51 protein-coding genes (2 of these 51 cut by a window edge) are annotated in these 57,671 nt (G+C 41.8%); 25 read left to right on the top strand and 26 right to left on the bottom strand.

The window, feature by feature from the left end; all coding sequences use genetic code 11:
- The 8 genes from ACMHKH_RS00540 to ACMHKH_RS00505 form a co-directional block, all read left to right on the top strand.
- Window positions 1–457 carry the 3' portion of an ureidoglycolate lyase gene (locus ACMHKH_RS00540; protein WP_413518731.1) on the top strand. Its footprint begins 104 nt before the window's first position, so 457 of the gene's 561 nt are visible here — the last part of the coding sequence; the start codon falls outside the window, past its left edge; its stop codon occupies window positions 455–457.
- 164 nt (window positions 458–621) lie between these two features.
- Window positions 622–1,458, top strand: a complete 837-nt coding sequence (locus tag ACMHKH_RS00535) for a bifunctional allantoicase/(S)-ureidoglycine aminohydrolase (protein ID WP_413518730.1) — start codon at window positions 622–624, stop codon at window positions 1,456–1,458.
- A 245-nt stretch (window positions 1,459–1,703) separates the two neighbouring features.
- Window positions 1,704–1,979, top strand: coding sequence for a Trp family transcriptional regulator (locus ACMHKH_RS00530; RefSeq protein ID WP_413518729.1), 276 nt, complete (start codon window positions 1,704–1,706; stop codon window positions 1,977–1,979).
- Window positions 1,980–2,044: 65 nt separating this feature from the next.
- Window positions 2,045–3,463, top strand: a complete 1,419-nt coding sequence (locus ACMHKH_RS00525; protein WP_413518728.1) for an anthranilate synthase component I family protein — start codon at window positions 2,045–2,047, stop codon at window positions 3,461–3,463.
- Window positions 3,464–3,495: 32 nt separating this feature from the next.
- Complete coding sequence (locus tag ACMHKH_RS00520; RefSeq protein ID WP_413518727.1) at window positions 3,496–4,143, top strand: anthranilate synthase component II; 648 nt, start codon at window positions 3,496–3,498, stop codon at window positions 4,141–4,143.
- A 7-nt stretch (window positions 4,144–4,150) separates the two neighbouring features.
- Window positions 4,151–4,909, top strand: coding sequence for a lysozyme inhibitor LprI family protein (locus tag ACMHKH_RS00515; protein WP_413518726.1), 759 nt, complete (start codon window positions 4,151–4,153; stop codon window positions 4,907–4,909).
- A gap of 235 nt (window positions 4,910–5,144) precedes the next feature.
- Window positions 5,145–5,525 carry a hypothetical protein gene (locus ACMHKH_RS00510; protein WP_413518725.1) on the top strand — a complete coding sequence of 127 codons (381 nt, stop codon included), beginning with the start codon at window positions 5,145–5,147 and terminating at the stop codon, window positions 5,523–5,525.
- A gap of 176 nt (window positions 5,526–5,701) precedes the next feature.
- A complete protein-coding gene (locus ACMHKH_RS00505; RefSeq protein WP_413518724.1) occupies window positions 5,702–6,262 on the top strand; it encodes a hypothetical protein in 561 nt (186 codons plus the stop codon).
- Between the two features lie 424 nt (window positions 6,263–6,686).
- Here the strand turns inward: ACMHKH_RS00505 and ACMHKH_RS00500 are convergent, their stop codons facing one another.
- The 5 genes from ACMHKH_RS00500 to ACMHKH_RS00480 form a co-directional block, all read right to left on the bottom strand.
- Window positions 6,687–7,148 carry a hypothetical protein gene (locus tag ACMHKH_RS00500; RefSeq protein ID WP_413518723.1) on the bottom strand — a complete coding sequence of 154 codons (462 nt, stop codon included), beginning with the start codon at window positions 7,146–7,148 and terminating at the stop codon, window positions 6,687–6,689.
- Window positions 7,149–7,963: 815 nt separating this feature from the next.
- Complete coding sequence (locus ACMHKH_RS00495; protein ID WP_413518722.1) at window positions 7,964–8,707, bottom strand: amino acid ABC transporter ATP-binding protein; 744 nt, start codon at window positions 8,705–8,707, stop codon at window positions 7,964–7,966.
- 65 nt (window positions 8,708–8,772) lie between these two features.
- Entirely contained in the window at window positions 8,773–9,456 is a 684-nt protein-coding gene (locus ACMHKH_RS00490; protein WP_413518803.1) for an amino acid ABC transporter permease, read from the bottom strand.
- Between the two features lie 53 nt (window positions 9,457–9,509).
- Window positions 9,510–10,346, bottom strand: coding sequence for an amino acid ABC transporter substrate-binding protein (locus tag ACMHKH_RS00485; protein ID WP_413518721.1), 837 nt, complete (start codon window positions 10,344–10,346; stop codon window positions 9,510–9,512).
- Between the two features lie 327 nt (window positions 10,347–10,673).
- Window positions 10,674–11,450 carry a UTRA domain-containing protein gene (locus ACMHKH_RS00480; protein WP_413518720.1) on the bottom strand — a complete coding sequence of 259 codons (777 nt, stop codon included), beginning with the start codon at window positions 11,448–11,450 and terminating at the stop codon, window positions 10,674–10,676.
- Between the two features lie 300 nt (window positions 11,451–11,750).
- Here ACMHKH_RS00480 and hutU point away from each other — a divergent pair, with 300 nt between their 5' ends.
- From hutU to hutI, 5 genes are all read left to right on the top strand, one after another.
- Complete coding sequence (hutU, locus tag ACMHKH_RS00475; protein ID WP_413518802.1) at window positions 11,751–13,466, top strand: urocanate hydratase; 1,716 nt, start codon at window positions 11,751–11,753, stop codon at window positions 13,464–13,466.
- Window positions 13,467–13,731: 265 nt separating this feature from the next.
- The gene (locus ACMHKH_RS00470) at window positions 13,732–15,096 is read left to right on the top strand and encodes a YjiH family protein (protein ID WP_413518719.1); all 1,365 of its coding nucleotides are present in this window, start codon (window positions 13,732–13,734) and stop codon (window positions 15,094–15,096) included.
- An 84-nt stretch (window positions 15,097–15,180) separates the two neighbouring features.
- Window positions 15,181–16,743 (top strand): histidine ammonia-lyase, encoded by a 1,563-nt coding sequence (gene hutH, locus ACMHKH_RS00465; RefSeq protein WP_413518718.1) that lies wholly within the window; start codon window positions 15,181–15,183, stop codon window positions 16,741–16,743.
- Window positions 16,744–16,771: 28 nt separating this feature from the next.
- Window positions 16,772–17,827: a formimidoylglutamase gene (hutG, locus tag ACMHKH_RS00460; RefSeq protein WP_413518717.1), complete on the top strand. Its 1,056-nt coding sequence runs from the start codon at window positions 16,772–16,774 to the stop codon at window positions 17,825–17,827.
- 131 nt (window positions 17,828–17,958) lie between these two features.
- The gene (gene hutI, locus ACMHKH_RS00455) at window positions 17,959–19,224 is read left to right on the top strand and encodes an imidazolonepropionase (RefSeq protein WP_413518801.1); all 1,266 of its coding nucleotides are present in this window, start codon (window positions 17,959–17,961) and stop codon (window positions 19,222–19,224) included.
- Between the two features lie 128 nt (window positions 19,225–19,352).
- On the opposite strand, the gene gdhA is transcribed toward hutI, so the two are convergent.
- On the bottom strand, window positions 19,353–20,699 hold the full coding sequence (gene gdhA / locus ACMHKH_RS00450) for an NADP-specific glutamate dehydrogenase (RefSeq protein ID WP_413518716.1): 1,347 nt from the start codon (window positions 20,697–20,699) through the stop codon (window positions 19,353–19,355).
- 653 nt (window positions 20,700–21,352) lie between these two features.
- Between gdhA and ACMHKH_RS00445 the strand changes: the two genes are divergently transcribed.
- From ACMHKH_RS00445 to ACMHKH_RS00425, 5 genes are all read left to right on the top strand, one after another.
- Complete coding sequence (locus ACMHKH_RS00445) at window positions 21,353–21,715, top strand: roadblock/LC7 domain-containing protein (protein ID WP_010201036.1); 363 nt, start codon at window positions 21,353–21,355, stop codon at window positions 21,713–21,715.
- A 291-nt stretch (window positions 21,716–22,006) separates the two neighbouring features.
- Window positions 22,007–22,501: a PAS domain-containing protein gene (locus ACMHKH_RS00440; RefSeq protein WP_413518715.1), complete on the top strand. Its 495-nt coding sequence runs from the start codon at window positions 22,007–22,009 to the stop codon at window positions 22,499–22,501.
- Between the two features lie 3 nt (window positions 22,502–22,504).
- Window positions 22,505–23,254 (top strand): PhnD/SsuA/transferrin family substrate-binding protein, encoded by a 750-nt coding sequence (locus ACMHKH_RS00435; protein WP_413518714.1) that lies wholly within the window; start codon window positions 22,505–22,507, stop codon window positions 23,252–23,254.
- Window positions 23,255–23,387: 133 nt separating this feature from the next.
- A complete protein-coding gene (locus tag ACMHKH_RS00430; RefSeq protein ID WP_413518713.1) occupies window positions 23,388–24,005 on the top strand; it encodes a hypothetical protein in 618 nt (205 codons plus the stop codon).
- Between the two features lie 53 nt (window positions 24,006–24,058).
- Window positions 24,059–24,673, top strand: a complete 615-nt coding sequence (locus ACMHKH_RS00425; protein WP_413518712.1) for a hypothetical protein — start codon at window positions 24,059–24,061, stop codon at window positions 24,671–24,673.
- Window positions 24,674–24,890: 217 nt separating this feature from the next.
- Here ACMHKH_RS00425 and ACMHKH_RS00420 read toward each other — a convergent pair whose 3' ends face one another.
- Window positions 24,891–25,412: an HdeD family acid-resistance protein gene (locus ACMHKH_RS00420; RefSeq protein ID WP_413518711.1), complete on the bottom strand. Its 522-nt coding sequence runs from the start codon at window positions 25,410–25,412 to the stop codon at window positions 24,891–24,893.
- Between the two features lie 411 nt (window positions 25,413–25,823).
- Between ACMHKH_RS00420 and ACMHKH_RS00415 the strand changes: the two genes are divergently transcribed.
- A complete protein-coding gene (locus tag ACMHKH_RS00415; RefSeq protein WP_413518710.1) occupies window positions 25,824–26,492 on the top strand; it encodes a DsbA family protein in 669 nt (222 codons plus the stop codon).
- Window positions 26,493–26,521: 29 nt separating this feature from the next.
- Complete coding sequence (locus ACMHKH_RS00410) at window positions 26,522–26,770, top strand: DUF2164 domain-containing protein (protein ID WP_413518709.1); 249 nt, start codon at window positions 26,522–26,524, stop codon at window positions 26,768–26,770.
- Between the two features lie 135 nt (window positions 26,771–26,905).
- Here the strand turns inward: ACMHKH_RS00410 and ACMHKH_RS00405 are convergent, their stop codons facing one another.
- Complete coding sequence (locus tag ACMHKH_RS00405; RefSeq protein ID WP_413518708.1) at window positions 26,906–28,036, bottom strand: S-(hydroxymethyl)glutathione dehydrogenase/class III alcohol dehydrogenase; 1,131 nt, start codon at window positions 28,034–28,036, stop codon at window positions 26,906–26,908.
- A 114-nt stretch (window positions 28,037–28,150) separates the two neighbouring features.
- On the opposite strand from ACMHKH_RS00405, the gene ACMHKH_RS00400 reads away from it, so the two are divergent.
- Window positions 28,151–29,017 carry a LysR family transcriptional regulator gene (locus tag ACMHKH_RS00400; protein WP_413518707.1) on the top strand — a complete coding sequence of 289 codons (867 nt, stop codon included), beginning with the start codon at window positions 28,151–28,153 and terminating at the stop codon, window positions 29,015–29,017.
- A gap of 79 nt (window positions 29,018–29,096) precedes the next feature.
- On the opposite strand, the gene ACMHKH_RS00395 is transcribed toward ACMHKH_RS00400, so the two are convergent.
- The 8 genes from ACMHKH_RS00395 to epmB all read right to left on the bottom strand — a co-directional run bounded on the left by ACMHKH_RS00395 (window position 29,097) and on the right by epmB (window position 39,779).
- Window positions 29,097–29,384, bottom strand: coding sequence for a DUF4031 domain-containing protein (locus ACMHKH_RS00395; protein WP_413518706.1), 288 nt, complete (start codon window positions 29,382–29,384; stop codon window positions 29,097–29,099).
- Window positions 29,385–29,454: 70 nt separating this feature from the next.
- Complete coding sequence (locus ACMHKH_RS00390; protein ID WP_413518705.1) at window positions 29,455–31,731, bottom strand: transglutaminaseTgpA domain-containing protein; 2,277 nt, start codon at window positions 31,729–31,731, stop codon at window positions 29,455–29,457.
- Complete coding sequence (locus ACMHKH_RS00385; RefSeq protein ID WP_413518704.1) at window positions 31,728–32,765, bottom strand: DUF58 domain-containing protein; 1,038 nt, start codon at window positions 32,763–32,765, stop codon at window positions 31,728–31,730. Before ACMHKH_RS00385 ends, ACMHKH_RS00390 begins: the two co-directional genes overlap by 4 nt.
- A 64-nt stretch (window positions 32,766–32,829) precedes the next feature.
- A complete protein-coding gene (locus tag ACMHKH_RS00380; RefSeq protein WP_413518703.1) occupies window positions 32,830–33,789 on the bottom strand; it encodes an AAA family ATPase in 960 nt (319 codons plus the stop codon).
- A gap of 79 nt (window positions 33,790–33,868) precedes the next feature.
- Window positions 33,869–34,324, bottom strand: a complete 456-nt coding sequence (locus ACMHKH_RS00375; protein ID WP_413518702.1) for a c-type cytochrome — start codon at window positions 34,322–34,324, stop codon at window positions 33,869–33,871.
- 136 nt (window positions 34,325–34,460) lie between these two features.
- Window positions 34,461–36,554: an EAL domain-containing protein gene (locus ACMHKH_RS00370; RefSeq protein ID WP_413518701.1), complete on the bottom strand. Its 2,094-nt coding sequence runs from the start codon at window positions 36,552–36,554 to the stop codon at window positions 34,461–34,463.
- A 251-nt stretch (window positions 36,555–36,805) separates the two neighbouring features.
- The gene (locus ACMHKH_RS00365; RefSeq protein WP_413518700.1) at window positions 36,806–38,611 is read right to left on the bottom strand and encodes a hypothetical protein; all 1,806 of its coding nucleotides are present in this window, start codon (window positions 38,609–38,611) and stop codon (window positions 36,806–36,808) included.
- 160 nt (window positions 38,612–38,771) lie between these two features.
- Entirely contained in the window at window positions 38,772–39,779 is a 1,008-nt protein-coding gene (gene epmB, locus ACMHKH_RS00360; protein ID WP_413518699.1) for an EF-P beta-lysylation protein EpmB, read from the bottom strand.
- A gap of 167 nt (window positions 39,780–39,946) precedes the next feature.
- Here epmB and efp point away from each other — a divergent pair, with 167 nt between their 5' ends.
- A complete protein-coding gene (efp, locus tag ACMHKH_RS00355; protein ID WP_413518698.1) occupies window positions 39,947–40,519 on the top strand; it encodes an elongation factor P in 573 nt (190 codons plus the stop codon).
- Between the two features lie 142 nt (window positions 40,520–40,661).
- Here efp and ACMHKH_RS00350 read toward each other — a convergent pair whose 3' ends face one another.
- The 10 genes from ACMHKH_RS00350 to ACMHKH_RS00305 all read right to left on the bottom strand — a co-directional run bounded on the left by ACMHKH_RS00350 (window position 40,662) and on the right by ACMHKH_RS00305 (window position 52,927).
- On the bottom strand, window positions 40,662–42,476 hold the full coding sequence (locus ACMHKH_RS00350) for an ATP-binding protein (protein WP_413518697.1): 1,815 nt from the start codon (window positions 42,474–42,476) through the stop codon (window positions 40,662–40,664).
- Window positions 42,477–42,497: 21 nt separating this feature from the next.
- On the bottom strand, window positions 42,498–43,388 hold the full coding sequence (locus ACMHKH_RS00345) for a ThiF family adenylyltransferase (protein ID WP_413518696.1): 891 nt from the start codon (window positions 43,386–43,388) through the stop codon (window positions 42,498–42,500).
- An 86-nt stretch (window positions 43,389–43,474) separates the two neighbouring features.
- Window positions 43,475–44,476, bottom strand: coding sequence for a TatD family hydrolase (locus ACMHKH_RS00340; RefSeq protein ID WP_413518695.1), 1,002 nt, complete (start codon window positions 44,474–44,476; stop codon window positions 43,475–43,477).
- A 530-nt stretch (window positions 44,477–45,006) separates the two neighbouring features.
- Window positions 45,007–47,262: a type II secretion system secretin GspD gene (gspD, locus tag ACMHKH_RS00335; RefSeq protein ID WP_413518694.1), complete on the bottom strand. Its 2,256-nt coding sequence runs from the start codon at window positions 47,260–47,262 to the stop codon at window positions 45,007–45,009.
- 123 nt (window positions 47,263–47,385) lie between these two features.
- Window positions 47,386–48,288 carry a hypothetical protein gene (locus ACMHKH_RS00330; RefSeq protein WP_413518693.1) on the bottom strand — a complete coding sequence of 301 codons (903 nt, stop codon included), beginning with the start codon at window positions 48,286–48,288 and terminating at the stop codon, window positions 47,386–47,388.
- Entirely contained in the window at window positions 48,289–49,119 is an 831-nt protein-coding gene (gene gspN, locus ACMHKH_RS00325; protein WP_413518692.1) for a type II secretion system protein N, read from the bottom strand. It abuts the gene before it with no gap.
- A 203-nt stretch (window positions 49,120–49,322) separates the two neighbouring features.
- The gene (locus ACMHKH_RS00320; RefSeq protein ID WP_413518691.1) at window positions 49,323–49,646 is read right to left on the bottom strand and encodes an H-NS family nucleoid-associated regulatory protein; all 324 of its coding nucleotides are present in this window, start codon (window positions 49,644–49,646) and stop codon (window positions 49,323–49,325) included.
- A 401-nt stretch (window positions 49,647–50,047) separates the two neighbouring features.
- A complete protein-coding gene (ssb, locus tag ACMHKH_RS00315) occupies window positions 50,048–50,713 on the bottom strand; it encodes a single-stranded DNA-binding protein (protein WP_413518690.1) in 666 nt (221 codons plus the stop codon).
- A gap of 171 nt (window positions 50,714–50,884) precedes the next feature.
- Window positions 50,885–51,508, bottom strand: coding sequence for a DUF3833 domain-containing protein (locus tag ACMHKH_RS00310; protein ID WP_413518689.1), 624 nt, complete (start codon window positions 51,506–51,508; stop codon window positions 50,885–50,887).
- Between the two features lie 54 nt (window positions 51,509–51,562).
- Entirely contained in the window at window positions 51,563–52,927 is a 1,365-nt protein-coding gene (locus ACMHKH_RS00305) for an MFS transporter (protein ID WP_413518688.1), read from the bottom strand.
- A gap of 625 nt (window positions 52,928–53,552) precedes the next feature.
- Between ACMHKH_RS00305 and uvrA the strand changes: the two genes are divergently transcribed.
- The 3 genes from uvrA to ACMHKH_RS00290 all read left to right on the top strand — a co-directional run.
- Window positions 53,553–56,459, top strand: coding sequence for an excinuclease ABC subunit UvrA (uvrA, locus tag ACMHKH_RS00300; RefSeq protein WP_413518687.1), 2,907 nt, complete (start codon window positions 53,553–53,555; stop codon window positions 56,457–56,459).
- Window positions 56,460–56,707: 248 nt separating this feature from the next.
- The gene (locus tag ACMHKH_RS00295) at window positions 56,708–57,319 is read left to right on the top strand and encodes a hypothetical protein (protein ID WP_413518686.1); all 612 of its coding nucleotides are present in this window, start codon (window positions 56,708–56,710) and stop codon (window positions 57,317–57,319) included.
- Between the two features lie 105 nt (window positions 57,320–57,424).
- Window positions 57,425–57,671, top strand: the 5' portion of a protein-coding gene (locus ACMHKH_RS00290) for a hypothetical protein (RefSeq protein ID WP_413518685.1). 143 nt of this gene lie beyond the right edge of the window; the window shows 247 of its 390 coding nt (coding positions 1–247); the start codon lies at window positions 57,425–57,427; its stop codon lies beyond the right edge, outside the window.

Genomic DNA, 57,671 nt, shown 5'->3' with positions numbered 1-57,671 from the left:
CTGGGATATCAATCGTGGCTTTGCCTGTCGCCATGACTCTATCTCAAAAGTCACTCATGATGGCGGAGAAGTTGGTTTTAGTATTTTCCGTACCAAAAGACGTGACTGCCCTATTACCTTATCGGTGATGGAATACCATCCGTTTGGTACGCAAGCCTTCTTTTCTATGAATAGCACAGACTATATAGTCGTTGTGGCAAAAGCGGGCGAGCCACCAAAATCAGTTGATGATTTAGAAGTTTTTTATGCCCGTTCGTATCAAGGTGTGCAGTATGATGCCAATGTTTGGCATCATCCACTACTGGCGCTAAAAGCGGATTGTGATTTCTTAGTAGTCGATCGTATCAATGGTGATGGTAATAACTGCCATGAATTTGAGATTGATGATTGGGAAGTTTGCGTTGATGTCTCTACTGAGGAAGCTAAGTCAAATAGAGCAAAGGAAAATGCTATTTAGAGGTTATATAAATAGTATTTTGACTGTGCTATGAAAAGCTCACTGGTAGCAGAAATAGCAACAATCGATATAAAAAAATATTAAATAAAATTCTCTAGAATGAATATCAAGATTTTTAGAGAAACAACACTCTGTTTTAACGCAGACAACAAGGAAATCAAATCATGTCAACTAAAAGTACTTATTACGCACCTACAGGCGGCTTGCCTCCACAAACACAACTACTATCTGACCGCGCTATCTTCACCGAAGCTTATGCGATTATTCCAAAGCGCGTATTAACAGATATTGTTATCAGCTATCTACCGTTTTGGACAGGTATGCGCATGTGGGTGCTTGCTCGCCCATTGTCAGGTTTCTCTGAGACTTTTTCACAGTATATCGTCGAAGTTGAGCCTAATGGCGGTTCAGAAAAGCCTGAGTTAGATGCTAATGCTGAAGGTGTTATATTCATCGTTGAAGGCGAAATGGATATGACTATCGAAGGTGAAACCCATCATCTCGAATCAGGTGGTTATGCATTCTTACCACCTGGCTGCAAATGGTCATTAAAAAACAACAGCGACAAGCACGTTAAATTCCATTGGATTCGTAAAGCTTATCAACATTGTGAAGGTATTGATGTGCCTGAAGCCTTTGTAACAAGCGACCATGATGTTGAAGCGATTGAAATGCCGGGTACTGATGGCGTTTGGACAACGACTCGATTTACAGAACAGTCTGATATGCGTCACGACATGCATGTAAATATTGTGACTTTTCAACCAGGTGGCGTGATTCCATTTGATGAAACTCATGTGATGGAACATGGTTTGTATGTACTAGAAGGTAAAGCTGTTTATCACTTAAACGGTGAATGGGTAGAAGTTGAAGCAGGCGACTTTATGTGGCTACGCGCATTCTGCCCACAATCTTGCTACGCTGGCGGACCTGGTCCATTCAGATACTTACTATATAAAGACGTGAATCGTCATATGCCGTTTATTCGTCCAGTAAAATAAGCAATCTGGAATAATGACCAAAATAAAAAATAGTATAAAGACATAATCGTTAATTCAAAAGTAAAGCCAGCTAATCGTAATTAGCTGGCTTTTTATTTTTATATTAAATTGAGTATTTTTAAACAGAGCGTTAATAAAGCAATGCTTAAAAAGCCAATCACTACACTTGTTTTTTATGTACTACTGTACTAGAATACTGAAACAAGATAGCTAGTCATCTTCCTTTTTTACTAAGATTAAATATTATGAGTACTGACCCTTACCGTAGCTTATTAAACCATTTAGCCAATTGTCATGAAAGCGCTGATATTGATATGCTGCTAAATGCACTGCTAACCGATAAAGAGCAATTTGAGATTGCCAATCGTATTCGTATTTTTGACTTATTAGAGCGCGGCGTCACTCAACGTGAAATATCTGAACAGTTAGGCGTCGGTATTGCAACGGTCTCGCGTGGTGCCAAAGCTATGCAAATTCACGATGTCAGTGCACTGCTAGCTACTCACAGACAAGACGATTAAGACATCAATCAACGCTACTTACATTTATTTTAGCACTACCTATTTGAATTACTTTGGACCTCGTTATGAACTCTCCTACGCCCCAACATGACCAACCTGCTGCTATTGATATTCCTAGCAAGCCACAACGAATTAAACTCACGCAAGATATTGATTTCTTCGCCTTATTTAAACGTATCGAGCGTGCTTTTGATACTTGTTATTTGCTCGAATCATTGGGCGAAGACAGTCATATGTCGCGTCATCATGCCATTGGTTTTGATCCGGTGATGACCATTACTGCCATTGACCGCACGACGCTTGCCATTACCGATAATAAAAGTGCTGAAACCAAACATTATCAGACAGAAAACCCCTACCAGCTGCTACGTACTATCACTCCACAGCATGTTATTGCCCGTGAGCAGAGCGGCGGTTTGGTCGGTTACTTGGGCTATGACAGCGTCAATTTCTTTGAGCCAAGTGTCAATGCGAAGCCAAGTAAAGACTTTGAACCCTTTAAATTTGGCGTCTATCTAGACGGCTTGACACTGGATAAGATGACGGGTGAAATTTTCTACTTTTATTATCCAACTGCTCAACAAGACAACCGTATCGAGCAAATTAAAGCCTTGCTTGATGAACCAATTCCAAGCTATCAGCCGCCCACTGTTGAATTTTTGGGTGATGGTATGACTCAAGAAGAGCATGCTAAAGTGGTGATGCAAGTTAAAGAAGACATTATCTCAGGGCGTATCTTTCAGTGTGAAGTAGGATTTAAGTCCAAATACCATATTATCGGTGACAAAATGCCTATTTATGAAAAACTGCGTACCGTCAATCCATCACCGCATATGTATTTTATGAAATTTGCCCAGCAGTGCATCATTGGTGCCTCACCGGAATTGTTGTTTCGCTTGCGTCAAGGCGAGATGGAAACCTACCCACTTGCCGGTACCGCAAAGCGCGGCGTCGATGTCGTCGAAGACCGTCAGCTTGCTAGAGCATTACTCAACGATGCCAAAGAAATTGCTGAGCACAATATGCTAGTTGATTTGCACCGCAATGATATTGGGCGCGTCGCACGCTTTGGTACGGTAAAAGTACGTAGCTTAATGGATATCAAACGCTTCTCACACGTACAGCATATTTCCTCTGAAATCGTCGGTATTTTGCATCCTGATGAAGATATGTTTAGCGCCCTTGCCAGCAATTTCCCTGCTGGGACGCTGTCAGGCGCGCCAAAAGTTGAGGCAATTAAAGTCATTAATGAACTAGAGCCAGATGGTCGCGGCGCTTATGGCGGTGCATTGGGTTCATTTAACTTTAATGGTGATTGTATCTTTGCTATCCCCATTCGCAGCTTATTCATCAATGGCGAATCAGCCTATGCGCAAACCTGTGGCGGCAATGTCTATGATTCTAATCCTGCGGATGAATACTTAGAGATTCAGCGCAAGCTTTCGGCCATGAAAGTGGTATTAGATAGCTTTATGAATCCGTAATTAAATATACTTTATCAAAGAGTTTATGACCCATGAATGTTCTAATTATCGATAACTACGACTCGTTTACCTTTAATCTTTACCAATATATTGGCGAGATTTTACAGACGATGGGCGGTAATAAAAAAGCAAACGTCATCGTTAAACGTAATAATGAAATGACGTTAGCAGATGTACAAGCGATGAATCTTGACCGGATTATTATCTCACCCGGTCCTGGTGCGCCTGATGATCCTACCTACTTTGGTATTTGTGCCGAAGTCATCAAAGTCATGGGTAAGACGACACCGCTATTGGGTGTTTGCTTGGGTATGCAGGGTATCGCCCATGTATTTGGCGGTGACGTGGTACGTGCCAGTGTACCTATGCATGGTAAAGTCTCAGCCATTCGCCATGATGGCGCAGGCGTTTATCAAGGCTTACCACAAGAAATAGAAATCATGCGCTATCACTCACTGATGGTACAGGCAAACACGCTACCAGACTGTTTGACTGTCACTGCCGTCGTCGCTAATGAGGCTCATAGTGAATTAAGCTTGGCAGAATCAGCACTAGCGGGTGATGAGATTATGGGACTCCAACATAAAGACTATCCCATTCAAGGCGTACAATTTCATCCTGAATCTTTTGCGACCGAAGGCGCTAAGCGTTTATTGACTAACTTTTTACTACAAGTGTAAACCTAATATGTTTATCTTCAACCTAAATAAATCTAGCTTACCGACATATCAATGGCTGTGGCATGCGATTTTACTTAGTAGCCTAATGCTCGCGACTTCTGTTAGCTCAGCCGTGACGCCTGTAAAAGCAAATTTTATATTAGGGATGGACGTACAAGGTCAACGCTTAAACCTGTATCGAGACTGCAAGGAAGGCAGTGTCACTTGCGACAATATGCTATTAGTTGCCCCTGATTTGGGGCGCTTGTTGCAAACAAAAATGTTGGGTAAGAGAGAGCATAAGTCACCATATACAGTAAAGCTTTATCCCGCTAAAACTAAGCACAGTCTATGTAAAGATGGCATCACCCCTTGTGGTTTTCAGGGGTATAGCTTTAAGGGTGAGGATGTTAATGGATTTATAGATCAAGTAAATAATGAAATATACATAGAGAGCAATCGGACGAAACATAGCGCTACTTTTTCGTATCGAGAAAACTCAACCTATCTGCCATTAGTTTCGCAAGCTGGGCTTATTGATAGGTTATACCAGAATTCTGACAAAGAATTAAACCGTAACTATCTACTTACTCGACGCGACATAATAAAATTCTATGGACAAAGTTCAGCGAATGATTTTAAAGAAAATCAACGTAAATGGGTTGTTGAGCGTTCACAGGATTGCGGAGCTGATGCCAAGCATCTTCCAAGAAACCAAGCTGAAAAAGTCTGTTTTATTCAAAAGAATAATGAACAAATGGAAAGCTATTTCTTATGGATTGATTAAGGCGTGTCCTAATTTTAATAATAGACTTCTTGCATAAGACCAGTGTCTTAGCAAGATTCTTCACGCAGTATTGGGCAACTTTAGCATCAGCAATACCCATTTATGAATCATCAAACACACCCTAATATAAGTGGTTCCATTATAGCAATCTGTTTTAAGTGGTCTATTAATAGGTTTGAAGGGTGAAACAGCTGATTCCCTTGGGGTATACCTTGAAGTTCAAGGAGATGGATTTATGCAGTCAGTAAGTTATACAGATATTAGACATAGTGTACTTGATAGTTTTTACTCAAACTTAGTTTCTAAGCCAGAAACAGATCTAACTTATGATAAGGCGCTAGACTACGTTACTTACAATTTTGAAGTTGGATTTTCAGACGTGGAAATGTTTGTTATAGATTTTGTAGTTTATGTGCTTTGTAGTGATTTTAAAGTGTCCGAAGAGCTCTCACTAATTCTTGAAAGAAAATTATTAACTATTATTAAATCTAAAGATTTTGATTGTTTGATATTTCAAATTAAGCAAGGAGAGGATGATAGAACAGATCTTCTTGCGGATATGTGTATAAAGGGTCTAATATCTCAAGAAAAAATGCATAGTTTACCTGAAAAATAAAGAATTTTGGTTTGTGCCAAGTACCTATTATCATTAACCTGTGGGCTGAAAATTTCATTTAAGCTACTTGCTAAAAACTAATGTAGCTATAGCTATCTGACTCTAGTTCGATGCTTGTATAGCGCACCGATCGTATTCCCATAACACTTATTATCACAATTTGATTAGGATAAATAATGAATAATGATTTTCTCATTACAATCCATGATTATGAATCTGAAGAAAGAAGATGGATGGATATCGAAGATTTTATTGAAACCAAAGGTTTGCAATATATAGACGAATACTTCGATATAGAAACAGATTTTATTTCTAATATCCAAAACTTTAACAATTTCTTCTCAAAAAATAAATATTTTGATTCCTTAATTGCTAAGATTGAAGTTTATGAATACGACTCTGCTTATAATTTCTACAGGCTAGATGGGGATTATAAAAAACTTAAAGAGTTAAGTGAATGTAGTTTCAGCTACATATCTGATTATAACAAAGAGTTTATTTATAGATGTCAATGTAGAGGAATGTGCAGCTTTTGGTTCATAGATGTTTCATCAATGTCCTATATGAAGAATGCTATGGATGCCTTTTTCTTACATGTACATCTTAGCCCTAAAATTGACTTTAAAAGTATATTTAGAAAGAAAAGCAATGTTCTTTATTATTATGATAAAGATACATTAAATACAGATGAAGATTATATATATCCTAAAAACTGTGGTGAAAAAATCTTGTTATAATTTGCGTTGTGGCTCTCTAACCCCTACCATCAATCCAGTAGAAATTAACTTAGGATACTTTAATCATATTCTGTGCTGTAGGTTTTATAACAGTTAAATTCATATCTAACATTAGCAGTTTGATACCTGTGTAGCGCATCAATCACGATAGAATATGTATGGTAAGTACATCATGAAGTACACTGTGACTATTTCAGCGATTTGAAACGTTGATACTATTAACCTACAGCCAAAGGTTTAAGTCCTCCCTAGGGAACCGAACCAGTGAAGGCACCAGTATCTATGTGCTAATATCTATCTGGAATTCACAAGTTGTACCTAACCTACAAGTTATTTATTACAATTTACTGTAAATATCCATGTTCTTTAAGTTCTTCTATCGTTAGAGGCACGAAAGTCACATAACTTTCTGGTTTACCACCTTTCAAAAATCTTGAATAACTGCAAGCAAGGCATAAGAAAGAAAGAAAGAAAGAAAGAAAGAAAGAGGACTATAGCCTTCGTATCTTGTCAATAACACTTCGCCACCACCTTCCGAACCACAGTTTGGACATATATAATCTTTCAGTTCAAAATAAAATAAATGTTCTATATCACTTCTAAGAAACATTGCGAATGTATCTATATCTTTAAATTTTATAGATACTAGACGATTGACAAGCAATTTTACTCTTTCTTCACTAATACTAGCTTGTTCTATTGGATAACAATTTGGATCTAAATTTTTATAATTCAAAAGTCCATAATCAGAGACCGGCGTACTGCTAAAAATTTCTTCATATTCATTAAGCACATATATAATAGTCTTAGAGTATAACAAGGGAGTATTGTTTTTCATGTTAATAAAACTATTCTTGATAAGATCAAATTCTTTGTTGTATTTCATCATTAAAAGCCTTTAACTGGAAAAATTGTTAAAACTACTCAGAATCTTAAGACCTGCTTCCAACACTCTATGTAATCCATGAGGTCTAACTTTATATGAATTTAACTCAAATATTAACTTTGTCTTTTATAATCCTTTGCTTTCTAGTATTTTTCACTCCAATCCTTCCACTGTTTTCCTCTTACTTTATTTCTAGGTAAGGTGCTTGTGATTGTCTTATCCGCTGTTATGTCCTTACCCCAATTGGTTGCCCTGACTGCTATCAGAATCTGTTTTAGTCTTGACCTTACTACCAAGCTCCTTTACCAAATCTGCCATCAACTCCTTATCCGTATGTCTGCTCAAAAAATCCAACAGATTATCAGCTGTGTATTTCTTTAAATCCTCTACTGCATCATTCTCTAAAGCATCTACTAGAAAAGCACCGAGTAGTATTTTTTGTCGTGTTAGCTTCTTATCTAACTTTTTTCTCTATTGATCTTAAGCTCAAGCTCATTAATCTTCTGCTGTTCCTTTAGATCATTACCGCCTAGTAAGCCCATAAGTCTTCCTTAAATTAGCAAATCTATTTATTCTTATAACAGAGTTTATGGTAAATGATTTTATAACAAAAAATCCACTGTGCTGGTTAAGCTAAAATAGCGATACCTTCAGACAAATATATTTAACATATATTAGGGCATATTGAACACAGATTCATTTCGAACGTAAGCGATAAAAACTTATACAAGAGCTCTGAATGAGCCAAAAAAAATCATCAGCCGATCGACTGATGATTTTTTTACGATTAAATGCGTTACAACTGAATAAGCTTATTACAGCTGAATACGCTGCAAAAATGCTTGTGTTCTTGGGTGTTCTGAATCCTCAAATAGCTGTTTTGCACTACCTTCTTCAACGACAACACCATCTTCAATTAAAACAACATGGTCAGCGACATCGCGAGCAAAATTAATCTCATGAGTGACTACGACCATCGTCCAACCCTCAGATGCTAACTGTTTCATGGTTCCCAATACATCTTGTACCAGCTCAGGATCAAGCGCAGAGGTTGGCTCATCGAACAATAATAACGATGGTTCAATAGCAAGCGCACGGGCAATACCAATGCGCTGCTGCTGACCACCAGATAACTGAAACGGATAAAGATCCGCTTTGTCAGACAATCCTACTTTATCAAGCAATGCCAAAGCCTGCTCGCGTGCTTGCGCCTTACTCTGTCCTTGTACTACCGTAGGGCCCAGCATTAAGTTTTCAATCGCTGTTTTATGCGGAAATAAATTATACGACTGAAATACCATCCCTGATTTACGCTGCAAGGCTAATAAAGTCTTTTTATTCGGTTTATTAGCAAAATCGACTGTCAAGCTGCCATCATCAAAAGCGATAACGCCTTGATCTGGAATCTCAAGCGCATTGAGACAACGTAAAAAAGTGGTTTTACCCGATCCTGATGGCCCTAATATCACCACCACTTTACCTTTATGAATGGTCAAATCAATGCCTTTGAGCACCTGATTGCTTCCAAAGGTTTTGTGAATATTGGTGACTTTAATCATAAAGGTTTCCGCTTACAAATTAGAAAAACATATTGATTAGAAAAATATAGCATACGATATATAGATTATTTAGCGATGTAACGATCAAGTCTGATTTCCAGCCTGCCTTGGATAAAGGTCAAGAACAGACAAATACCCCAATAAATAACCGCCGCTTCCGTATAAACCAGCATAAACTCGTAGTTACGCGCGGTAATGATTTGAGCTTGTTTAAACAGCTCAGTCACCAATACAAGGGATGCCAAAGACGTATCTTTTACCAAACTAATAAAGGTATTAGATAGCGGTGGCACCGATACCCGTAGTGCTTGTGGCAAGATAACGTGGCGGAAGGTTTGTAAATACGTCAAACCAACCGTCGAACCAGCTTCCCACTGCCCTTTTGGAATAGACAAAATCGAAGCGCGTACCGTTTCTGACGCGTAAGCACCGATATTCAGCGAGAAAGCAATAATCGCTGAAGGAAAGGGGTCAAGCTTGACCCCAACGCTTGGCAGCCCATAGAAGATAATAAACAGCTGAACCAGCATTGGTGTCCCACGAATGGCGGACACATAAATACGGGCAAGTCTGTAAATAATCTCATGGAACCAACCAGCGCGCGGGACGATACGAATCAGTGCCACTGCCAGCGCAATGGCCATACCAATCGCAAATGAGATCAATGCCAACGGTATTGAGTAGTAGATACCGCCTTTGAGCATCGGCCAAAAGGACGAGATAACAATCTGCGCCCGCTCAGGACTCATAAACGGCAATAATGCCAATAAATCTGCTAACACTGACGTTATAGAAGCCAGCATTATTTTTGTTGACTTATATCAGCACCAAAAAACTCTTGGCTCAGTTTGGTGAGCGTACCATCAGCCGCCAATGCTGCCATAGCTTCGTCTAATTTTGCTAACACCGCATCATCACCTTTTATCAACACTATTCCTGAACCAGTTTGCTCAATGACAGGGGCAGTCAGTTTAATCTCAAGCGCCGCGTCTGGGAATTTTTTCAAATAATCTAATACCGCCAGATTATCATTCATCGTAAAGTCTGCGCGACCTTGTTTGACCAATTGGATCGCTTGTGCCATACCATCGACAGGGACGATTTCGGCTTTGTAGCGCTCTGCAAGCTCACCATAGTTACTGGTCAGTGATTGAGCGCTACGCAAGCCTTTTAACGATTCCCACGAGCTATAACGGTTATCATCCTTTGGTGCTAAAACGACTGCACCTGACCAACTATAAGCCGTGGCTTTATCATATTTTGCTAAACGCTCAGGCGTGGTCAAGCTAACTTGGTTGGCAACCATATCAAAGCGTTTTGAATCAAGACCTGCAAGCATCGCATCCCACTGAGTTTCTTGAAACTCAACCTTCACGCCCAGTTTGTCAGCAACGGCACGCGTGACTTCGACATCATAGCCGGTCAGCTTACCGCTCTCATCATGATAGGTGAATGGAGGATACGTACCTTCGGTACCGACGTTGATAGTGCCTCCACTATTGATACGCTGTAGCAAATCAGAACCAGCGCTCGCAGCCGTGTCGGTCGCCTTAGTTTCGGCATCATTAGTAGTAGACTGACCACAAGCGGCAAGCAGCATAGTACTGGCAGTAAGGGCTAAGAGAGTACGACGTTTCATAAGACGTCCTTATAGTAATAGATAAGAGTGATTAGATAAATTACATGAATAAATCAAAACTGTATCGTGATAATAAAAGTATACCAACCAATAAATGAAAACCGCTATAGATAGATATCATTATAAAACATCTACTCTATATTATTTTGCTTTGGTTGCTCAATTTGAGGATACCTAGCTCAATTTTCAATACCAGTTTTAGCTTATTGTTAACTTTTAGATTTTTTAGGCAAAACTTCATACTGCCGATCATATAGCATCTTATTTATATACTAACGCAATTGAGAAATAATAAACGTACAAAAACAGTGAGCAGGCGTAAGATTATTATAGCTCACCTGAGAACTGGTAGCGATCGCCAGCATGCCACATTTTGACAAAGGTCAATACCTGACCCGCTGAATAGGTTTGGCGACGCAATACTAACGTCGGCGACTGCGCTGCGATCTGTAGTGCCTCAGCAACCTCATCGGGCGCTGCCAAAGCTCGAATAGTATAGCTACCACGCTCCAGTGGGCTTTTAGCAATGAGGTAATCGCTGGTATTAACCACACTAAAATCTTGCTCAATAAATCTTGGTACCTTCACGGCATCTACCCAACGCTCTTCAAACTGTATCGGCTGCCCATCAGCAAAATGGATAATTTTTACCTCATATAAAACAGGCGTTTGATTATCAATATTTTCTATACTCTTAATATCATCAACTTCTTTTAAATCAAAAGACTCAATCATCTTCTCAAGACCAAATTTACGTCGCAGCTCTTCATCCAACATAGCGCCAGTAATGGCACGCTTGCTCACAACTTGTGCTTGATAATCACGATTGGCCGATTTTAAATCTTGAGCGATATTACGCACTTCCACAAAAGTATGATTGAACTGCTGCTGCGCGACAAACGTTCCTGACCCCTGCCTGCGCTCCAATACGCGCTCTTCACTCAACTCTTTTAAGGCGCGGTTGACCGTCATACGTGAGACGCCAAACTCTTCTGCTAGTGCCATTTCTGTAGAAATCGCATTACCTGCCTGCCATTTACCAGAATGAATATTGGCTAATATCGCATTTTTAATCCGCTGATACGCTGGAGTCGCCTTTGTCATATCTGTTGTTAACCGTTAATTTTACCAAAAATAATAACGCCATAGTAGCACGAGATAATCGCACAAGCCTCAGCAAAAGCACAGAGTAACTGTCTATCTACCAAATCGCTCACAAAAATAATAGATTAATCAAGAAAAAAAACTTGCATGAAAAAATGATTCCTGATAATTTGTATATACAACTTTACGGCAGTACTAATAAATTCGATTTTAGCTTCATAGTTTATGAATTTAACAAACTGACTGTGCAAGATTTGCTTTCCCGATTGCTCCAATAGATTCCACAAGGATATGATGATGATGACTGACAATGGATTGAATAAAACACCTGGATATACCCGCCGTGACGAGAGTCGCAATATTGCCGCGCCGACTGGTAGTACTTTACATTGTAAAAGCTGGCTAACCGAAGCGCCTTATCGCATGCTACAAAATAATCTGCATCCCGACGTCGCTGAAAACCCGAAAAGCTTGGTCGTCTATGGTGGTATCGGACGCGCAGCTCGTAATTGGGAAAGCTATGATCAAATCCTAGCGTCATTAAAAGAATTAGAAGATGACGAAACGTTATTGGTGCAATCTGGTAAGCCTGTTGGCGTATTTCAAACTCATGAAAATGCGCCGCGTGTGCTGATTGCCAACTCTAACCTTGTGCCACGCTGGGCGACGTGGGAGCATTTCAATGAGCTGGACCGTAAAGACTTGATGATGTACGGTCAGATGACTGCGGGGAGTTGGATTTATATTGGCACCCAAGGCATCGTCCAAGGTACTTATGAGACTTTTGTTGAAGCAGGTCGTCAACATTATGACGGTAGTTGGGCAGGACGTTGGATTTTAACTGCTGGTCTTGGCGGGATGGGCGGCGCGCAACCATTGGCCGCGACCTTTGCTAGGGCAACTTCTCTAAATATCGAATGTCAACAGTCTAGTATCGATTTTCGTTTACGTACCGGTTATGTCGATAAGCAAGCCGACAACCTTGACCATGCTTACGAGCTTATCAAGCAGCATACTGACGCTGGTGAAGCGGTTTCTATTGCCCTACTTGGCAATGCAGCAGATATCTTGCCTGAGATGGTCAAACGCGCCAATGCAGGAGGCATGAAGCCTGACTTGGTCACTGACCAAACCTCAGCACATGACTTGATTAATGGTTATCTGCCAAGTGGCTGGACCGTTGAAGAATGGAAGGCCGCTCAAGAAAATCCAGAGCAACATGCAGCGCTAACCAAAGCAGCTGCGGCATCTTGCGCGGTACACGTACAGGCGATGCTAGATCTACAAGACATGGATATTCCAACGACGGATTATGGTAATAACATTCGTCAGGTGGCTTTTGATGAAGGGGTTAAAGATGCCTTTAATTTCCCAGGTTTTGTACCGGCTTATATACGTCCGCTGTTTTGCCAAGGTAAAGGCCCTTTTCGCTGGGTCGCATTATCAGGTGATCCAGAAGATATCTATAAAACCGATCAAAAGATTAAAGAGCTATTCCCTGAAAACCAACATATCCATCGCTGGCTCGATATGGCAAAAGAACGTATTCAGTTTCAAGGATTGCCTGCACGTATTTGCTGGTTAGGTCTTGGTGAGCGTGATAAAGCGGGTCTTGCCTTTAATGAGATGGTCAAAAATGGTGAGCTAAAGGGCCCTATCGTTATCGGTCGTGATCATTTAGATACCGGCTCTGTCGCCAGCCCTAATCGCGAAACAGAAAGCATGAAAGATGGCTCAGACGCCGTATCTGATTGGGCGCTATTGAACGGTATGCTTAATGTCGCAGGCGGTGCTACTTGGGTATCTCTGCATCATGGCGGCGGTGTTGGCATGGGTTATTCGCAGCACTCTGGTATGGTTATCGTGGCAGACGGTACTGATGCGGCAGCAAAACGCTTAGCACGCGTACTGGTCAATGATTGTGGTTCAGGTGTCATGCGCCATGCCGATGCAGGCTATGAGCTGGCGATTAAGACCGCTAAAGAGTACGGCTTAAATCTACCCATGATTAAGTAGTCATTACAATGGCTTTTGATTGATTTGATTGGCAGGCGCGTTGCTTTAAGTAGCGCGCCACAAAGCCTTAAATGATTGGCAAAGCATTCATCTCTATATTTTAATGAATTAGCTTTAACGTATTAGCTGTTAATTACCTACCCATCGTGCGTAGTAAGCGCCGTAAATGGTCACTAGTTTTTGTTATTAGTCATATTTGTAACAACAGTGCTGTCCGTCTACCGCTCCTAAACATAGTGGTTCATACATTATCAAGGAGGATAATATGGCTGAGCAAGATATTGCGCAAGCTGCTAACCCTACGCTAAACACCTCACCATCTGAAAAACTTCTGTCCAAACCGATTGCTCTTTTGCAATTGATTGTCTTTAGTGCGATAGGTTTAGTAACGTTTTTTGTGCCTTTTACTATCGGTGATAAAAGCACTATTTTATTTGATCATGGCGCGACCTATTTGGTCAGCCAACAGCATACTGTGGCAGTCGGCTTATTATTTTTATTGATGGTCTATGGCGTAGGTAAACCTTTCTATGATGGCTCGTGGCGCAAAAACATCACCAATACCATATTGACCGTCTTTAAAGTAATTGGCTTGGTACTCGCCGTTATGTACGTAACCGGTGCGGCGCCTGACTTTATGATGGAAAAGGACATGCTGCCGTTTTTATTTGAAAAACTGGCACTACCGGTTGGCATGATTGTCCCTCTTGGCGCTTTGATTTTGGCATTTTTAGTCGGGTTTGGCTTACTTGAGATGGTTGGCGTACTGATGCAACCCATCATGAAGCCTATCTGGAGAACCCCAGGCGCTTCAGCAATTGACGCGGTTGCCTCTTTTGTCGGCAGTTATTCTATTGGTTTATTAATCACCAACCGTGTTTATCTACAAAAGCAATATTCTGCGCGTGAAGCTATTATCATCGCGACTGGATTTTCTACGGTATCAGCAGCATTCATGGTAATTGTCGCCAAAACACTCGGTCTGATGGAGCTTTGGAATCTGTTTTTTTGGTCAACGCTGGTGATTAACTTTATCGTCACTGCCATCACCGCCCGTATTCCACCGATTAACCGCTTTAATAATGATGTTGAACGTCCACATTTAGATTATAAGAGAGGCACGCGCTTAAAAGCAGCGTATGAGCTGGGTTTATCCACTTCACGCAGTGCAACCGATCTCAAACAAATTTTATGGTCTAATTTTCGTGATGGTTTGACCATGGCAGCAGCTATTGTGCCCTCTATCATCGCCGTTGGATTGACCGGATTATTACTGGCTAAGTATACGCCGGTATTTGACGCTTTAGGTCTACTACTTTACCCCTTTACCTGGTTAGGTGGTTTGCCAGAACCGCTCGTCGCGGCTAAGGGAATGTCAGCTGGATTGGCTGAGATGTTCTTGCCAGCTTTATTACTTAGTGAAGCTGATATATTGACCCGTTATGTCGCCGGCGTCATCTCTATTAGTAGCGTGCTGTTCTTTTCTGCCATGATTCCTTGCGTACTAGCCACTGAGATTCCCATCTCTGTTGGTAAAATGGTCATCGTTTGGTTCCAGCGTGTGGTACTTAGTATTTTACTGGCAGCCGCCTTTGGACATCTAGCGATTTATTTTGGTTGGATAAGTTAAGAAGAGTCAAATAACATCACTATAAATAGTATATAGACAACCAATAATATAATTAATCTAGCACCTAAAACTAGGATTACTCTTATGACTGATATCAAAAAAATAATACTACAGCCACGTCAATTAAGCTTTGCGATGCTGCGCGATATTTACGAGCGACCTATTATATTGACACTACCTGACAGCGCTTATGAAGCGATAGATGCCTCACACCAAGATGTACGCACCATCATTGCGCGTGATAAGAGCGCTTATGGTATCAATACCGGCTTTGGTCTTTTAGCAAAAACCCGTATCAGTGATGATCAGCTTGAGCTCCTTCAACGCAACCTTATCGTTTCTCACTCGGTGGGTACTGGTGAGGCATTGCCAGATAGCGTGGTTCGATTGATTATGGTCATGAAAGTTGCCAGTTTGGCGCAAGGCTTCTCTGGTGTACGTCGCGAGGTAGTTGATAGTTTACTTGGCTTAATTAACCATCAAATCACACCAAACATTCCTACCAAAGGCTCAGTTGGCGCCTCAGGAGATCTCGCACCTTTATCGCATATGACGCTAGCAATGATGGGCGAAGGCGACGTCTATGTCGCTGGTAAAAAAATACCCGCCGCTGAGGCGTTAGCGCAGCATGGTCTTGAGCCCATCACTCTAGCTGCCAAAGAAGGTCTTGCCCTTATTAATGGTACGCAAGTATCAACCGCACTGGCATTACGGGGTTATTTCTTAGCGCGTGACTTGCTTGAGACAGCAACCATCGTCGGCTCACTGTCTATCGATGCCGCTAAAGGCTCAGATGCCCCGTTCGATGCCCGTATTCATGAAGTACGTGGTCATCATGGTCAAATTGAAATCGCAAAAGCGCACCGTCAGCTCATTAAAGGTAGCGCCATTCGTGCCTCCCATGACGGCGAGCAAGATGATAGAGTACAAGATCCTTACTGCTTGCGTTGTCAGCCGCAAGTGATGGGTGCCTGCCTTGATATCATCAATCAAGCAGGTAAAACACTGTTGATTGAATCGAATGCCGTCACCGACAACCCACTTATCTTTAACAATGAAGACGGTCCTGTTGCCATCTCAGGTGGTAACTTCCATGCTGAACCAGTTGCCTTTGCTGCTGATATTTTAGCCTTAGCCATTGCCGAGATTGGTTCTATGTCTGAACGCCGTATCGCCTTGCTTATCGATGCCACTCTATCAGGTGGCTTACCGCCATTCTTAGTTGATAATGCTGGGTTAAATTCAGGCTTTATGATTGCCCATGTGACCGCTGCAGCACTTGCTTCAGAAAACAAATCTATCGCCCATCCTGGCAGTGTCGATAGTATCCCAACTTCTGCCAACCAAGAAGATCATGTATCGATGGCAACCTATTGCGCACGACGCTTATATGAAATGGCGCAAAATACTGCCACTATTATCGGTATTGAGTTATTGGCTGCCGGTCAAGGAATCGACTTCCATCGCGGATTAGATACATCAGACGCATTGACGACTGCGCATCAAAAGCTGCGTGAACAAGTGACTTTTTATGATAAAGACCGCTACCTAGCGCCTGATATCGAAGCGGCAAAGCAATTAGTATTAGCTGGCATCCTTGCTGAGCATTGGCAGTCATTACGTAGCAATTGGTATGAGTCTAAGTAAAATGTTAACTGATTAAAGGAGATCGTTGATGACTACAATAAATGTTAGCCACACGGCAGCGGATATGAATCGATGGACAGGACGCGCAGAGCCGTTCGAAACTACCCGTGCCTGCTATTGGTATCAGTTGGCTCAGCCTTATGCGTTTGATGATGCTATACCAAGGACAGGACAGCGTATTGGGCTGGTCGGTTTCGCTTGTGACCAAGGTGTCAGACGCAATCAAGGACGCGTCGGCGCAAGAGCAGCACCGCCGTTGATTCGTCAGGCGTTTGCTACGCTTCCAGTCATCTCTGATTTACAACAGCGCTTTGATGGTCAACTGCCAACCTTATTAGGTGATGCAGGCGACATTCATTGCCATGATAATGATGACTTTGCTTCAAGTACGCTCGAGCAAGCGCAAGTAAAGTACGCCAATACAGTAAGCCAGATTATCGAACAAGGCGGATTGCCCATTGGTCTTGGCGGTGGTCATGCCATCGCTTATGGTAGCTTTTTAGGATTATGGCAGGCGCTACAGCAAACAGATGCTACCAAGGATACAGACTCACAGCCACGTATTGGTATTATCAACTTTGATGCGCATTTAGATATTCGTCAGTCTGATGTCGCCACCTCAGGTACGCCATTTCGACAAATTGCAGAGCATCTTACTGAGCAAGGTCAGCCATTTCACTATTGCTGTATCGGTGTTAGTCGTTTTTCTAACACCGCAGCGCTCTTTGATCGTGCTGAGCAATTAGGTGTGCATATCATCAGTGATGAAGATTGCACCCATAAGAAATGGAAAAAAATTGCTACTCAAATAACAAGTTTCATCGATAGCGTTGATATTATTTATTTAACCATTGATATGGATTGCTTGCCATCAAGTGTTGTTCCGGGTGTTAGTGCGCCAGCTGCCTATGGTATTGAGCTAAGTTTCGTTGAGCGCGCGGTCAAACTTATTTTGTCCTCAGGAAAAGTGAAAGTAGCGGATATTGCTGAGATTAATCCAACCTTTGATATTGATTCGCGTAGCTGTAAAGTTGCGGCGAGACTATTAGCAACTATTATTGAGCAGCATTTACTGACCTTATAGATAAAGGCTGATATATCAAACTTTAAAGATAAATTTGATATATTCATCTGATGATCACTATTAAGCAGGAGCTTATTATGAACAACGCTAGCAAACAGATAATTGACGACTCTATCAATACTACAGACGCTATGGATAGCTTGATAGCCTTTGACCACATCATTATCAATGCCAATCTCGCAACCTTTTCAGCGCAATACGGGTTTGACATTAATAATGACAATCAAAATAAAATCACAGCTTATGGTCAATTAGAAAATGCCGCTATTGGTATTAAAGGCGGCAAAATTGCATGGATTGGGGCGCATACGCAAATAAAACCCCATCTCACGCATTATCAAAATCAACAAATCACAGACGCTGATGGTCATTGGGTAACGCCTGGATTGATCGACTGTCATACTCATATCGTCTATGGCGGCAATCGCAGCAATGAGTTTGAAGCGCGTCTACACGGTGCCAACTATCAAGATATCGCCGCTCAAGGTGGGGGTATTGTCTCAACGGTTCGTTCCACTCGTAGTGCCAGTAGCGATGAGTTATTTGCACAAAGTGAAAAGCGCCTGCTTGCATTAATCAAAGAAGGTGTGACCAGTATCGAGATTAAGTCGGGCTATGGCTTAGATTTAGATACTGAACGTAAAATGCTAACAGTCGCGCGCAAGCTTGGTAAAAAGCATAATATCCATGTTAGTACCACTTATTTAGCCGCTCATGCGCTGCCCCCTGAATATAAAGACCGTGCCGATGACTATATTGAGCAAGTTTGCGAATGGCTACCGATTTTACATAGCGAAGGCTTGATTGATGCGGTCGATGGTTTTTGTGAAAACATCGCCTTTACTGCTGAACAAATTAAGCGCGTTTTTGAGGTTGCATGCTCGTTAGGTCTACCAGTTAAACTGCATTCTGAGCAGCTATCAAATATCGGTGCTAGCGCTTTGGTAGCAGAATATAAAGGATTATCAAGCGATCATCTTGAACATTTAGTAGAAGACGATATCAAAAAAATGGCAGCAAGCAATACGGTTGCCGTGCTATTACCGGGCGCGTTTTATACGCTACGTGATACTAAGTTACCACCGATAGCAGCGCTACGTCAGCATCAAGTACCCATGGCGGTTTCAACCGACTGTAACCCAGGCACCTCACCGCTGACCTCGCTATTACTAGCGATGAATATGGGCTGTACGCTATTTTATATGACTCCTGAAGAAGTATTGGCAGGAGCAACGACTCATGCTGCTAAAGCACTTGGTCTATCGCATAAAGGGCGAATAGAAATTGGCTACGATGCAGATTTGGCGCTTTGGGATATCACGCGCCCTGCTGATCTTGCCTATCAAATGGGTCTGAATCCTATTGAAGGTATTATGATCAAAGGTCAATGGCGCTGAACCTTATCACTTTATCCTTCTCTTTTAAATCGTAAAAAGCCCCAATCAATGATTGGGGCTTTTTGATTTATAACACTAGCAATTTATGTTTTGGCACAATTTATGAACTGCTAAAAGTTAAATCTTTCTTAGTTCAAGATACCATAAGCAACTATGGCGTCAGCAACACGTTTAAAGCCGACGATATTGGCGCCAGTCATATAATCGATATAGCCTTTATCAGTTTGATGGTATTTTTCTGAAGCGTCAGCAGCGCAGTCATGAATATTTTTCATAATGCCTTTTAAACGCTCGTCAATTTCCTCAAAGGTTTTGTACTGACGTACTGAATTTTGTGACATCTCAAGACCCGATACCGCAACACCGCCCGCATTTGCCGCTTTACCAGGAGCATAGTGCACGCGGTGCAAACGAATATGATCAATGGCTTCTGCAGTCAGTGGCATGTTGGCACCTTCGACCACATACTTGATACCGTTTTCAACCATCAGCTTAGCATCTTCTTCAGTCACTTCGTTTTGCGTGGCTGATGGAATAGCGATATCGCCTTTAATATGCCATGGCTTTTGACCTACAAACCACTCACCGCCATAAACAGCAACGTAATCTGCTAACGGTTTGCTTTTCTCTTTTTGGGCTTTTAACCAGTTGATTTTTTCTTGATTTAGACCGGTTTCATCATACAAGGTACCTTGTGAGTCAGATACAGTAACGACAACACCGCCAAGCATGTGGGCTTTTTCAGCAGCATGTAGAGAAACGTTACCTGCACCTGAAACCAATACTCGTTTGCCGTCAATATGCTCGTTCTGAGCTTTTAGCATATTTTCTAAAAAGTAAACCGCGCCATAACCAGTGGCTTCTGTACGCATCAAACTACCACCGAAACCCACGCCTTTACCGGTCAAAACACCGCCGTATTCGCGCGTTAAGTTTTTATACATGGCAAACATATAGCTGATTTCACGTCCGCCCACGCCGATATCACCCGCTGGTACGTCTACATCTTTGTTAATATAAGGATGCAACTCACGCATAAAAGCGTAGCAAAAACGGCGAATTTCGTTGTCTGTTTTGCCTTTAGGATCGAAATCAGAGCCACCTTTAGCGCCGCCCATTGGTAAGCCAGTCAAAGCATTTTTAAAAATTTGCTCAAATCCTAAGAATTTCAACACCGATTGATTGGCCGTTGGATGAAATCTGATGCCACCTTTATAAGGACCCAAAGCGTTACTAAATTGGACGCGCCAGCCGCGATTTACTTGTACTTCACCCTTATCATTTTCCCAGTTGATACGAAACGCGATTACGCGGTCAGGCTCAACCAGACGTTCAAAAACTTGAAAAGTATCATATTCGGGATGAGTGTCGTATAGCGGAGCAATCGTAATTGCAACTTCTTTTACTGCCTGAATAAACTCAGGTTGATGGGCATAACGTGCTTCGACTTTTTTGATTGCCTGACTGATACTCATATAGGTTCCTTAGGTAAAGATTGAAATCGTACTGATTTACACCGACGCTTTATCGCATACCTGCAAGCGATAGGATTGTAAACGCTGATGTGGGATTTAAAGTCGCCCCTATACGCTATTTGCATTTGGTATAGAAACTGGTGGGATTAGAAGTTAACTGATTGTGTGTCTAAATATTAAACCCAGAAGCATAAACAATTTTTTCTTATATCTATATAGCACTTTTTTAATGTATAAGTCTAGTAAATATCGTCATCATCGAAATTTATGAGCCAGTTTTTTTATAATTATAATATATAGATCTTGATATACAGCGCTTGTAGTAATGAGAACTGAATAGTCAAAATAAACACTGCTTTAGTAATATCTTAAACTTTGCAATAAGCTTACATACTATGTCAGTTTTCTGGATTTACCTCTTTTATATCTCCATCGAATTATAAAGAATACACATGAATTCCTAAAGATAACAAACTTTTATTTGCTCTCTAATAAATTTTAAAACTATAACGTCAAAATGGCGCTTATATCTCCCTTTTGACTATATCCTTATCGTTTTTAAGGGTTTATAATGTTATCCTTCAGTTACAGGATATATCAAATATTACCCATATTTATATTATTTATTAATAATTCGTTACAGAGAAATCGATATGCGCACAGATTCATTCCAGCAAATCTTGGAAGACCTAAACAGCTCATCAGCCGATGTTGAAGCATCTGCCCTCATCTCTAACGATGGTCTAATGATTGCCTCTGCATTGCCAACAGGCGTCGACGAAGATCGTGTTGGTGCTATGTCAGCAGCATTATTATCACTAGGTGATCGTGCTGGACGCGAATTGGCTCGTGGTAGCATCGACCGTATCATGATTCAAGGTGAAAAAGGCTACGTGATTATGACTTCATCAGGTGATGAAGCAGTACTGACGATTATGGCAAAACCAAATGCTAAGCTTGGCTTGATATTCTTAGATATCAAACGTGCTTCTGAAGCCCTGGCAAAACTTATATAATAAGTTTAGGTGCAAAATATTGATGCTGACCCCTATCTCATTAACGCTACAACTTGCTTGATAAATAACACTTTAAATGAAAATAGGCGCACTGTCCTATAAAAGTTATTTAAGGTATTGCACACTGTTTATATGCAATGCGTGATTTGCGCTATGAAAAATTAAAATAGTGCATCACGATTAAACGTTTATGAAAGGATTAGCAGGTAAAGACACTTTGGTTTCGCATATACTTAAATGAAACCCGCGTTTTAAGCACGATAAACACAACAACTTATAAAGGTGATTACGATGGGCGCTACACTCCCTGATGCAATTAAGCCTGATGTACCGGCTGAACAGGTCACTCTGACTTACTATGACGGTACGTCACGGACTGTCTATGATACGGGTATTGAACGCCCTTATCCTGATGGCAAGCTGATTGTATCGCGTACTGATTTAAACGGTATACTGACACACGTCAACGATGCTTTCGTCGAGATTAGTGGCTACAGCGTTGATGAGCTTATTGGTCAACCACAATCTATTTTACGTCATCCTGATATGCCAAAAGCGGCCTATAAAGACTTGTGGTCAACGGCTGAAGCGGGTCAAAAATGGCATGGTTACGTCAAGAACTTATGTAAAGATGGCAGCCACTACTGGGTTTATGCAACGGTAGTACCAAATGTACGCCACGGCGAAACGGTCGGTTATACCTCGGTACGTCGTAAGCCTTCACGTAGTAAAATTGATGCAGCAATCACTCAGTATGCTCAAATGAAACAAGATGAGGAAAGCTAAATCATGACGACACATAATATGTTAATCGCCCCTGATTTTTCGCCTGATCGTTTTGCAGGCTGGCACATGCTTAATATCCTAATTCAAAAACGTGCCAATCTAAACATGCATCTGAATATGCCAGCTTCTCACTCAGAGCAAGAAGCGCTGATAGAAGCCGGCGATATGCAAGTTATCTATGCCAACCCTTTTGACGCTGCCACCCTTATCCGTGAGCAAGGTTACCGTGCTGTTGCCCGTCCTATCGGAAAATCTGATGAGATGGTGATTGCTGCTAGCGCTAATAGCGAGATCAATACCTTAGAAGACTTAGTCAATGGCGCAACCATTGCTATGGCAAATAACCGTGATGTTAAGCTGATCGGTTTACGTCTATTAGAAGCTGTTGATTTAGAAGAAGCGGATTTGAATTGGTCAGTGACCGAAACTTATCAAGCAGCAGCGCGCCAAGTTATCAAAGGTGATGCACAAGCGGCTTTTTTCTTAGCTGAGATTTTCCATAGCTTTTCACGCTTGACCAAAGCGCAGCTAAACGTTTTAATCGAAAGCGATTTAGCAGATATTAGCCACGTCTTGCTGATTAAAGACGGCTTCCCTGATACCGATATTCTAATGAATGCTATTTTGAATTTGCATAATGATGATGACGGTAGAGAAGCGCTGGCTGAACTTGGTATGCCGCAAGGTTTTGAAGCCATGGATGAAGAAGACGCCGAGTTCATGATAGATTTGATGCAAACGTTACTCGACTAATATTATTGGACAAATAGGTTCATTATTCATTGGCATTTTACTTAAGTCATAGCGATTATTTAAGAGAAGTTATTTAATGATACTTTGTTAATAGCACTTTGTTAATAACCGCTATGACTGACAGGACATGATTATGTCTGATTTACACCTTATTAAAGAAAGTGAAATGGCGGCGCGCCGTGTCTATCGTCTTTATTCAAGAAAGATATTTATAGCACCGAACAACCGCCATTTTCACGAGCAACGTATCAACGCCGCTTTATTACTGAATGAAAAAGAGCCATTGCAAGGCGCCATCGCTGATTTCTTTTATGGCTGTTGGTACGACATTCCTTATGATGTCACCAATATGTTTACGCGCTTGCAAGGGCGACTACTGCCGCATATCGAGCAAGGCTTTCGCGATTGTATTAACAAAAAAACCTATATTCAAAAAAACAGTATGCTAGCAACACGCTGGAGCGTACTGGTATCGCCATCACTGAATGAGCAGACACAGCGGTTACGTATCAGTAGTGATGATGCCAAAGAAATTGCAAAAGATATCACTAGCGAGCTGATGCTAGCACGTGATAATCAAGAACTAGGCACGATAGAACAAATAGAAAGAGAGTTCTTTGCTCACTGTATTGCTCGTAACGACCGTCTGGCATTTTCCTTGGTATGGTTTCGCTTAGGTAAAAGCGATTGGCACTTTGATGAGCGTTGGAATAATTGCCAACAAAAACTTGACCAAACCACCAAAGCTTAGAGTTGCTCTTTTATTTAAACCAATCATAAAACTTCATTGAAATGGTAGCTGTTATGTCCTCTTATTTAAACGCTGATAAAACGTATTTGACTTTGACTCCAGCCGGTATTTTTGAGGCATTTTCACAAAGTGAGCCAACGCCTGAACAGCTATCATTGCAAGACTTGTTGTCCCATAGCGAAACCTTACTCGCAGCTCATTGGCTTGAGCGTTATTCTGATGAATGGTTAGATAGCTTTTTGGAACATGGCTGGATTGAAAAACTGTCAATATTCTTGCCAGCGCCTAACTTGCCTTTGGATCAGTTTTTACCTTATGTGGTCTCAAGCTTATCTGGTAAGCGCCGCGCAGCGATTGGCTCTGATGAAGGTTTTTGTCTCGCACGTATTGGCTATACCCAAGAAGAAGCGGACATGCTTAGTGTGGCTGCAGCTGATTTTTCAGGTTTTATGCTACGCCAAAAACAGCGCGGTTGGGCGGTAGAGAGTCAGGCGATTTCATTCTTTCAGCAAGTGGATTTATTGATTCCTGAAACCAGTTTTGTGTTCTTATGGATTGATGGTTCAGGTTATGTGCTTATCATCGACGGCGAGCCCTTGACCAATAATCGCGCCTTTGTTGAGCTAGTCTGGGCATTAAAAACGTCTGGACTTAGATTCCTAAGTTAGAATTTTTGAGTTAATTTTCCCAAACGAAGTCATCTACATTAAACAAAAAACTAAGCTATCAAATGCGCCTTATTATAAATAATAGGTGCATTTTTTATATCATTAAAAAATCTATTGATTAAACTTATGCACTTATTAAAAATATATAAGCAAAAAAAAGACTCCTATTTATGGAGTCTTTGTTATTTCTGATAGCTGAATCGGTAATCCCCCCAATCTATATATTTCTAATCAAAGGCGACTGTACACGTGAATACATAATGAGCGAGATACCATTAGAGATTAGCTCAACCGCCAATAGCACACCAAGGATATAGGTCGCTGATTGCGGATAACTGGTAAAAATCATGATAGCCAATGCAATCGAGATTAGACCCGAGATTAAGATTGGCACAAAAGCCACTGTTCTGCGTAAACCAAAAGCAACCACCACTCTGACAATACCTGTTGCCATAAATAAAATAGCGATTACCATTGTTAACGTCAATATACCCTGCAATGGGTTTTGTAATAGCTCAATACCAATCAATATACCAAGTACACCACCGATAGCAGCGAGCACTTTACCAATAGTGCTGTGCGCACGGAATAGAGCGATAACTTGTAAGATACCCACCAAAAGGAATATAAACCCTGCTAACTGTTCAGCAGCAAAACTGGCGCTAAGCGGATTAAAAAATGCAAAGATACCACCAAGGATACTAATAACGCCAACTACCATCCATAATGTACGATTCATAAGATGTTCTTACTTTATATATAATAAAAAACAAATTATAACGCAGAGCATTTTACATCTTGTATCAAGGTAGTAATGTATTCAAGTAGTCCTGTTACGATAAGCGTTTAAGCGTTGTATTCTCTCTATAAGCCTGATAACTGTTTATTTAATTTTAAGCCTACTAACTAAGCTAAATTGACGGTTGATACTCAGTTTAAAGATTGATTACTATCAGCTTGATCAGTGATAGCAGTTGAAACTTTTTATTAGTCACTTAGCAGCCATTGTAATCACCTAAACTTTCTCTTAGTATTGTTTAATAAGTATCCTTGAATAAGGATACTGACTCTATTCAGCTGCATATAAAATAGACGTGTCTAGAACAGTCCTTCTCTAAATAAAAAAAAGACAATAAATTAGGTAAAACATATGAAAAACTCAAAGCAGTTAACATCACAGCAGCCACTACGCATCGATATCGTATCAGACGTGGTTTGTCCTTGGTGTGTCGTCGGCTATCGCCAACTGGCAGCAGCATTAGAGCAGACCAATACTGCCCATGAAATACATTGGCATCCGTTTGAGCTAAACCCTAACATGCCAAGTGAGGGTCAAAACATGCGTGAGCATATCACAGAAAAATATGGCTCAAGCAAAGCTGAGTCCGACGCCAGCCGCGCCCAAATAACAAAGGTGGGTTCTGAGGTCGGCTTTGATTTCAATTTCACTGATGAGTTGCGTATGCACAATACCTTTAATCTGCATCAGCTTTTGCATTGGGCTGAGCAGCAAGGACGCATGCATGAGTTAAAGCAGGCATTATTTACGGCGCACTTTACCGATAATAGAAACCTCTCTGATATCACGGTACTTGCTGATATCGCCGCCGAGATTGGACTGAATCGTGAGGAAGCGCTAGCAGTTTTAGAAGACCAACGCTTTGCTAATGATGTACGTGAGGTAGAACAGCATTGGCAGCGGCAAGGTATTCAAAGCGTCCCTGCAATAATTTTTAATGAGCAGCACTTGGTTAGCGGCGCGCAAGGCGTCGACAATTATGTCAATATTTTAGAGCAATTAGCCAATATGGAAGGGTAAAGAAAAATTCTTTAGTAGGACTATTTTTTATGAATAAAGACAAATTAATAACCCTATCAGATGAAACAGAAACTCTAGTTTTAGATGAACTACGGGTTTATATGAACGACGAATTCGATATCGATATTGGTAATTTACCGGCAAAATTCTTATTGGATTTTATCATCGAAACGATAGGACCGCATTTATACAACCAAGTGGTCGATGATATGGAGCCATGGCTATACAATAGATTTACAGAAATGTTAGAAGATATGCATAGCTTTAAAAAAGACTGACTACTTATTAGCCTTTATGTTCCAGATAAAGATTAATAATTTAAAACCGTCTTTTCACACATCCTCCATAAAAAATGCTGCATCTATTAAATGCAGCATTTTTTATTTAAGAAGCGAGAACTCAATCATGCAAGCTTACGCATCAAAGTGTATAACCGTACGAATACTCTCGCCCTTATGCATCAAGTCAAAGGCTTCGTTGATATCTTCTAATGGCATAGTATGAGTAATGAAGTCCTGTAGTGGGATTTCGCCCGCTAAATAACGTTCTACATAACCCGGCAATTCTGAACGACCTTTGACGCCGCCAAAAGCTGAACCTTTCCAGACGCGACCGGTCACTAGCTGGAAAGGACGGGTGGAGATTTCTTTTCCAGCACCAGCGACACCGATGATGACCGATTCGCCCCAACCTTTATGACAGCATTCAAGCGCTGAGCGCATGATATCCACGTTACCAATACATTCAAATGAATAATCAACGCCGCCATCCGTCATCTCAACGATGACATCTTGGATTGGCTTATCATAATCTTTTGGATTGATACAATCGGTTGCGCCAAGCTTTTTGGCTAGCTCAAACTTGCTCTCGTTAATATCAATGGCGATGATACGGCTGGCTTTTGCCATTGCTGCACCGATGACCGCTGATAAGCCAATACCGCCTAGACCAAAGATAGCAACCGTTGCGCCCTCTTCGACTTTTGCGGTATTCATCACAGCGCCCATACCAGTCGTGACGCCGCAACCCAATAAGCAAACTTCTTCAAGTGCTGCTGCTTTATTTACTTTTGCCAAAGAAATCTCTGGTAAGACGGTATATTCGGAAAAGGTTGAGCAACCCATATAGTGATAAATTGGCTCACCATCTTTATAAAAACGCGTGGTACCGTCTGGCATCAAACCTTTACCTTGGGTTTCACGTACCGCTGAGCAAAGATTGGTTTTACCCGATAAGCACATTTTACACTCGCCACATTCTGCGGTGTATAAAGGAATGACATGGTCGCCAACTTGCACACTGGTGACGCCTTCGCCAATTTGCTCAACGATGCCACCCCCTTCATGACCTAAAATCGCTGGAAACACACCTTCTGGGTCTTCACCAGACAAGGTAAATGCATCGGTATGGCAAACGCCACTGGCAATAATTTTGACCAATACTTCGCCTTTACGCGGCAGCATGACATCCACTTCTTCGATAGATAGTGGCTGGTTTGGACCCCATGCAATAGCGGCTTTTGATTTAATAAATTTATCTGACATAAACGTATCTCTTTTTAATGGATTGAATTTTAATATTGTGATTATTTTATATTACTTCCCTGCTAATGATAATATAGCATATTTGCAAATATCTTTTACACAGTGGTAATAATCATGAAGTGGGATGGTATCAGTGAGTTTGTCTACGTCGCAGAATTTGAAAGCTTTACTAAAGCGGCGGCAAAGCTTGCTATCTCAACAGCGCAAGTGAGTCGACAGGTCACTGCACTAGAGAGGCGACTCAAGACTAAGTTGCTATATCGGACTACACGTAAAGTCTCGCTAACAGAGGAAGGGCGCGTGTTTTATCAGCATTGCCGCAGTATTCTTGATGGACTCGATGCGGCAGAGCAAGCTGTTAGTAATTTGCAGTCCAAACCGCAAGGTCGAATCAAGCTGACTGCCCCTGTCACCTATGGAGAGCAGCAGCTATTGCCACTGGTGAATAACTTTATTGTACAATATAGCGATATCGAGGTAACTGCTTTTTTGAGCAATCAAAAGATTGATTTGATTGAAGGCGGCTATGATTTGGCAATACGTATCGGTAAGCTGAGCGACTCTACGATGATGGCAAAAAAACTCAGCCGCCGTACCAATTTTGTCTGTGCATCGTCTGCTTATTTTGAAAAATATGGTCGCCCAAAAACCTTGGATGAACTCAGTCAACACAGCTGCTTACTAGGTACACTAGATTATTGGCATTTTAAAGAAGCGGATGCAGAGCGCAATATACGAGTAAGCGGCAAGATACGTTATAACAGCGGCTATAGTTTGGTTGATGCAGCGTTAAAAGGGCTTGGTATCGTACAGCTGCCAGATTATTATGTGCAAAAACACTTAGAAGCCGGTCGTCTTATGACAGTATTGGACGAATATAGAGAGCAAGAAGAAGGGATTTGGGCTATCTACCCGCATAATCGTCATTTATCACCAAAAATCAGATTGCTGGTCGACTATCTAGCAGAGCATTTAGCTTAAAAAATATCTACTATCAAGTTTGAGAATTTTATAGCTAGCAGCATAGTAGCTATTATTAAATGCTATTTACAAGAATAAATTAAGCATCATCAGGCAATGACATTTGATACTGTAATTCTACTTTTAATTTCTTTGCACATTCGATAATCTTCTTTCTATCGGCAGGAATAGCACCATACGCAATAGCGGTTTCTCGCATTTGCACTGTGACATCATAATGCGGATAGCTGGCATGACGATGGAATAAACGCCCATCTAACTCAATAAGCGCTGCAAAATCATGCAACTCTTGTAAGGTATCTGCCAGCAGATGACACCACTTATAGCCTTTAAATTCTATCTGCATAAAATCTACGTATATCGCCATATAACTGACCTTTCGTTTATTGCATAAAAACTACTAAGCACTTTTACTTTAGTATCTTTATAAGTCCTAATCAGTATAACCTTGGTAAATCATTGATATTTTCTTTCAGCTGTTTTAGCACTTTTTGATAGTTTTTATCCTTAATACTCTGTGTGCTTAAACGCCCATAACGTAGCTGGCGATAGCTGTCTTTAATCTGCTCTATTTTTATTTGAGCCGCTGTTAAATGGCTGCTGTCTTTCAACTGACTAGTATTGGTATTTTGATTATTCGCTTCAGCACTTGTATCAACTACCATTGCCAAACGCTCAAGCCATGCCAACTGCCCTTCACTCTCAACGCGAGCTAGTGCTTTATTATGCTTGCTAAGGCGCTTTGATAATTGAGCAAGCGGCAAATCTGCCGGATGCCAGCGTTTGCGGCGACGTTGCCATATAAAAAATATCAAAGTCGTCATAATAATGACGGTGCTCACTGCTAACCAAAGTATTTGCTGAGTGATTGAGCGAATATTGAACCATTTAAATAGCGAGTTAGCTTGCTTATCTTGGTCATAGCCAACGACGTCTTTTTGCCAATAATAGCTGGCTTGGTCTGACAGGCGGCGTAAGGTTTGTAGCATTTGATACTGCTGATAGCTAATTTGTGCAGAAGCGCCTTCACCAAACATCGCCGCCCCTTGAGCCTGAGTTAGCGCGTCCATTCCCTGCTCGACACGCTCAGGCGCAACAAATGCTGTTGGATCGACACGTACCCAGCCTTGTCCCGTAAGCCAAACCTCAGTCCAAGCGTGCGCATCTTTTTGCCGCACTTCCCAAACATTACCCGCGCGACTCAACTCACCACCTTGATAGCCTGCTACAACGCGCGCTGGAATACCCGCTGCCCGCATCATAAAAGTAAAGCTTGAAGAGTAATGCTCACAAAATCCTGCTTTGGTTTCAAATAGAAACTCGTCAATACGGTTATTATTCAAGCGTGGCGGTGATAGCGTATAGCGAAAGTCCGTTTGATTAATCCAGCGCTCAATAGCGGCAATATAACGTACTGGATCTGAACCTGACTGGGCAAAAAGCTGCTGCGCCAGTACGCGTGCTTGCGGGTTACCTTTGCTAGGCAGTGCAAGATTGAGACGCCGTGATTCATCAGTCAAAACAGTATCAATCTGCATTGGCGAAAATTGCAATACATCGTAGCGTAGTTGCTGAGTAACAGGCTGGTCTTTTAATAAGGTAAAGTCTGATGTAATACTGATATCTTGCTGCTGTGCAAACGGGTAATCCAGTCCAAAAAGCCAGTTTTGTTGCGTGGGCTCTAGGATAATCTGGTAGTTATTAGGAGCAGTTTTTGCCGCTTCAGGCACCGTCGAAAAGGCATTCTCTATCCAAGTGGGCGTTTGCAACGCAGGTTGCCATTGTTGTTGCTGTGCACTAGAACGCCAAGTAACGCCATCAAAGTCGCTAAATACCAAGCCGCGCCAATACAGTTGCTGCTGCGGTGGGCGATTGTCTTTAAACTCTACGCGAAAAGCCAATTCAGTCGATTGCCCTAAATTAGCAAAATCACCGGGGGACATGCTATCAGAGACGCCAGTAGTCGCTTGCTGACCTGATAGCTGCACTGACCATAGCGGTGGTAAGCGCGGGAAGAATAAAAACAATACCACCAATAACGGCAAAGCCCCAATACCCAACACACCTAAAGTGCGCAAACGACCAGCACCGCGACTATTACCATCATCATTTAACGCAATAAAAGCCAATAGTACAACAACCGCGCCAATGATGACTTCCAAGGTAGTGACAATACCTTGATCCATCAAAAAAAGTGCCGCTAATACAAACAATGATAAATTGAGTATCACATAAGCATCACGGCGCTTATATAACTCCCACAACTTACTGATAAGACATAGCACCAAAAATGCCACACCCATATCCAGCCCGAATGCTGTGTTATAAGTCAGCCACAGACCTGCTAGCCCCAATAAAAAGCCAAGCATTTGCATGCCTTGATAGAGACGTTTTAAATAGGTTTTTTTTTTGAATCGTGCTTTGATAAGTGGCAGTTGCGCAATAACACTAACCACCGCAAAACCCATTAACCACAATGGTAAATGCGCAGCATGTGGCAGGATAACGATGACTTGGGCGATTAATACCCAATAATAGGCTGGTAACGCGATAAGCTTGCGATACCATTTATCGTTGTACTGTTGAATATGAGGGCTGTTAGCTTTGCCCACTGCTAATTGCTCAAAGCTGGCAGAATTTACCGCATTTGTTTTAGGGAAGCCTATAGGTTCACGTTCAGCTTCATCTGTAGGAAGTCTTTTAGGATTACTCATGGTGCTTTTGCCAACCTTAATAAGCAAGCTTGAATAAAGCTGTCACCCTCACCCATAACAGCAGCAGACGGCGCATCATTTGGCAGGCGCATACTAAATGGCACACCCAATTGCCCTAGCGTTGAAACTCCATATGCCAGTTGTGCCAGCTTCTGCTCATGATGCGCCGCTGGCATATCCGCATAATCCAAAGTCTGCTCTTGTCCGACAGGATCCGCAAAGTGCTTGGTCAACATACCTTGACCGCGCGCCACATGCCCCCAAGATACCCGTGCCAGCGATTCACCTTCTATATAGTTATCCAGCCGCTCAAAATCATCTTGACCTTGCCGATACTGCCAACCTGTGACTAAGTCTTCCTGACTGGCGACGGCATATTGTTCTTGCCAGTCAAATGCTTCAGATTTTGGATAGATCCAAGCTTGTCGTGAGAAATACACATAGGACCATGCCCGCATGATACCCAACGGGTAAACAGTTTTTATTCTTAATCGCGGTAATTCAAACTGTCCACGTCTGTGCGTTTGCACCGGTAAACGAATAATCTGCTCACCTTTTAGCTGTGTAACACGCACAGAATGCTGACTATTCATATTATTCTTCGTTTTTTTCTTAATTTTTCTGTCAGTCTTTTTATTACTTGAATCAAAACTAAATAATAACTGACGTCTGGGTTGGCGACTGTCGCTCTGTAGTTGCAAAGTGACCCAGACAGGTGCCCCTGCTTCTGCCATGGTAACGTCCAATAGACGTACCTTTAAGCCTGAAATATGAGCAAAGGTCACATGGAAACTAATTAGCCAAACGCTAATTAAATAAAAGCACAAGCCTAGCACCAAGTTATTGCCATAGTTGATACCGGCAATAAAGGTAATAATCAGCAGCACCGCAAACAGCATACCTTCACGGCTAAAAAAGATATAAACGTTACGTAAATTGAGTTTAGCGCTGTCACTTTTTGGCGCGCGCGAAGCAAACCAGCGGCTGACTGCCGAGGTAATTGGGGCGGTAAAGGCTTTTGACAAAGAACTCATGGCTACCTTATTTACCATAGCATTGACATTATTACGAGATAAGTAAATATTAGATGGTCAGCATTTAAACAATAACCGCTACTTCTGCCAAAATACGTTGAGCAATGGTTGGTGTTGTTTGACCGCCCGTCACATGAGTAGGCACAAAACGCTGACCAAGACGGTGATCGGTAACAGCAGCAAATACGGCTTGAATATCTTCAGGCGTGACCTCCATATGTCCCGATACATAAGCATAAGCCTGAGCGGCGCGCTGTAGGGACAACAAACCCCGCGGCGACAAGCCATGATACTCTTGGCTTGCTCGTGTTTTTGCCACCAAACGTTGCAGATAATCTAACACCACATCTGCGACATAAACCTGCTTGACCCCTTGCTGTGCTAACAACACCGCTTCTGTATCCAGCACTGCGTCCATATTACTCAACAGCTCACGGCGATCTTGACCCTTTAATAAAGCTCGCTCTGCGGCGGGCGATGGGTAGCCAAGCGATAAGCACAATAAAAATCGATCCAGCTGCGACTCAGGAAGTGGATAGACGCCCGCTTGTTGTAACGGGTTTTGAGTCGCTATCACAAAAAACGGTTTTGGCAAGGGATAGCTCTGCCCATCTTGTGTTACCTGCCGCTCTTCCATTGCTTCAAGTAACGCACTTTGAGTCTTGGGACTTGAGCGATTAATCTCATCAGCGAGCAGCAGTTGAGTAAAGATAGGACCTGCTCGAAACTCAAACTGTTGCTGTTTTTGATTATAGATACTCATACCTAGGATATCAGCAGGCAACATATCATTGGTAAATTGGACACGGCTAAAGCTCAACCCCAACAGCTGTGCTAGCCCTTGTGCCAAGGTCGTCTTACCCATACCCGGCAAATCTTGCAGCAATAAATGTCCACCTGCCAAGATACCGCTAAGCGCAAGCTTCACCACTTGCGGCTTATCCAATACGATCTGATTTAATTGCGCCATTAACTGGGCAATTTTTTGCTGGTTATAGCGATAGTCGATAATGGCATCGGTCATACGGCGTCATTTGCTCATTTTTTATAGGAATAGTAATAAAAGTAACAATAAAGGTAATATTAAAAATAATAATAGACGTTTATTTTGATTCTTCTACAGTAGGCACTGGCGCACGAAGTGTTGATAGATAAGCAATCACATCCGCACGTTCTTTAGCATCAGGCATAGGATCTGCTAGCATTTTTGAGTCTGGTATGGCTTTTTCTGAATCAGCAATATAATCATCTAGCGTTTCGGCATTCCATATCCAACCGGATGCTGCCAAGCCTTCGCTATAAGTATAGTCTGTCAGCTTGGCTGCCGGCGCGCCATAGATATTCATCAACTGCGGACCCTTTTTATTAAGACCAGGGTTTAGTTGATGACACTGACTACAAGCGTCCTTATATATGAGAGAACCGTTATCAGCATCACCGGCTGTATAAAGCGGTAGGGTTACAGGTGCACGATAATCAGGCGGTGTTTTCTCACAAGCACTTAGAAATAAAGCAGCGGCAAGCATAGCAGTAAGTTGATATTTATTTATTATAGACATGTTGTTGTCATCTTTTATTGAGAAGTGTTGACTGTGGCTGAGTCTATATCAACCGTCACTTTATGCAACGGTTGATAGAAATCGATAGTGATATATAGAGAAGGAATATGTCATATTTATGCAGACAAAATAAGAACTAACTCTCGTTTGAGACTTTGATAGTGTTACTCGGTGCTTCTAAATAGTAACCTTGCAAGTAGCGAGCGCCCACACTCCATGCAACTGACATAGTCGCAGCATCCTCAATATAAGGCATTAATACATCAACGTTAATTTCATTGGTACGCACTATAAGTGATTTAACAGTCTCTAGATTGTCAGCGGCATCAATCCCTTCAACATAATTACGGGCTAAGCGCACCATATCAGGATGAACGAAATTGGCAAGCTCTACCGATTTTGCAGACGAGCCAAAATTATTAATACCCAATTGACAGTTAACCTGACTTAGCTCGGTAAACTGAGATTTAGCCACCGTTAAGTAGTCAGAGATGTCTTTTTCATTAAATTGTAATGTCAGTGCCCCTGCTTTACCGCCGATAGCATTAATAAGTTGGCTTGCAACACTTGGCAATTTTTTATCAACCAAAGATGCACTGGTCAACTGCACCAGTAAACGCGCTTCTGGATGCGTTTTACGTACCTCATTGATTTTTTTGCAGGCGTTAATTAATATCCAGCGATCTATCTTCTCTAACAAGTGGTGAGACTTAGCAACCGCCATAAACTGGTCTGGGGTCAATATGGTGTTGTCCGCATCCGCCAGCGGCAGGCGCAAAAACACTTCAAAGAAGTCACTACGGTCATGACTGATGTCATATATCGGCTGGAACATTAACTCAAAGCGGTTATTGGTAATAGCATCAACTAAAGACTCTGCCAGCGCATGGTCATCACTATTGGCATGTTCACTGGCATCGTACAGATGATATTTACCGCCATGGTTGGACGTCTCAATCATAATCTGATTAATCGCATCCATGGCACGCTCAAGGATTACTCTTGGCTCAGGCGTGTTTTTTTCAATTTTGACGATAGCAATACTTGCCGTGGTATTGGTGGTACGCTTATCGACTTCAATAAACAGCTTACTGATACTATCAACAATTTGTTCAGCCAATTTTTCAAGCGCTGCTGTCGTTTGATTTTCGACCAGAATGGTGAATGCAGTATCACTAAAGCGGCTAACGTGACCTTCGACTACCAGCTCATCTAAGGTCTGAGCCACTTGCTTAACGGTGCTATCAATCCCTTGTAGACCTAGACTGCTTCTGATTTTGCCGATATTATCGAGCTGTACATATAAAAGAGCGGCGGTCAACGTGCCCTTTCTTGCTTGCTCATAAGATGCCGTCAGCTGCTCTTCAAAACTGTGGCGATTATCGATGCCTGTTAGGCTATCTTTACGCTGAGCTTCAGCCAAACGTTTGGCGATCTCAGCACTGTTGCTATTATTTTGTTGAATAATAATCTGCGTAACGGGCTCACCATCTAGTGTCGCAACTGCCAGCTGCAATTTTGCCGCAAAGGTACTATCATCGGTACGACGACTCTCAAAATTGAACTCGACGTCTTTACGGTCACCCTTATCAAATTGGCGTAAAAACTGCTTAAAGGCTTTAACATTATCACCGCCCGCAATCAAATCAATCACAGGTATGCCGATGATATCATTCATCGTCTCAAAACCAAATAACTGCAAATATGGGTCATTAGCAAAAATATGAATACCCTGATCAATATAAGCGACGGCACTTTTTGAGTTTTTAATCAGGACGTTTGCCCGCTGTTCCGCCCCAGACAATACATCACGCAAGGTTTTAAGCTGTCGGCGGCTACGCAAGTTTTCATGCAGCAAACAAATAGCCATGGTGACTGCCATTTCTTGCTCTGCAGAAAGCGCCTTTACCATCATACTATTCACGATAGACGGCAAGCCTTCTTCATTATGAGCATTGGCTACCGTGTCTTTATTGATCAAACAAACCGATGGTAAATCAATATTTTGCTCTTGAATGATAGCAACCGCATCGGTAAAGTTTATATCATAAGCTTGACCAAAAACTAATACATCCCATGATTGACGTAGCGACTTTAGCAACTCATCTTTATCATCCAAAAAACCTAAGTTCACGCTATCATAGTACGAACTAAGCAAGTGTACGAGGCGTTCAGCGTATAGCTGATCTGCATCGATAACCAATAAGTTTAAGACTGACTGAGTACGCATAAAAAGCCTTTTTTAATCTTATAAAATAATATGAGTCGTCGCTGTACTGTCGCTGTAATATAGTCGTCAGGTATAAAATAGCAGCAGACGAAAAACAGCGTTGTCGTCATTATAAACAATAATTTAACCGACTGCTGCTTAACTTACCATGGCTATTATTAAATAGCAGCAATCAAGGAGTTTATTCTATCCTATATCTAACAAGACACTTAAGTATTAGTATTTTTAAGCGTTAAAAGAGATGTATTCTATTAAACCTGTAGTATTTCATACTGACTAAACTCATCGCTCATCATTAAGCGGCGACCTAAACGCAACGTTTTTTGTTGATTATTAATACGCATCACCACTTTATCATCTGTTTGAAAATGAGAAGTCGGTAATAATAGGCTATAGCTAGTTTGCAGCTGCTCATCTTCTCCTATCATAAATGCTGGTACAAAATGACGACTACGCTCCTCTCTATCTTGCAAGCGAATGCCACAAGCGATGAGCTTATGAGCCAAAACTTGCCAATCAAGCTCGGCTGTCGTGTCATCTACATTTAACCAACGTACCACTCCCATAGACCACTTATGCAAGCTAGGCGAGATGGTAGTATTTTTACGACAGAGTAAAAAAAGGCTCGTTGTTTGCAGGGATGGCGGTGCAGTAAAGACTAAATTATCAGTCTTATCAATTTTTATATCAGCAGTCTTGATCAGTATTTTAGTAGTGGCTGCTATTTCTTTATTACCCTGCAGAGAATGAAGAGTGCTGGGCATACTTGCCTCGTCTAGTTTTGGTAGCAAGCGTAGGATGCGAAACTGTGACAGCTGATGATCATTTTCAAATATATCGACCGCTATTTCTTTATGGTTAGGAAGGATTTTTGGTACAGTATCATAGCGCGGCTGCTGATGCTCTGGCAGGGCGGTAGATTCTATCAAAGCGCTTAAGCTTTTTTCATTACTGACCCGATAGTGAATGTCATTAAATCCCGTAACTATCGTCGCCGCTTGCTTTACATTATGATTGATAGGAAGAGTGAGCTTTGGCTGAATATAACGGTAGCTCATTGCCATCAAAATAGTATTAGTCAGATAATACTCAATTCCTTTCTTATCAGTATCAAAGAGCGTTTGAATACGTGATTGTAAATAGCTCATCAAAGATTCAAGCTCTATAAATAAGCAAGTATGATGGGCGTCATATGGATTGATAGCAGTCAGGGCGGTCAGATAAGTCGGCGGCTCTTTATTTTGAAGATCAACGAATAAGCGCGTTGCCGTGCGCGGCTCTATGGTCGCAACCATATGTGCGCTCCACTCTGGCAATAGACGATGTAGCAATAGAATATGTGATCGACGCAGTGCTCGTACATTGAGCAGATGATGTAAGCATAGTTGGCAGTACAGGTGATGAATCGTAGTAGCGGACTGTGTTGCAATATAAGCGCTCAAATCAATGGCAGAAGCTTGCTGGGTAAGGGCGATACAATATAGCTTATTGACATGAACCCATATATAAGAGGACAGCTTTTGATAGCAAATGGCGTCTTCAAATAGCAGTTTTTGATATATCAGCAGCGTTTGGTAAATAGCAATCGCTAAGGTAATGGGCAAGAATTTTTCACTGGTAAAATAGCGCTGCCACAGACTGCTTGATATTTGCTGCTGCTTGTCTTCTAAAAAAGCGATTTCGCGGTATATCACGCCGTTATAGGTCATAATCATCGAGTAGTATAACGACCTTACCTGCGCTACATACTCAAGCTGAGCCTCATTAAGCGCGCCGGTCTCATAAATATAGTGTTGACGCAGCGCTGCAATGAGTGGATTGGTAGCATTAATGACAATCCTAATCAAGGTCAGACGCTGCCTATCATCCATATTATCCGAGCGCAGCTCTGTCAGTACCTTTTCTATCTGCTCGGCTTGCTGCGCCTCTGTCTTTGCTGGCAATAATGCTGCCCATTGACGCAAATGTGGCTCATTGCTGTTGATAGACTGGGCATGAGTTCTTAATAAGGAAGTATCGGTGGCTAAATATTCTTGAAATGTCGATAAATTTACCATTACCATCCTTAGTAATTGCGTAAGTTATTCATCGGTGTATAAGAATGTATTCTTAAAAAAGAATATTACTATCATAACAATCACCTCTTAGCATTTTATTGACTATCATTCTATTAAGATAAAAGCTGCATAAATGAATTAGCCAATCATAGTGCACAATTTACGCTCTATTGTAAACATTAATTGGTACTTTGAAAGGTTCGTTTGGTAGTTCTCTTACTAGCTTAGGTACTAGGTAGCCTGGCAGTTTAGCAAGTAATGACCAATACAACTCAATCGCAAAGCTCTCATCCAGATCAAAATGAGCAGCACCCGCCACTTTATCTAACACATGCAGATAATAAGGCAATACGCCTGCCGCAAATAAACGCTGACTTAATGCAGTTTGTGCATTGACGCTGTCGTTGATACCTTTTAAAAGTACCGCTTGATTCAATAACGTAACGCCAGCTGCACGCGCTCGCTGCAAATACTCTGCGGTCAGCGCATCGATCTCGTTGGCATGATTACCATGAATCACCATCACAATTTGGCAACGGCTTTGTGCTAAACGCTCTAATAGCGCATCATCAAGCCTTGCTGGAATCACGAGCGGCAGACGGGTATGGATACGAATGGTAGTCAGTTGTTCAATCGTCTCCAAGGTATCGAACCAAGCAAATAACCGTCTATTAGTCACATTTAATGGATCACCACCACTTAGAATAATCTCATTGATCTCAGGGTATGCGCTAATATAATCGATGATGTCTTGTTTGGCACTGGCAGTTGGCATATTGGCACTATAGTCAAAATGCTGACGAAAGCAGTAACGACAATGAATCGCACAAGCACCCGTAATGGTCAACAATACTCTTGATTGGTATTTATGCAGTAGACCTTTGATAGGATTTTGCGTATTCTCGCTCAGAGGGTCTGCGACATAGCCGGTGACTGCGATTTGCTCTTTTTGATTTGGTAGTACTTGTCTTAACAACGGGTCATTACTATCACCGACTGTCATTTTTGCCACAAAACCACGTGGTACGCGCAGCTCAAAATGCTTAGGTATGTAGATATCTGGTCGCAGTGATTCAAGCTTTAAAAGCTCAAGTAGCTCATCAACAGAGGTAATGGCTTCGGTTAATTGCGTTTGCCAGTTTTTTTGTGTGATTAAATGGTTTATCATGACAGCCTATACCTGTGCCTAAAAGTCGCTATTATACGCGCTTAGTGTGTCGTCTATCAAAGCGGTCGACCTATCAGTCCAACACTGAAGTGTGATAAGCGATTTTAACGCAGCAAGCTATTCATTCCCTTATCTACCACCATATTTACAACCCCTAGGAGTTTCTTGTGGCAAGTTTTTCTACTAATGAATTTAAAGCAGGTCTCAAAGTCATGCTCGATGGCAACCCTTGTGCCATTCTTGAAAACGAGTTTGTCAAACCAGGTAAAGGCCAAGCCTTTAACCGTGTTAAATTGCGCAATCTTCGTAGTGGTAAAGTATTGGAACAAACCTTTAAGTCAGGCGATAGCTTAGAAGCTGCTGATGTCATGGATACTGAAATGAACTATCTCTATAACGATGGTGAATTTTGGCATTTTATGCACCCTGAAAGTTTTGAGCAGATTCAAGCGGACAAAACAGCGATGAGCGATTCAATAAAGTGGCTAAAAGAAAACAGCAATGCACTATGTACCATCACTTTATTCAACGGTGCTCCTCTTTCAATAACCCCGCCTAACTTTGTTGAGTTGCAAATTACCGAAACTGATCCTGGTCTACGCGGCGATACCTCAGGTGGCGGCGGCAAACCTGCCACGCTAGAGACTGGTGCTGTAGTACGCGTGCCTTTATTTGTACAGCAAGGTGAAGTGGTTCGTGTTGATACTCGTACTGGTGACTATCAAACGCGTGTTAGCTAAAGGCATTAATAGATAGTATGCGAATAGCTTTCATCTCCTATTTTTTATAGCAAAAAAGCTTAACCACTAATAAGAGGTTAAGCTTTTTTTATGGCTATTATTCAATGGCTTATAAATAATAACAGACTGACATACACGGCTATTATTGTTCTAACGATTGCTTATGCATTAACCAATACTGAACCAATGCGTTTAACTGCTCTTGCTTAAAGGGTTTGGTACAATAATCCTGCATGCCCACATCAAGATACTTTTTGCGCTCGCCATCCATCGCATTGGCAGTCAAGGCAATAATCGGTGGCAAATCTTGCGGTGCATATAGCTCATGCAGCTTAATGGTGGCCTGTACACCATCCATAATCGGCATATGATGATCCATCAAAATAACATCATAGCGATCAGGGTATAACGCAAAAATCTCGATCGCTTGTTGGCCATCGTTGACGTGAGTCACCGTATGACCACTATTAGTCAGCGCTTTTTTGGCAATCATAGCATTCACGCTATCATCTTCAACCAGCAAAATATGACCAACCAATTCGTCGGTTGGCAGCGTTATTGTAAAGTCATTTGCCGTCTGCCATGTCTCATAATCTTCAACGTTAATAGTTGGTAGTGGCAATAACACTCTAAAAGTCGTTCCAACACCGACGGTACTATCCACCTCAATATAACCGCCCATCAAGTCAACCAATGACTTACAAACAGACAATCCTAATCCTGTACCACCATAGAGGCGATGGGTAGATTTATTGGCCTGATCATAAGCATCAAATATCGCGTATAATGATTCAGGTTTGATGCCGACACCGGTATCTGTAACCTCAATGCATAACGTCATTTTTTGATAAGTCGGTGCACAGTCTTTATCAGCCTCATCATAGTTATAAATATCTGGCTCTATAATGCTGTTATGGATTTGTTGATTTTTATGACAATCTTTATCATCAACACAAGGGTTATTTTGCATGTGTTTGATATCAATCGTCACGCGCCCGCCTTCACGAGTAAATTTAATCGCATTATTGACCAAATTGACCATTACTTGCTTCAGCCGTACCGGATCGCCTTTCACGTAGGGAGATAGAGCCTCGGTATAATGATAATCTAAAATCAGACCACGTTGACGCGCTTTGATAGCGAACAAGCTGACCACTTCATTACAGAGGCTAGATAAATTCATTGGGATAAAATCAATCGTCATTTTACCGGCTTCAACTTTTGATAAATCCAAAATACCGTTGATAATCGCCAGTAAATGCTCATTTGAAACTTTGATATTATCGACATACTCTCGTTGTTCAGCGCTTAGTATGGTTTCACTTAGCATCTCAACCATACCGATAATACCATTCATCGGCGTACGTATCTCATGGCTCATATTCGCTAAAAACTCTGACTTCATCTCATTAGCATACTTGGCATTGCGCTCTTGATCTTGTAGCTTCAATGCATCAGCTGCCATCATGGCAAACTGCGCCAATACATTGGCTTGTTCATCGCTAAAATCATGATGAGGCACCATATCCATCAAGCACAAAGAGCCAAGACGGTACTTTTTACCATCTTCATGCATGATGATGGGTGCACCAGCATAAAAGCGTATCTTAGGCCAATCAGTCACCAGTGGGTTTTTACTAAAACGCTTATCAGCTTCCAAATCTGCTACCACAAACACATTGTCAGACAATACCGTATAGTTACAGATGGCAACTTTACGCGTCGTGGTACAAACGCCACCAAGACCGTGAACAGATTTCAGGTACTGGGTTTCGTCATCCATAAAAGTGATGGTCACCACAGGCATATTAAAAAATAGCCTTGCCAGTTCAGTTAGACGCGCAAACGATGACTCTTCATTAGTATTAAGAACTTGGTATTTTCTGAGCTTAATGATACGCTCAATTTCATCTTCTGCGATAGGATAACCAAGGTCTGGTAAGTTAGATGTAGACAAAATGGACTCCATGAATTCATATCAGAGGCTTGGCTTAACCGCCGCCTGCTTGAGTAATAATTGTAATGCTTCACTCACCATAAGCATGGCCACTACCGATGTCACGACGACCGCTGAGCCATAACCACCACAGTGCAAACCACCGGTTTGACAGCTTTTGTCTATGCGCGGTGGTTCTGTCGAATAGACACACTTGATACCAAATTTCTCTTTTAAGGTACTATTGATACCTTTTTCATGGCGGAGCTTACTACGTAATTTTGCTAATAACGGATCTTGGTAACTGTCACGCAAATCGCCTACTGTGATTTTGCTTGGGTCTATTTTACCACCTGCGCCACCAGCACAAACTAATTTTAATTTATTAAAGCGGCAGTGCAAGGCAATGGCAAGCTTGGCATTCATATCATCAACACAATCTAAAATCACAATCGGACCCGTTTGCGCTGCCATTTTTGCTTGCGCGCGACTGGGCAGTAATGTCGCGACGTTTTCGGGAGTTAAAAAGTCATCTACCAAATGTAGGGTAACTTTTGGATTAATCTCGCGAATACGGGCTGCCATCGCCCCAATTTTACTTTGCCCAAAGGTGCTATCTAATGCCGGTAGATGCCGATTAACGTTGGATGCCACTAATACATCCAAATCAATTAAAGTAATATTACCAATAGCCGTACGCGCTAATGCTTCTGCTGCCCAAGAACCTACACCACCCACACCAATGACATAAACATGGGCGGCGGAAAATATATCCATTGCCGAGTGACCATACAGGGTTTGCGTACCTTTAAAGCGGCGTTCATATTGCGCGCTATCCTCGTCGGATGTTGTCAATGCTTCAAGTGCAAATATCTGCTCTTCAATAAGCTCTGACTGGATAATATCTGACTGTATCTGTGTGTCTTCATTCATAACGATGTAGAGACTCTTTTAAAGATTTTATTGTTAAATAATTTGTTTATTACTCAGTATTTTCTAATCGATACTTACTAAAAAACTCAAAGTGAATAGCACCAATTAGTTTGCAACGCATTGCAACTGTTGTGCCATAACTGCTCAGCAAGAATAGTGGCAGGAACATCAAGCAACTCACTTAAGCTATATAAGACATACGGCAGATTAGCAGGGACATTTCGATTATAACTGGGCCTATTACTCCATTCCTTGTCCGAGCTTCCATTATCTGAGTTTCGCCCGAGCGCTGAGTGACTATTACCCACTTCTTGACACATAATAGGGGTCATATCTGGGCAATCAGTCTCGATAACCAAGCATTCAATACCATATTTATTAACCGCTGCTTGAATAGCAAACCGTAGCTTCTTCGCATTTGGATTGGTTATCTGACCTGTTACACCGAGCTTAAAGCCCAATTTTACAAAAGCTTTGGCTTCTTGTACGCCACCGCTGAAGCTATGGGCAATACCGCCAAGCTTATGCGCATCATAATCATGCGCTTTTAGTAAAGCCAATGCTTCAGCGTGAGCTTTACGAATATGCAACATAACTGGTAGCTGATGTTCCACTGCCATATCCAACTGTGCAATAAAAAAACGCTGCTGTTTAGCCACCATTTCAGGCTGCTTCATAGCATTGGTAAAAGCATCTAAACCAATCTCGCCTATTGCTAATGGGCGATTTCTTGTCAACATCTGCGCCATATCTGCTAAATGCGCGTCTGTATGCTGCTCAATATAAAAAGGATGTAAACCAAGCGCAATATGCATGTTTGGTGACGAATCCTTTTGATTACTCGCTATTACCCTATCCATTTGTATAGAGGTATGATATTGCTGCTGAGTATCATAAAGCCGCGAAAAATGTCGATGCAGATAGCCGACTAATAGCAGATGACATACGCCTTTATCGTAAGCCAAATTAGCTTGCCGCACTCTATCATCATCAAATATCGGCGCATCAAAATGTGTATGCGTATCGATTAAAGGAAGAATAGCCACTTTGTCTTTATGATTGATACTTGATCCATCACTGGCAATCATCAACAAACTCCAACATTAATCACTTACGATCATCAAGATAACAGATCTTTTCTAATCAGCCATTTTTTAGACTAACTGCTAACTTTATTTTTAGTATTTTTTGTAGAATTATAATGCTTAGATAAGAGTTTATCTGCTTCTCGGCTGCTTCGTCTTGGAATCAGTAATAATGCCACACCTACCACGCCTAATGTCAGCAACTTTTTTATATGGTTATTACTTGCCATTATAGTACCTGCTTTAATCAATTAATGGATTATTCATAACTAATCTATCATTAATAAGAGGTTGTAGTTATGACTTATCAACTCTTGCAATAGATAGTAATCTAATTAAAAACATAATAATCCTATATTATACGCCTAGATAAAAGGCTCTATGTTTATCTGTGTTATGAATGAGCAAGCCAATGTACGGTATCATTATGACACCGTACATCAAAAGATAACTATAATTTTAGAAAAGATAAAAAGAGCGGTTGGCAACCTCTATAGGATAGGCGACTTTATGAAAAAATAGCTTATAGATAATTAACGATTTAAAGGATAGGTCGTTATACCAGTGCTTGGACTGTCAACCCTAGTAAAGCCTTTTGAAGTTACTTTTGGCGTTTGATCGCGCTTAGGAATCAGTGGATTGAGTGGCATGAGCTCATAATCTGCACTGACATCACCATTCCAACCTTCGGTACCGCTTAATGGCAGCTGTTTAATGGTGCCATTTTTGTCGATAACCAACTGTAACACACGCATCTGATTATATTTGCGCTCTGTGACGCTTGCTACTGCACCACCATCACGTAAGATTGTCGGTTGTAAGAATATGATTAAGTTACTTTTTTGGCTGTTGTCATTATCGGAGCGGAACAATCGACCGATGAGGGGTACATTACCCAGACCTGGGACTTTCTGTTGGCGCGTAGTAGAGTTATCACGCATCAAACCACCTAAAGCAATAGTCTGCTGATCGTCTGCCAAAATGGTGGTATTAATCAAGCTTTTATTGGTGATAAGACCACTGGCGTTACCAGCGCTGCCCGGCACGACTGAAGACACTTCTTGTGAGACTTCTAAACGTACCGTGCCGTTTTCACCAATATGCGGAATAACGTTTAGATTGATACCAATATCTTGGCGATCGATCGTCTGAAACGGATTGGTCGAAGAATCACTACCAGTGGTGTAAGAGCCTGTCACAAATGGCACGTTTTGACCGACTAAGATGCTTGCTTTTTCATTGTCCAACGTCAAAATCGACGGCATGGACAATAGATTGGCGCTGGTAGAAGAATCAAGCGCTTGCAAAATAGCGCCGTAGAACTGTGCATTGCCTTTACTGTCTTTACTGCTACTACCAATACCTAACAACGCACCAGCAATCGAGCCTGCTGCTGCACTGATGCCTGTACCACCTGACAAAGCAGCAGCTGCAAGTGAAACGGCACTCGCGCCAACATTATTAAAGTTTACTACCCCGTAGCCACTATTAGCGTTACCTAACGCCCATTGAACGCCAAGCTGAGTAGCGTCATCACCTGATACTTCAACAATCGCTGCTTGAATCAATACTTGCGCGCGGCGACTGTCCAATTGATTGACCGCATCTTCGATTTCAAACATCAACTCAGGCGCCGCATTGACGATAACGGCGTTCTGAGTTTCATCAGCGATGATACTAAAAGGACGACCACCGACACCGATACTAGAACCAGATGAGCTGTTATTTGGTAAAGCTGACGCCCCTGTACTACTCACGCTATTATTGGCAACACTACCGCTAGCGCCAGTATTCAGTGTCGCGCCTGTGGCAGCACCATTATTTAATGAGGCAGATTCTAAGGTTGATGCAGTGCCTGCGCTATTGATAGATTGGCTAGCAAGCAAACCTCGTAGCATTTCTGCAATATGCCCAGCACTAGCGTATTTCAAGCGGAAAACGCGTAAACCACTCAAACGTCTTGTCGGTGTAGTGTCCAACTGATTGACCATCTCTTTAACTTTAGCAATCATTTCAGGGCTGCCTTTGACCAGCAGTCTATCGCTTGCCGTATCAGCGATAACCTTTAGCTGGTTATTGCCGCCTTGTGCTTGCCCGCTACCAGCGCTCGCCACCAGCGCGCTAATCAACTCCATCATACGCTCGGCGTCGACATGACGTAGCGGTATCACTTGTAAGCTATCATTGACATTGCTGTCCAAATCTCGAATCAGTGCTGTCAGCTGATTTAGACTGTCAGCTCGATCAGATAATACTAGCGCATTAACACCTGGAACAGCGGCTGCATGCGCCGACTGTGGCATTAGCGGACGGATAACACCCAACACTTCTGCCGCTTGGGTATTGGTCAGATAAATCACCCTTGTTGCCAATGCTTCACCAACGCTGTCACCGCGTAAGTCAACAGCCACACCCGTTTGTTTGGCGACGTTATCGGGCACCAGTTTAATGGTGGTGCCTGAATCAATAGCAGCAATACCATTAACTTGCATCACACTTAAGAACAGCTGATAAATCTCATCACGTGATAAAGGCTTGTTGGAAATAACAGTCACGTTGCCATTAATACGCGGATCAAGTACAAAATTCTGATTGGTAATCGTCGCCACTTCATTAATAAAGGCTTTGATATCAGCGTCTTGTAAGTTAACCTTCCAACTTTCTGCATTTACCATTCCGGTGCTGGCCACCCATAATGGCACGGCTAAGCAAAGCGGACGACAAAGCCGCATCACACGCTGCATGATATCGTACAAAGGTGTGACTGAAAAATGATAAGAACTGACCATATTGATAATTACCTACAGTGATGTCGCTTTTTATGTACTGAATTTAAGTGTTGTTGACTTTGATAGATACAGCATTTAATGGCTATTGAGCTTTTTGCTTATCATGTTGCTAAAACCTTATTGCTAAAACTGCTGGCGAATCGTAATCACTTGATCACCACGTTTTACTTCTATTTGCGCCTCTCCTGCTTGCTGTACTTGCTGGAGTACGCGAGCATCTTGTGCAGGATTACTGCCGACGCTTTGTCCATTGACGGTTAGCACTTTATCACCAGGCTCAAGCCCTAAGCGACTACGTACATTAGCAGGCATCGCCGCCGTCACTTGATAATTATCACCACCCGCCATCACGCCCATTCTACTTAAATAACTGGCTGGGTTTTCTTGTAGTTCAGTGACCGCTTCATCAATCGGAGATTGTGCGCCACTTACGCCCGCTGCTTCAGTAGCTGGTTGATTATCAGCATTATTCTGCTCTGGCAAAGGCGCATTAGGTAACATATTGCCATCTTGTAAGCGCTGATTACTAACACCGCCTGCTATCATTGCGCTTTGGTCAAGTGGCATGGATTCTGGCATACGAATCACGATTTGCTTATCAGCAGCATCGGCGATAACAATCTCATTCCAAGCAACGGCGACTAAGATATAACCGCTATCTTTTAAGCCATCGCCTATTCGATAGTTTTTCACTTCACCATTGACATCTAACAATGCTGAGGAAAAACGCTCTGGAATAGCAAGCAAGACGCCTTTTAATACAATATTAGGGGGTGGCTGTATGACGGCAGCGATAGGATCAGGATCAGAAAAAATAGCAAATAGGCTGCTATAATCTTGACTGGCTGTAGCATTATTCTGCAAAGGTAGTACTGGTAATACTGGTGCTAACGGCGGTGCAAGCAGCAACCATAATAAACGCGCTGCCGTCCAGCTTAACCAAGAAATTGCCAATAATAGCAGCCAAACGCCAAAGCTATTTAGAAGATTGAGCACAGATTGTAAATTATTAGGAATCGTCCTCATCTAGCGCGCCCCTAACCCATTAAGCAGCGGCTGACGCACGCTAACGACTGGCGTATCTTGCGGCGCTTTTCCTTTATATTCTGGCATGCTCTCTAGCAAGCGCTGCGTCAAACTCACATCTAACATATTATCGCCATCGATATACAAGTCACCTAGGCGTTTATCCTGATTGTTAACGAGATTGATATGCAGCAAATTTTTATTATTTTTTTGCTCAGTACTCAATTCAGCACGTAATGCCGGTATGGTCAGATAAAATACTTTGCCACCGCTAGGATAACCAAGCTCTCCGCCCACCCATGTCAATTGACCTGATGCTTGACTAAATCCAGACGCATTTTTGCTAGTGTCATTGCTTGAGCCCGCAGCGTTTGAGCCAGACTGACGCTTTAATGAGATATTATTGACCTGAATTGGCGTATTTGGCAATTGCCAATCAACGATATTTGCCAAGGTTTTGGGCGCAATCTTACCGCTCATATCTTTGACTTCCCAGCCGCTTGTGCCTATCTTTACTTGCCCATTAAGGCGAGTTTGCTCTGATATGATATTGATCTCTGCACCTAATTTACCCAAGAATAATTGCCATGGTTGCCATGACCAGTCAGCCGCCCCAATCAATGATGTCGCCGCTAAAGGTACTTGCCAAATCGCTGAGCCTTGCCATAGATTACCGGACACATGCTGAATATAAGGCGTCTCTGGTGCATATTTTTCAAGTAGCCATGCTGCCGGCATTTGCAAAACTGCAAATAGCCCAAATAAGATGAGCCCAACCAACCACCAAAGCTTACGGGGACGCTTATGAGACGAGGCAGATACTTGCGGCACGAGGCATAACTCTTATATCAGACAAAAACGTCATTATCATAGCAAACAATGGCATAGAGATGACAGTAAAAAAGCCAGTATCTTTTCACCAAAATGCTGGCAAAAATTTACTGGCTCATATCTACTTATAAAGATTTAGTCATCTATCAATTAAGATATTTATAAGTAAAACATTGGCTGCTTATAAAAATATAGCTAGTTCTTTAAATAGCGAAATCTTCAAGTTGACGACCTGCCGCTAAAGCATCTACTAACCAAGTCGGTTTACGTCCACGACCTGTCCAAGTTTCTTCGTCATTATCAGTATTGCGATATTTAATGCTGCGTTTTTTTTCTAATTTCTCACCCGCTTGCAAAATTTCTTCAATACTGGTATTGCTTTCTTCAGCGATTTTTTCAAACTGCGTATAAGCATCATATAAACGCTGGTGTTGTTTTTGAGCAATGAGTTGCTGCGCATTTTCAGTAATAGCGCGTAGCTCATCAACGTTTAAGCTATTTAGATCAATAACGTTATTTTTGTTCATAATGATGTCCACATTAAAATAAAGGATATAAATGAATAGCATTTATACTAAGAACAGATTTCTCAACAATAATTAAATACAATCACTAATGATAAATCCTTACAACGTTAATAAATACTTGATTGTTTAATGATAGATATTTTATTAACACTTAAAATGATAAGTAGCGCTAATATAAACAAAAATATAGATGATAACAATGGCTTATCGTTATTTTTTACTAAAGAAATAACTATTTGAAATATGATATCCAATATCGTTAGATAATAAATTTCTGTATAAAGCTATTCTTAAATAGCAACAGCCCTCGTAATAACGAGGGCTGTTTATAGTATTAAATCATCTACCCAACTATCAATGAGCTAAGAGTTTGTAAATACAATATTATGTTATTGTACATCCTAAAATGGGATATCATCGTCTACAGGACCATCTGGCATGGCAGTCGGTTTAGACTGTGCAGGGGCTTGAGTCGGTTTATTAAATTGATTTTGCTGAGCAGGCGCTTGCTGATTATTAAAGGTATTTGGGTTGCCACCTTGGTTATAGCTGTCTTGTGGCGCAGATGAGTTATTACCTTGTTGACCAAAATTACTGCCTTGATTGCCATAGTTTTGGTTTGAATTTTGGCCGCCAAATCCGCCACCCTGATTACCGTAGCCACCTTGACCCTGGTTTGAGTTTTGACCACCCTGATTGTTATTACTGAAGCCGCCATTATCCTGACCGCCCGTTGCCCCATCTAGCATCTGCATTTGCTCAGCACGAATCTCAGTAATATAACGGTCTTGACCATTGGGATCTTGGTACTTACGCGTACGCAAGCTGCCTTCGATATAGACTTTACTGCCTTTACGTAGATATTGCGCCGCGATTTCACCCAAGCGATTAAACAATGAAATACGATGCCACTCCGTCGCTTCTCTTTTTTCGCCACTTTGCTTGTCAGTCCACTGCTCTGACGTCGCAACCGAAATATTAGTCACACTACCGCCGTTATTGAATTGACGCGCCTCAGGGTCTGCACCGAGGTTACCGATGATGATAACTTTATTAACACCGCGCATGATATCGTCCTTTTACTTATGAATAATTTTATTACCAGCTTTAATCGAGTCTTTAATATCAACAATTAATTGTATCAGTAATATACTTTTACTTTAACCATTTTCTTTCTAAATATCTAGTAGCGGTATCGTATAGACGACATTCTACGTCGTGCAATTTGCAGCTTACTCTTATTTATTGTTACGATGCATACTTAAGGTCACACTGCCCAATTCAACCCCAAATTTCTTCATCACTGAGCGATTTAACATGACATCTTTATCAACCAAATACATCCAATCATCGAAATTTACTTTATAAGTTTTATCATCAACGGGAAGCTCTAATAAGTACTGCCAGTGCAAAGTATTACCAGTGACTTCACCTCTCGCCTCACCAATAACGTCACCTGCCGTTCCTCTCCAACTACCATCAGCTTGCTTAGTTAGTCGCCATATACGTTGCGATTTTGAGCCATCTGCCCATGAGAATTTTTCATCCAATACGATAACGTTATCGCCCTCATGAGTCGCATCGATATCCACATAAAAACGTTTTTTGACCTCACCATTACGCCCTTGAAACATTCCCCAACCATCAATTTGACCTGAGAAAAACTCATGCATATCGAGCGTTGGCGTAGTGTTTTGATAAGCCTGAATATTTTGCGTCGCACAGCCTGAAGTCAATAAAGTAACTGACAGCCCAATCCCTAGCGCAAGCCGAGCCATAGTATTATTAACAAAGGTAACTGGCGTTTTGATTTTCAATACTTTACTTACACTGCCACTAGATAGTTGATTAAATTTACTCATCTCAATTCCTTTTTAGATGAAAAATACCTTAATTCTATAATCTACGCCACATTCTTAAATATCTAAAGGGCTTTGCGCTAAATGCGACAGCTCTTGTCGTGACAAATCTGTCAGCTGCGTCTTATCCAATTTTAAATATGCCACTTGCTCTTTTGCCATAACCACTAATTCATCGACGCCATCTACCGCCAGCATTTGCCGTGACCAGTCTTGTATATTGATATCTTTAGGGATAGTGACAGTGGTGCTCGATAAATAAGGTGGGTCCGTAATCGGAATAATAAGCAGCAACGAAACGCCCATAATGACCGCTAGGATACCCCATGCGAGCAGATTAGGCTGACTTAATAATAACCCACCCATCGCACCGCCAACAAAAGCGCCAAAGAACTGACTCGATGAATTCAAGCCCATCGCGGTGGCTTTATTAGCGACTGGCGCACGCTTAGATATCCATGAAGGAATCGTCGCCTCAAGTAAGTTAAAGCCCATAAAGTAGAGCAATAAGCCTAATATAATACCAACGCCGACCTGACTACCGAGCGCTAATAATGCCAAGGCAGCGGTCATCAAAGCAATAGCACCTAAGAATACTTGGCGCATTTTGCGTTTCTTTTCGGCAATAATAATAAAGGGTAAGGCAACGGCAAAACCGATAAACAATAAAGGCAGATACACCAAACCTTGCTGACGTACCGACAATCCCATCACCTCATTAAGCTGATGAGGTAAAATGACAAAGATAGCAGTCATGGTCAGATGCAGAGCAAAAATACCAATGTGCAATCGGTTTAAATCACCAATTTTTAGGACCTCTGCCAACTGCTGACCAATCGATTTATTATCCAAATTGTGCTTAAGCACCCGTAGTGGCGTCGGTACAAACAATAATAACAACATTGCCAAAACGGCAAAGCCTGCGGTCAACCAAAACAGCCCAGAAATACCAAGCGAACCAACCAATAAAGGACCAAAGGCAAACGCAAGCATAATGGAGGTCGCAATCGTCAAGCCCATCGTTGCCATCGCTTTGGTGCGCATCTCTTCCCGAGTTACATCAGCAAGTAACGCCATTAATACCGCAGAAACCGCGCCACTACCTGCTAGCGCTCGACCAATAATCACCTCATAAATATCGGTGGCATTGGCGGCGATAATACCGCCGAGAGCAAATAATATTAGACCTAAAAATATAATCGGTTTACGCGGAAACTTATCCGCGGCTAAACTCATCGGAATCTGAAATATCGCCTGCCCTAGCCCGTAAATACCAACTGCCAAACCGATGAGAAATGGCGTCGCATGCGCATAATTATTACCATATACAGAAAATACAGGCACAATCATAAATAAGCCGATCATCCGCAAGGCAAATATGCCACCGACCCCAAGGATTGCCCGTTTTTCTACGCTATTCATACTTGCCTCACTGCTTCATCATTGCTGGTTTAACACAGCTGTGCTACTAACTTATCATTAGCGCTCTATCAAGGCATTGGCTACAAATCAAGCTCACTAGTATAAGACATTCACCGTTTGCTTGCCGAAACTTTTGCCACCCTACTGCAGCATCATAACGGACTCTGACTTAAGCCATTCATTTTACGCGATAATTTTGTTACTAAGTGCATTTCATACGTTATCGCACCTTGAATAATGCTTCTATCATGACAATAAAGCAAGACGTCGGAAATGTTATTGTCCGAAAACATTGTACGAGAAATAGTATGAGAAATATTTTTATAAACCGATATTAGTTGGCTAAATCTATAATAAACTGCTCATATTAGTTATCCTTTATTTAGCTTACCTTTATCCATTTCAAGTACTAAAGGCATAATATAAAAGAGACAATTATTACTATCGCTTTGTGAAAACTACTAATATTTATAAAGCCATATTAATTTAAATAGCAATTTTAAAAAAATATATGCTTTTGAGGCATCATTACTTTTAATTAAGCATTTAACTCAACTTTATTTAGCCCTTTAAATTTTAAACATTTTTTTATATACCCTTTTATCAAATAGGAAATCTATCAACGATGGCACACGAGTATATTAAGGTTCGCGGCGCACGCACTCATAATTTAAAAAATATCGACTTAGATATTCCACGAGATAAATTTGTGGTGATTACCGGTTTATCAGGCTCTGGTAAATCGTCATTGGCATTCGATACCCTTTATGCCGAAGGTCAACGCCGCTATGTCGAGAGCTTATCGGCATATGCGCGTCAGTTCCTCTCGCAAATGGAGAAACCAGACGTCGATAGTATCGAAGGCTTATCGCCGGCGATTGCTATCGAGCAAAAATCGACCAACCATAACCCTCGCTCAACAGTCGGTACAATTACCGAAATTTATGACTATTTGCGCCTGCTCTATGCGCGTATCGGTACGCCATTTTGCCCAGAGCATGGCGAACCCATGGTCGCGCAGTCAGTTACCGAAATGGTCGATCAAGTCATGGCGCTGCCCGATGATACGAAAATCATGATACTAGCGCCCGTGATTCGTGAGCGTAAAGGTGAACATACCGTCTTACTTGAGCAGCTGATTGGTCAAGGCTTTGTGCGCGTGCGTGTTGACGGCGATGTTTACGATACCGACGAGCTACCAACACTCGATAAAAAGAAAAAGCATACCATCGAAGTTGTGGTTGACCGCTTTAAAGTACGTGATGACTTGGGTAACCGCGTCGCTGAAAGCTTAGAAACCGCTTTACGCTTAGGTCAAGGACTGGTCACGCTACACTTTATGGACGGCAATCCAAAAGAAGGCGGTGACGAAAACCAAGTGATGTCTGCTAAGCACTCATGCCCAGTCTGTGATCGCGCCGTCTCTGAACTTGAACCACGTATGTTTAGTTTTAACAATCCGTACGGTGCTTGCCCAAGCTGTGATGGCCTTGGTAAACGTCAATATTTTTCTGCCGAAAAGCTGATTACCCATCATGAAAAATCGCTCAATCAAGGCGCGATTAATGGTTGGGATAAGCGTCATGCCTATTACTTTGGTCTACTCTCTACCGTTTGCCATCATTTCAAAATCGATATGGATGCACCGTGGCAAGAGCTGCCAAAAGAACAGCAAGACCTTATCATGCAAGGCTCTGGTAAAGAAAAGCTGACGTTTAACTTTACCGATGAGCGCGGTCGTAAAACCAACAAGACTGTGCCATTTGAAGGCGTGTTGCCTTATCTAGAACGCCGTTATGCAAAAACCCAAAGCAATCTTGTGCGTGATGAGCTGGCGAAATATCTAGCCGATACGACTTGTAACGTCTGTGATGGCGCGCGTCTCAATGAAATCTCACGTAACGTGCGTGTTGAGGATCACACCATCGCTGAAATCGTTAAGCTGTCTATCGGTGATGCAGCTGATTATTATAAAACGCTAAAAATTGGCGGTCATAAAGGGGAAGTCGCGGAAAAAATCTTTAAGGAGATTAATGAGCGCTTAAACTTCCTCGTCAGTGTCGGGCTTGATTATCTATCGCTTGCCCGCTCTGCTGAAACGCTATCGGGCGGTGAAGCACAGCGTATCCGTCTTGCCAGCCAAATTGGTGCAGGTTTGATGGGTGTGATGTATGTACTCGATGAGCCATCGATTGGCTTACATCAGCGCGACAATGATCGCTTGCTAAAAACTCTAACGCGCTTGCGTGATTTGGGCAATACCGTACTGGTCGTTGAGCATGATGAAGATGCCATTCGTCAAGCGGATCACGTCATTGATATCGGTGTCGGTGCGGGTGTCCATGGCGGTCATATCATCGCTCAAGGGACTGTCGATGACATCATGGCGAATAAAGAGTCACTGACTGGACAATATATGTCTGGTAAGAAAAGAATCGAGATTCCAACTATTCGTCATAAAGCTAAAACAATTGATATGGAAGTCAAAGGTAAAGCGAAACCCAAGCAAGTCCCAATGACCATTGAGTTAAAAGGTGCTTCAGGCAACAATTTACATGATGTGGACTTGACGATACCCATCGGCATTATGACTTGTATTACGGGTGTTTCTGGCTCTGGTAAGTCAACTCTGATTAATCGCACGCTAATGCCATTGGCGGCGACGCAGTTAAATAATGCTTCAACGCTCATCGCTGATAAGTTCGAAAGCATCAGTGGACTTGAGCATTTGGATAAAATGGTCGATATCGATCAAAGCCCGATTGGTCGTACACCGCGCTCAAACCCAGCGACTTATACGGGCGTCTTTACGCCAGTACGAGAGATGTTTGCGCAAACGCAAGAAGCGCGTGCTCGTGGTTATAAAGCTGGTCGCTTTAGCTTCAACGTTAAAGGCGGACGCTGTGAGATGTGCCAAGGTGATGGTCTTATCAAAGTTGAGATGCATTTCTTACCTGATATGTATGTGCCGTGCGATACCTGTGAAGGCAAACGCTATAACCGCGAAACCTTGGAGATTCACTATAAAGGTAAAAACATCGCTGACGTCTTAGATATGACCGTTGAAGATGCGACTGAATTTTTCTCAGCCATTCCAGCGATTCATCGTCGTCTACAAGCATTGATGGATGTCGGTCTTAGCTATATCCGCTTGGGTCAGTCTGCACCGACGCTATCGGGCGGTGAAGCGCAACGGGTTAAATTGGCGCGTGAGCTTGCCAAACGTGATACCGGACAGACGCTCTATATCTTGGATGAGCCAACCACTGGCTTGCATTTCCATGATATCGATAAGCTACTACATATCCTGCATACCCTACGCGATAAAGGTAATACCATCGTCGTCATCGAGCATAACTTGGACGTCATCAAAACTGCCGATTGGGTGATTGATTTAGGTCCTGAAGGCGGTAAAGGTGGTGGACTCATTATCGCGGAAGGTACTCCTGAAGAAGTGGCAGAAGTCAAAGGCTCATATACGGGTGAGTTCTTGAAACCGATGCTAGAGCAAGGGTTGAAAGAAGTAAGTTAATACAAGTTAGTTAATCATTGATGAAAAGGCTACTCTTTAGGGAGTGGCCTTTTTTGTTGGTGATGATAAATAAAATAGACTTTAAATACTTTATTTTAGCGAATATGAAATCTTGACATTTGTTGCTCAAATATTACTGATAAGTTATAATCCTTATCTTATTTACCAAAAATTTAATCAATTTTATAGTACTTGCCCTTGCAGAAATGTGCTCGGGACATTGCACATGAAGATAAAGAAGAAAAAGCATGGCTCTAATCAACTGTCCTGAATGCTCTAAAAGTATTAGCGATCAAAGTATTTCTTGCTCTAGTTGCGGTTTCCCTACTGCTAGAGCTGTTCCTTCTTCTTTACAACAAGCAGAGGACGATAACAATAATTCAAGAGCAAGTAGTCGTCAAAGACAAAAAAATAGCGGCTGTTCTGGCGCAACTATATTCCTATTCATTATTATCTTTGTTATCGGTGCTTGGCTAATGGATGGCTATGACAACTATACAGAAAAATCAAAACAATACAGTGAAAATCAGTCAGAACCTGAAGAATCATCACAAGTCCAAGAATCAGTATTTGATTCTACATTGACACAGATACCAATGGTACTTTCTGGTTCAGGTGAAGATGGGCGCTATTTCCTCATCTCTCACTTTGCATCTTATGGCATTGAAAATGTTAAGTATGCACGTAGAGGGAACGAAAGTGACTCTTTTGGGGAAATGCAAATTGACTGCACAAACCATAAGATCAGAAAAACCTCATTAGAAAATCTTGACGCCTTAACATCAGCAGATTTGGGGGATTGGTATACGCCAACACCGGATTGGACAGACCAAGATATCGTTAATTTCATATGTAAATAGCCGCTAACGATTTAAGCGAGCAAGTGTGAGGCTAGTTTTTCTAGATTTAAGTAAATTCTATAACCTTCTTAAATTTCAGAGAAATGAATTTCAAATAGGAAAAACATGGCTTTAATCAGTTGTCCTGAATGCACACACGCAATTAGCGACCAAAGCGTCTCTTGTACTAATTGTGGGCTTCCAACTTCTAAAATGAGATTTACAATCAAATGTCCTGAATGTTCTGAGTTCACTACTAATCAAAGCATCTCCTGCGCTAATTGCGGCTTTCCTATTGCTAAACCTGCACCGTTCAAAAGTACCCAGCCTTCACCCGAGGAACTTAAAGAGATCAAGCTTCTTAAGAAGCTTG

Source organism: Psychrobacter glacincola (genome assembly GCF_965118485.1).
Lineage (GTDB): Bacteria > Pseudomonadota > Gammaproteobacteria > Pseudomonadales > Moraxellaceae > Psychrobacter > Psychrobacter glacincola_D.
The sequence above is the reverse complement of the archived record's forward strand: the minus strand, read 5'-3'. Positions and strand labels throughout refer to the sequence as shown.

What these genes read in the sequence shown, in the direction of transcription:
- gspD (WP_413518694.1), bottom strand. Translation starts at nt 47,262, where the DNA reads ATGGTCAGTTCTTATCATTTTTCAGTCACACCTTTGTACGATATCATG.
- ACMHKH_RS00310 (WP_413518689.1), bottom strand. Translation starts at nt 51,508, where the DNA reads ATGAGTAAATTTAATCAACTATCTAGTGGCAGTGTAAGTAAAGTATTG.
- ACMHKH_RS00405 (WP_413518708.1), bottom strand. Translation starts at nt 28,036, where the DNA reads ATGTCAGATAAATTTATTAAATCAAAAGCCGCTATTGCATGGGGTCCA.
- ACMHKH_RS00375 (WP_413518702.1), bottom strand. Translation starts at nt 34,324, where the DNA reads ATGTCTATAATAAATAAATATCAACTTACTGCTATGCTTGCCGCTGCT.
- ACMHKH_RS00400 (WP_413518707.1), top strand. Translation starts at nt 28,151, where the DNA reads ATGAAGTGGGATGGTATCAGTGAGTTTGTCTACGTCGCAGAATTTGAA.
- ACMHKH_RS00490 (WP_413518803.1), bottom strand. Translation starts at nt 9,456, where the DNA reads ATGAGTCCTGAGCGGGCGCAGATTGTTATCTCGTCCTTTTGGCCGATG.
- ACMHKH_RS00415 (WP_413518710.1), top strand. Translation starts at nt 25,824, where the DNA reads ATGAAAAACTCAAAGCAGTTAACATCACAGCAGCCACTACGCATCGAT.
- ACMHKH_RS00530 (WP_413518729.1), top strand. Translation starts at nt 1,704, where the DNA reads ATGAGTACTGACCCTTACCGTAGCTTATTAAACCATTTAGCCAATTGT.
- ACMHKH_RS00520 (WP_413518727.1), top strand. Translation starts at nt 3,496, where the DNA reads ATGAATGTTCTAATTATCGATAACTACGACTCGTTTACCTTTAATCTT.
- ACMHKH_RS00425 (WP_413518712.1), top strand. Translation starts at nt 24,059, where the DNA reads ATGTCCTCTTATTTAAACGCTGATAAAACGTATTTGACTTTGACTCCA.
- ssb (WP_413518690.1), bottom strand. Translation starts at nt 50,713, where the DNA reads ATGCGCGGTGTTAATAAAGTTATCATCATCGGTAACCTCGGTGCAGAC.
- ACMHKH_RS00435 (WP_413518714.1), top strand. Translation starts at nt 22,505, where the DNA reads ATGACGACACATAATATGTTAATCGCCCCTGATTTTTCGCCTGATCGT.
- ACMHKH_RS00515 (WP_413518726.1), top strand. Translation starts at nt 4,151, where the DNA reads ATGTTTATCTTCAACCTAAATAAATCTAGCTTACCGACATATCAATGG.
- ACMHKH_RS00305 (WP_413518688.1), bottom strand. Translation starts at nt 52,927, where the DNA reads ATGAATAGCGTAGAAAAACGGGCAATCCTTGGGGTCGGTGGCATATTT.
- ACMHKH_RS00390 (WP_413518705.1), bottom strand. Translation starts at nt 31,731, where the DNA reads ATGAGTAATCCTAAAAGACTTCCTACAGATGAAGCTGAACGTGAACCT.
- ACMHKH_RS00445 (WP_010201036.1), top strand. Translation starts at nt 21,353, where the DNA reads ATGCGCACAGATTCATTCCAGCAAATCTTGGAAGACCTAAACAGCTCA.
- ACMHKH_RS00470 (WP_413518719.1), top strand. Translation starts at nt 13,732, where the DNA reads ATGGCTGAGCAAGATATTGCGCAAGCTGCTAACCCTACGCTAAACACC.
- ACMHKH_RS00380 (WP_413518703.1), bottom strand. Translation starts at nt 33,789, where the DNA reads ATGACCGATGCCATTATCGACTATCGCTATAACCAGCAAAAAATTGCC.
- ACMHKH_RS00500 (WP_413518723.1), bottom strand. Translation starts at nt 7,148, where the DNA reads ATGAAATACAACAAAGAATTTGATCTTATCAAGAATAGTTTTATTAAC.
- ACMHKH_RS00505 (WP_413518724.1), top strand. Translation starts at nt 5,702, where the DNA reads ATGAATAATGATTTTCTCATTACAATCCATGATTATGAATCTGAAGAA.
- hutU (WP_413518802.1), top strand. Translation starts at nt 11,751, where the DNA reads ATGACTGACAATGGATTGAATAAAACACCTGGATATACCCGCCGTGAC.
- ACMHKH_RS00385 (WP_413518704.1), bottom strand. Translation starts at nt 32,765, where the DNA reads ATGAGTTCTTTGTCAAAAGCCTTTACCGCCCCAATTACCTCGGCAGTC.
- ACMHKH_RS00420 (WP_413518711.1), bottom strand. Translation starts at nt 25,412, where the DNA reads ATGAATCGTACATTATGGATGGTAGTTGGCGTTATTAGTATCCTTGGT.
- ACMHKH_RS00295 (WP_413518686.1), top strand. Translation starts at nt 56,708, where the DNA reads ATGGCTCTAATCAACTGTCCTGAATGCTCTAAAAGTATTAGCGATCAA.
- ACMHKH_RS00525 (WP_413518728.1), top strand. Translation starts at nt 2,045, where the DNA reads ATGAACTCTCCTACGCCCCAACATGACCAACCTGCTGCTATTGATATT.
- hutI (WP_413518801.1), top strand. Translation starts at nt 17,959, where the DNA reads ATGGATAGCTTGATAGCCTTTGACCACATCATTATCAATGCCAATCTC.
- ACMHKH_RS00395 (WP_413518706.1), bottom strand. Translation starts at nt 29,384, where the DNA reads ATGGCGATATACGTAGATTTTATGCAGATAGAATTTAAAGGCTATAAG.
- ACMHKH_RS00370 (WP_413518701.1), bottom strand. Translation starts at nt 36,554, where the DNA reads ATGCGTACTCAGTCAGTCTTAAACTTATTGGTTATCGATGCAGATCAG.
- ACMHKH_RS00495 (WP_413518722.1), bottom strand. Translation starts at nt 8,707, where the DNA reads ATGATTAAAGTCACCAATATTCACAAAACCTTTGGAAGCAATCAGGTG.
- hutH (WP_413518718.1), top strand. Translation starts at nt 15,181, where the DNA reads ATGACTGATATCAAAAAAATAATACTACAGCCACGTCAATTAAGCTTT.
- ACMHKH_RS00430 (WP_413518713.1), top strand. Translation starts at nt 23,388, where the DNA reads ATGTCTGATTTACACCTTATTAAAGAAAGTGAAATGGCGGCGCGCCGT.
- hutG (WP_413518717.1), top strand. Translation starts at nt 16,772, where the DNA reads ATGACTACAATAAATGTTAGCCACACGGCAGCGGATATGAATCGATGG.
- epmB (WP_413518699.1), bottom strand. Translation starts at nt 39,779, where the DNA reads ATGATAAACCATTTAATCACACAAAAAAACTGGCAAACGCAATTAACC.
- ACMHKH_RS00320 (WP_413518691.1), bottom strand. Translation starts at nt 49,646, where the DNA reads ATGAACAAAAATAACGTTATTGATCTAAATAGCTTAAACGTTGATGAG.
- gdhA (WP_413518716.1), bottom strand. Translation starts at nt 20,699, where the DNA reads ATGAGTATCAGTCAGGCAATCAAAAAAGTCGAAGCACGTTATGCCCAT.
- ACMHKH_RS00345 (WP_413518696.1), bottom strand. Translation starts at nt 43,388, where the DNA reads ATGAATGAAGACACACAGATACAGTCAGATATTATCCAGTCAGAGCTT.
- ACMHKH_RS00535 (WP_413518730.1), top strand. Translation starts at nt 622, where the DNA reads ATGTCAACTAAAAGTACTTATTACGCACCTACAGGCGGCTTGCCTCCA.
- ACMHKH_RS00480 (WP_413518720.1), bottom strand. Translation starts at nt 11,450, where the DNA reads ATGACAAAGGCGACTCCAGCGTATCAGCGGATTAAAAATGCGATATTA.
- ACMHKH_RS00510 (WP_413518725.1), top strand. Translation starts at nt 5,145, where the DNA reads ATGCAGTCAGTAAGTTATACAGATATTAGACATAGTGTACTTGATAGT.
- ACMHKH_RS00440 (WP_413518715.1), top strand. Translation starts at nt 22,007, where the DNA reads ATGGGCGCTACACTCCCTGATGCAATTAAGCCTGATGTACCGGCTGAA.
- ACMHKH_RS00410 (WP_413518709.1), top strand. Translation starts at nt 26,522, where the DNA reads ATGAATAAAGACAAATTAATAACCCTATCAGATGAAACAGAAACTCTA.
- ACMHKH_RS00340 (WP_413518695.1), bottom strand. Translation starts at nt 44,476, where the DNA reads ATGATTGCCAGTGATGGATCAAGTATCAATCATAAAGACAAAGTGGCT.
- ACMHKH_RS00330 (WP_413518693.1), bottom strand. Translation starts at nt 48,288, where the DNA reads ATGAGGACGATTCCTAATAATTTACAATCTGTGCTCAATCTTCTAAAT.
- ACMHKH_RS00485 (WP_413518721.1), bottom strand. Translation starts at nt 10,346, where the DNA reads ATGAAACGTCGTACTCTCTTAGCCCTTACTGCCAGTACTATGCTGCTT.
- uvrA (WP_413518687.1), top strand. Translation starts at nt 53,553, where the DNA reads ATGGCACACGAGTATATTAAGGTTCGCGGCGCACGCACTCATAATTTA.
- ACMHKH_RS00365 (WP_413518700.1), bottom strand. Translation starts at nt 38,611, where the DNA reads ATGGTAAATTTATCGACATTTCAAGAATATTTAGCCACCGATACTTCC.